The organism is Variovorax ureilyticus, assembly GCF_037889935.1.
Lineage (GTDB): Bacteria > Pseudomonadota > Gammaproteobacteria > Burkholderiales > Burkholderiaceae_C > Variovorax > Variovorax ureilyticus.
This window is the reverse complement of the sequence record NZ_JBBKZU010000019.1, coordinates 57,672-111,399: the sequence shown is the minus strand read 5'-3', so window position 1 is coordinate 111,399 and position 53,728 is coordinate 57,672. Positions and strand designations below refer to the sequence as shown.

55 protein-coding genes (1 of these 55 running past the window's edge) are annotated in these 53,728 nt (G+C 65.0%); 26 read left to right on the top strand and 29 right to left on the bottom strand.

Features of this window, described 5'->3' with window-relative positions:
* Positions 1 to 483: 483 nt before the first annotated feature.
* The 5 genes from WKW77_RS30340 to WKW77_RS30320 all read right to left on the bottom strand — a co-directional run bounded on the left by WKW77_RS30340 (position 484) and on the right by WKW77_RS30320 (position 6,532).
* The gene (locus tag WKW77_RS30340; RefSeq protein ID WP_340360608.1) at positions 484 to 3,075 is read right to left on the bottom strand and encodes a bifunctional aconitate hydratase 2/2-methylisocitrate dehydratase; all 2,592 of its coding nucleotides are present in this window, start codon (positions 3,073 to 3,075) and stop codon (positions 484 to 486) included.
* 69 nt (positions 3,076 to 3,144) lie between these two features.
* Complete coding sequence (locus WKW77_RS30335) at positions 3,145 to 3,705, bottom strand: hypothetical protein (RefSeq protein ID WP_340360607.1); 561 nt, start codon at positions 3,703 to 3,705, stop codon at positions 3,145 to 3,147.
* A gap of 26 nt (positions 3,706 to 3,731) precedes the next feature.
* Positions 3,732 to 4,742, bottom strand: a complete 1,011-nt coding sequence (locus tag WKW77_RS30330; protein WP_340360606.1) for an HpcH/HpaI aldolase/citrate lyase family protein — start codon at positions 4,740 to 4,742, stop codon at positions 3,732 to 3,734.
* Positions 4,743 to 4,752: 10 nt separating this feature from the next.
* Complete coding sequence (gene tam, locus WKW77_RS30325; RefSeq protein ID WP_340360605.1) at positions 4,753 to 5,529, bottom strand: trans-aconitate 2-methyltransferase; 777 nt, start codon at positions 5,527 to 5,529, stop codon at positions 4,753 to 4,755.
* A gap of 16 nt (positions 5,530 to 5,545) precedes the next feature.
* Positions 5,546 to 6,532: a malate dehydrogenase gene (locus tag WKW77_RS30320; RefSeq protein ID WP_340360604.1), complete on the bottom strand. Its 987-nt coding sequence runs from the start codon at positions 6,530 to 6,532 to the stop codon at positions 5,546 to 5,548.
* A gap of 193 nt (positions 6,533 to 6,725) precedes the next feature.
* Here WKW77_RS30320 and WKW77_RS30315 point away from each other — a divergent pair, with 193 nt between their 5' ends.
* The 19 genes from WKW77_RS30315 to accD all read left to right on the top strand — a co-directional run bounded on the left by WKW77_RS30315 (position 6,726) and on the right by accD (position 26,191).
* Positions 6,726 to 7,487 carry a GntR family transcriptional regulator gene (locus tag WKW77_RS30315; RefSeq protein WP_340360603.1) on the top strand — a complete coding sequence of 254 codons (762 nt, stop codon included), beginning with the start codon at positions 6,726 to 6,728 and terminating at the stop codon, positions 7,485 to 7,487.
* 216 nt (positions 7,488 to 7,703) lie between these two features.
* The gene (gene sdhC / locus WKW77_RS30310; protein WP_340360602.1) at positions 7,704 to 8,150 is read left to right on the top strand and encodes a succinate dehydrogenase, cytochrome b556 subunit; all 447 of its coding nucleotides are present in this window, start codon (positions 7,704 to 7,706) and stop codon (positions 8,148 to 8,150) included.
* Positions 8,151 to 8,163: 13 nt separating this feature from the next.
* On the top strand, positions 8,164 to 8,529 hold the full coding sequence (gene sdhD / locus WKW77_RS30305) for a succinate dehydrogenase, hydrophobic membrane anchor protein (RefSeq protein ID WP_340360601.1): 366 nt from the start codon (positions 8,164 to 8,166) through the stop codon (positions 8,527 to 8,529).
* Positions 8,530 to 8,616: 87 nt separating this feature from the next.
* Positions 8,617 to 10,425 (top strand): succinate dehydrogenase flavoprotein subunit, encoded by a 1,809-nt coding sequence (gene sdhA / locus WKW77_RS30300; protein WP_340360600.1) that lies wholly within the window; start codon positions 8,617 to 8,619, stop codon positions 10,423 to 10,425.
* A gap of 21 nt (positions 10,426 to 10,446) precedes the next feature.
* Entirely contained in the window at positions 10,447 to 11,148 is a 702-nt protein-coding gene (locus WKW77_RS30295) for a succinate dehydrogenase iron-sulfur subunit (RefSeq protein WP_340360599.1), read from the top strand.
* 19 nt (positions 11,149 to 11,167) lie between these two features.
* Entirely contained in the window at positions 11,168 to 11,470 is a 303-nt protein-coding gene (locus tag WKW77_RS30290) for an FAD assembly factor SdhE (RefSeq protein ID WP_340360598.1), read from the top strand.
* A gap of 23 nt (positions 11,471 to 11,493) precedes the next feature.
* Positions 11,494 to 12,804, top strand: a complete 1,311-nt coding sequence (gene gltA / locus WKW77_RS30285) for a citrate synthase (protein WP_340360597.1) — start codon at positions 11,494 to 11,496, stop codon at positions 12,802 to 12,804.
* 144 nt (positions 12,805 to 12,948) lie between these two features.
* Entirely contained in the window at positions 12,949 to 13,089 is a 141-nt protein-coding gene (locus WKW77_RS30280) for an entericidin A/B family lipoprotein (protein ID WP_093160723.1), read from the top strand.
* Between the two features lie 119 nt (positions 13,090 to 13,208).
* Entirely contained in the window at positions 13,209 to 14,153 is a 945-nt protein-coding gene (locus WKW77_RS30275; RefSeq protein WP_340360596.1) for a LysR family transcriptional regulator, read from the top strand.
* A gap of 32 nt (positions 14,154 to 14,185) precedes the next feature.
* On the top strand, positions 14,186 to 15,607 hold the full coding sequence (gene leuC / locus WKW77_RS30270) for a 3-isopropylmalate dehydratase large subunit (RefSeq protein WP_340360595.1): 1,422 nt from the start codon (positions 14,186 to 14,188) through the stop codon (positions 15,605 to 15,607).
* 18 nt (positions 15,608 to 15,625) lie between these two features.
* Entirely contained in the window at positions 15,626 to 16,276 is a 651-nt protein-coding gene (gene leuD, locus WKW77_RS30265; protein WP_340360594.1) for a 3-isopropylmalate dehydratase small subunit, read from the top strand.
* Between the two features lie 33 nt (positions 16,277 to 16,309).
* Positions 16,310 to 17,398, top strand: a complete 1,089-nt coding sequence (gene leuB, locus WKW77_RS30260) for a 3-isopropylmalate dehydrogenase (protein ID WP_340360593.1) — start codon at positions 16,310 to 16,312, stop codon at positions 17,396 to 17,398.
* An 88-nt stretch (positions 17,399 to 17,486) separates the two neighbouring features.
* Positions 17,487 to 18,629, top strand: a complete 1,143-nt coding sequence (asd, locus tag WKW77_RS30255) for an aspartate-semialdehyde dehydrogenase (RefSeq protein ID WP_340360592.1) — start codon at positions 17,487 to 17,489, stop codon at positions 18,627 to 18,629.
* Between the two features lie 106 nt (positions 18,630 to 18,735).
* The gene (locus WKW77_RS30250; RefSeq protein WP_340360611.1) at positions 18,736 to 21,531 is read left to right on the top strand and encodes a motility hub landmark protein FimV; all 2,796 of its coding nucleotides are present in this window, start codon (positions 18,736 to 18,738) and stop codon (positions 21,529 to 21,531) included.
* 24 nt (positions 21,532 to 21,555) lie between these two features.
* Positions 21,556 to 22,368, top strand: a complete 813-nt coding sequence (gene truA, locus WKW77_RS30245; protein WP_340360591.1) for a tRNA pseudouridine(38-40) synthase TruA — start codon at positions 21,556 to 21,558, stop codon at positions 22,366 to 22,368.
* The gene (locus tag WKW77_RS30240) at positions 22,365 to 23,054 is read left to right on the top strand and encodes a phosphoribosylanthranilate isomerase (RefSeq protein WP_340360590.1); all 690 of its coding nucleotides are present in this window, start codon (positions 22,365 to 22,367) and stop codon (positions 23,052 to 23,054) included. The genes truA and WKW77_RS30240 overlap by 4 nt, the downstream gene beginning before the upstream one ends.
* A gap of 120 nt (positions 23,055 to 23,174) precedes the next feature.
* Positions 23,175 to 24,452, top strand: coding sequence for a tryptophan synthase subunit beta (gene trpB / locus WKW77_RS30235; RefSeq protein WP_340360589.1), 1,278 nt, complete (start codon positions 23,175 to 23,177; stop codon positions 24,450 to 24,452).
* On the top strand, positions 24,449 to 25,294 hold the full coding sequence (gene trpA / locus WKW77_RS30230) for a tryptophan synthase subunit alpha (RefSeq protein WP_340360588.1): 846 nt from the start codon (positions 24,449 to 24,451) through the stop codon (positions 25,292 to 25,294). The genes trpB and trpA overlap by 4 nt, the downstream gene beginning before the upstream one ends.
* Positions 25,295 to 25,318: 24 nt before the next feature.
* Positions 25,319 to 26,191: an acetyl-CoA carboxylase, carboxyltransferase subunit beta gene (gene accD / locus WKW77_RS30225; RefSeq protein WP_340360587.1), complete on the top strand. Its 873-nt coding sequence runs from the start codon at positions 25,319 to 25,321 to the stop codon at positions 26,189 to 26,191.
* A gap of 6 nt (positions 26,192 to 26,197) precedes the next feature.
* On the opposite strand, the gene WKW77_RS30220 is transcribed toward accD, so the two are convergent.
* Positions 26,198 to 26,758, bottom strand: coding sequence for a YggT family protein (locus tag WKW77_RS30220; protein ID WP_340360586.1), 561 nt, complete (start codon positions 26,756 to 26,758; stop codon positions 26,198 to 26,200).
* A 51-nt stretch (positions 26,759 to 26,809) separates the two neighbouring features.
* Here WKW77_RS30220 and WKW77_RS30215 point away from each other — a divergent pair, with 51 nt between their 5' ends.
* The 4 genes from WKW77_RS30215 (at position 26,810) to WKW77_RS30200 (ending at position 30,939) form a co-directional block, all read left to right on the top strand.
* On the top strand, positions 26,810 to 27,457 hold the full coding sequence (locus tag WKW77_RS30215; RefSeq protein ID WP_340360585.1) for an LON peptidase substrate-binding domain-containing protein: 648 nt from the start codon (positions 26,810 to 26,812) through the stop codon (positions 27,455 to 27,457).
* Positions 27,458 to 27,581: 124 nt separating this feature from the next.
* Entirely contained in the window at positions 27,582 to 29,144 is a 1,563-nt protein-coding gene (lysS, locus tag WKW77_RS30210) for a lysine--tRNA ligase (protein WP_340360584.1), read from the top strand.
* Entirely contained in the window at positions 29,138 to 30,418 is a 1,281-nt protein-coding gene (locus WKW77_RS30205) for an Hsp70 family protein (protein WP_422823298.1), read from the top strand. Before lysS ends, WKW77_RS30205 begins: the two co-directional genes overlap by 7 nt.
* Entirely contained in the window at positions 30,415 to 30,939 is a 525-nt protein-coding gene (locus WKW77_RS30200) for a YgjP-like metallopeptidase domain-containing protein (RefSeq protein ID WP_340360582.1), read from the top strand. The genes WKW77_RS30205 and WKW77_RS30200 overlap by 4 nt, the downstream gene beginning before the upstream one ends.
* On the opposite strand, the gene nagZ is transcribed toward WKW77_RS30200, so the two are convergent.
* From nagZ to WKW77_RS30090, 22 genes are all read right to left on the bottom strand, one after another.
* A complete protein-coding gene (gene nagZ / locus WKW77_RS30195) occupies positions 30,940 to 32,013 on the bottom strand; it encodes a beta-N-acetylhexosaminidase (RefSeq protein WP_340360581.1) in 1,074 nt (357 codons plus the stop codon).
* Positions 32,010 to 32,486 (bottom strand): holo-ACP synthase, encoded by a 477-nt coding sequence (gene acpS / locus WKW77_RS30190; RefSeq protein ID WP_340360580.1) that lies wholly within the window; start codon positions 32,484 to 32,486, stop codon positions 32,010 to 32,012. Before acpS ends, nagZ begins: the two co-directional genes overlap by 4 nt.
* Positions 32,483 to 33,253, bottom strand: a complete 771-nt coding sequence (locus tag WKW77_RS30185) for a pyridoxine 5'-phosphate synthase (RefSeq protein WP_340360579.1) — start codon at positions 33,251 to 33,253, stop codon at positions 32,483 to 32,485. The genes acpS and WKW77_RS30185 overlap by 4 nt, the downstream gene beginning before the upstream one ends.
* On the bottom strand, positions 33,250 to 34,008 hold the full coding sequence (gene recO / locus WKW77_RS30180) for a DNA repair protein RecO (RefSeq protein ID WP_340360578.1): 759 nt from the start codon (positions 34,006 to 34,008) through the stop codon (positions 33,250 to 33,252). Before recO ends, WKW77_RS30185 begins: the two co-directional genes overlap by 4 nt.
* A complete protein-coding gene (gene era, locus WKW77_RS30175) occupies positions 34,009 to 34,947 on the bottom strand; it encodes a GTPase Era (protein ID WP_340360577.1) in 939 nt (312 codons plus the stop codon).
* Positions 34,944 to 35,642: a ribonuclease III gene (rnc, locus tag WKW77_RS30170; protein WP_340360576.1), complete on the bottom strand. Its 699-nt coding sequence runs from the start codon at positions 35,640 to 35,642 to the stop codon at positions 34,944 to 34,946. Before rnc ends, era begins: the two co-directional genes overlap by 4 nt.
* 28 nt (positions 35,643 to 35,670) lie before the next feature.
* Positions 35,671 to 36,027 (bottom strand): DUF4845 domain-containing protein, encoded by a 357-nt coding sequence (locus WKW77_RS30165; RefSeq protein ID WP_340360575.1) that lies wholly within the window; start codon positions 36,025 to 36,027, stop codon positions 35,671 to 35,673.
* 29 nt (positions 36,028 to 36,056) lie between these two features.
* Positions 36,057 to 37,028 (bottom strand): signal peptidase I, encoded by a 972-nt coding sequence (gene lepB, locus WKW77_RS30160; protein WP_340360574.1) that lies wholly within the window; start codon positions 37,026 to 37,028, stop codon positions 36,057 to 36,059.
* 3 nt (positions 37,029 to 37,031) lie between these two features.
* Entirely contained in the window at positions 37,032 to 38,843 is a 1,812-nt protein-coding gene (lepA, locus tag WKW77_RS30155; RefSeq protein ID WP_340360573.1) for a translation elongation factor 4, read from the bottom strand.
* A 522-nt stretch (positions 38,844 to 39,365) separates the two neighbouring features.
* A complete protein-coding gene (locus WKW77_RS30150; RefSeq protein WP_422823297.1) occupies positions 39,366 to 40,838 on the bottom strand; it encodes a DegQ family serine endoprotease in 1,473 nt (490 codons plus the stop codon).
* Positions 40,839 to 40,892: 54 nt separating this feature from the next.
* Complete coding sequence (locus WKW77_RS30145; RefSeq protein ID WP_340360571.1) at positions 40,893 to 41,945, bottom strand: MucB/RseB C-terminal domain-containing protein; 1,053 nt, start codon at positions 41,943 to 41,945, stop codon at positions 40,893 to 40,895.
* A 15-nt stretch (positions 41,946 to 41,960) separates the two neighbouring features.
* Positions 41,961 to 42,605 (bottom strand): sigma-E factor negative regulatory protein, encoded by a 645-nt coding sequence (locus tag WKW77_RS30140; RefSeq protein WP_340360570.1) that lies wholly within the window; start codon positions 42,603 to 42,605, stop codon positions 41,961 to 41,963.
* A 13-nt stretch (positions 42,606 to 42,618) separates the two neighbouring features.
* Positions 42,619 to 43,293, bottom strand: a complete 675-nt coding sequence (rpoE, locus tag WKW77_RS30135; RefSeq protein WP_340360569.1) for an RNA polymerase sigma factor RpoE — start codon at positions 43,291 to 43,293, stop codon at positions 42,619 to 42,621.
* Positions 43,290 to 43,715 carry a hypothetical protein gene (locus tag WKW77_RS30130; protein WP_340360568.1) on the bottom strand — a complete coding sequence of 142 codons (426 nt, stop codon included), beginning with the start codon at positions 43,713 to 43,715 and terminating at the stop codon, positions 43,290 to 43,292. Before WKW77_RS30130 ends, rpoE begins: the two co-directional genes overlap by 4 nt.
* Positions 43,716 to 43,790: 75 nt before the next feature.
* Positions 43,791 to 45,035 (bottom strand): beta-ketoacyl-ACP synthase II, encoded by a 1,245-nt coding sequence (fabF, locus tag WKW77_RS30125; RefSeq protein ID WP_340360567.1) that lies wholly within the window; start codon positions 45,033 to 45,035, stop codon positions 43,791 to 43,793.
* 94 nt (positions 45,036 to 45,129) lie between these two features.
* On the bottom strand, positions 45,130 to 45,369 hold the full coding sequence (gene acpP, locus WKW77_RS30120; protein ID WP_007830471.1) for an acyl carrier protein: 240 nt from the start codon (positions 45,367 to 45,369) through the stop codon (positions 45,130 to 45,132).
* 99 nt (positions 45,370 to 45,468) lie between these two features.
* Complete coding sequence (gene fabG, locus WKW77_RS30115; protein ID WP_340360566.1) at positions 45,469 to 46,212, bottom strand: 3-oxoacyl-ACP reductase FabG; 744 nt, start codon at positions 46,210 to 46,212, stop codon at positions 45,469 to 45,471.
* 23 nt (positions 46,213 to 46,235) lie between these two features.
* Positions 46,236 to 47,189, bottom strand: coding sequence for an ACP S-malonyltransferase (gene fabD, locus WKW77_RS30110; RefSeq protein WP_340360565.1), 954 nt, complete (start codon positions 47,187 to 47,189; stop codon positions 46,236 to 46,238).
* A gap of 48 nt (positions 47,190 to 47,237) precedes the next feature.
* Positions 47,238 to 48,215, bottom strand: a complete 978-nt coding sequence (locus WKW77_RS30105; RefSeq protein WP_340360564.1) for a beta-ketoacyl-ACP synthase III — start codon at positions 48,213 to 48,215, stop codon at positions 47,238 to 47,240.
* Complete coding sequence (gene plsX / locus WKW77_RS30100; protein WP_340360563.1) at positions 48,215 to 49,264, bottom strand: phosphate acyltransferase PlsX; 1,050 nt, start codon at positions 49,262 to 49,264, stop codon at positions 48,215 to 48,217. Before plsX ends, WKW77_RS30105 begins: the two co-directional genes overlap by 1 nt.
* Before the next feature lie 95 nt (positions 49,265 to 49,359).
* Positions 49,360 to 49,542 (bottom strand): 50S ribosomal protein L32, encoded by a 183-nt coding sequence (gene rpmF / locus WKW77_RS30095; protein ID WP_028248601.1) that lies wholly within the window; start codon positions 49,540 to 49,542, stop codon positions 49,360 to 49,362.
* A gap of 141 nt (positions 49,543 to 49,683) precedes the next feature.
* A complete protein-coding gene (locus WKW77_RS30090) occupies positions 49,684 to 50,232 on the bottom strand; it encodes a YceD family protein (protein ID WP_340360562.1) in 549 nt (182 codons plus the stop codon).
* Between the two features lie 36 nt (positions 50,233 to 50,268).
* Here WKW77_RS30090 and WKW77_RS30085 point away from each other — a divergent pair, with 36 nt between their 5' ends.
* Genes WKW77_RS30085 through WKW77_RS30075 form a run of 3 tightly spaced genes read left to right on the top strand, consistent with a single transcriptional unit; the run spans position 50,269 to position 52,777 of the window.
* Positions 50,269 to 50,850, top strand: a complete 582-nt coding sequence (locus tag WKW77_RS30085) for a Maf family protein (protein ID WP_340360561.1) — start codon at positions 50,269 to 50,271, stop codon at positions 50,848 to 50,850.
* Entirely contained in the window at positions 50,847 to 51,614 is a 768-nt protein-coding gene (locus WKW77_RS30080) for an SAM-dependent methyltransferase (protein ID WP_340360560.1), read from the top strand. The genes WKW77_RS30085 and WKW77_RS30080 overlap by 4 nt, the downstream gene beginning before the upstream one ends.
* A gap of 14 nt (positions 51,615 to 51,628) precedes the next feature.
* Positions 51,629 to 52,777: an MFS transporter gene (locus WKW77_RS30075; RefSeq protein ID WP_340360559.1), complete on the top strand. Its 1,149-nt coding sequence runs from the start codon at positions 51,629 to 51,631 to the stop codon at positions 52,775 to 52,777.
* Between the two features lies 1 nt (position 52,778).
* Here the strand turns inward: WKW77_RS30075 and WKW77_RS30070 are convergent, their stop codons facing one another.
* Positions 52,779 to 53,728, bottom strand: partial view of a S49 family peptidase gene (locus tag WKW77_RS30070; RefSeq protein WP_340360558.1) — the 3' portion only. 94 nt of this gene lie beyond the right edge of the window; 950 of the gene's 1,044 nt are visible here — the last part of the coding sequence; the start codon falls outside the window, past its right edge; the stop codon is at positions 52,779 to 52,781.

Here is a 53,728-nt window from a genome sequence, read left to right as displayed (position 1 = left end):
TCTGAGGCATTACGTTTTGCATCGCCATGTCGAGCAATACTCCTTCTCGTTAGGCCCTTCGCCGTTTGACTCCCGGCCTCTTCGGCCCCGCTACTCCGGCTACTACGACCTTTGCTGACTCCTCGCTCCGGCTCAGCGCCGTCGCCCTTTCAGGCACAAGGCGAGGTCTCCCCAGGTAAGAACGCACTCCTTCATCGCACAACCGCCACATCTACGCCGCCTCGCCTTGATCACGAGGGCTTCGCGGTTTTGTGCCCGCTCGCCCTGCTTGGCAGCGCCTTCTATGCAGTTCTTGTTCATCGGCTCGCGATTTACGCTCCACGCTTCCTTCCCACGCTCGGTCACCCTCACGCAGTTGCGCTTCACTTCGTTCGCTGTGATCAACTCACGACGGGACTTGCACCCGCAGGAGTGCGCCCATGCTGGGCGCACACAAAAAACCCCGCCGAAGCGGGGTTCCTTCAAGGGCCAGAGAGAAGGCGATCAGGCCGCGACGCCGGCCGCCACGTCCTTGTACTCCTCGATGCGGTCGAAGTTCAGGTACTGGTAGATCTGCGAGCTGGCAGCATCCAGCACGCCGACGCTCGCCATGTACTCTTCCTTCGTCGGAATGCGGCCGAGGCGCGAGCAGATCGCGGCCAGTTCGGCGCTGCCCAGATACACGTTGGTGTTCTTGCCCAGGCGGTTCGGGAAGTTCCGCGTGCTGGTCGACATCACGGTCGCGCCTTCGCGCACCTGGGCCTGGTTGCCCATGCACAGCGAGCAGCCCGGCATTTCGGTACGTGCGCCCGCGTTGCCGAACACGCCGTAGTGGCCCTCTTCGGTGAGCTGGTGCGCGTCCATCTTGGTCGGCGGCGCGATCCACAGCTTGACCGGGATGTCGCGCTTGCCTTCGAGCAGCTTGGAAGCCGCACGGAAGTGGCCGATGTTGGTCATGCACGAACCGATGAACACTTCGTCGATCTGCGCGCCGGCGACGTCGGACAGCGTCTTCACGTCGTCCGGATCGTTCGGGCAGGCCACGATCGGCTCATGGATGTCGGCCAGGTCGATCTCGATCACGGCGGCGTAGTCGGCGTCGTCGTCGCCCTTCAAGAGCTGCGGGTTCTTGAGCCAGGCTTCCTGCGCGGCGATGCGGCGCGACAGCGTGCGCGCGTCGGCATAGCCCTCGGCGATCATCCACTTCATCAGCGTGATGTTGCTGTTGATGTATTCGATGATCGGTTCCTTGTTCAGGTGAACCGTGCAGCCGGCGGCGGAGCGCTCGGCCGAAGCGTCGCTCAGTTCGAAAGCCTGTTCGACCTTCAGCTCCGGCAGGCCCTCGATTTCGAGGATGCGGCCCGAGAAGATGTTCTTCTTGCCCTTCTTCTCGACCGTCAGCAGGCCCTGCTTGATCGCGTACAGCGGGATCGCGTTGACGAGGTCGCGCAGGGTCACGCCCGGCTGCATCTTGCCCTTGAAGCGCACGAGCACCGATTCAGGCATGTCCAGCGGCATCACGCCGGTCGCGGCCGCGAAGGCCACGAGGCCCGAACCCGCCGGGAAACTGATGCCGATCGGGAAGCGCGTGTGGCTGTCGCCGCCGGTGCCCACGGTGTCGGGCGTCAGCAGGCGGTTGAGCCAGCTGTGGATCACGCCGTCGCCCGGACGCAGCGAGACGCCGCCGCGCGTCGAGATGAAGTCCGGCAGCTCGTGGTGCATCTTCACGTCAACCTTCTTCGGATAGGCCGCCGTGTGGCAGAACGATTGCATCACGAGGTCGGCGCTGAAGCCGAGGCAGGCGAGATCCTTGAGCTCGTCGCGGGTCATCGGGCCGGTGGTGTCCTGGCTGCCTACCGAGGTCATCTTCGGCTCGCAGTAGGTGCCCGGACGCACGCCCTGGCCTTCCGGCAGGCCGCAGGCGCGGCCAACCATCTTCTGCGCGAGCGAGAAGCCCTTCTTGGTGTCGACCGGGCTGACCGGCAGGCGGAACAGCGTCGAGACCGGCAGGCCCAGCGCCTCGCGCGCCTTGGCGGTGAGGCCGCGGCCGATGATCAGCGGAATGCGGCCGCCGGCGCGCACTTCGTCGAAGAGCACGTCGCTCTTGACCTTGAATTCTGCGATGACCTTGCCGTCCTTGAGCGCCTTGCCTTCGTAGGGACGCAGCTCCACCACGTCGCCCATTTCCATCTGGCTCACGTCGAGCTCGATCGGCAGCGCGCCGGCGTCTTCCATCGTGTTGTAGAAGATCGGCGCGATCTTGTTGCCCAGGCACACGCCGCCGAAGCGCTTGTTGGGGATGAAGGGGATGTCGTCGCCGGTGAACCACAGCACCGAATTGGTGGCCGACTTGCGGCTGGAGCCGGTGCCGACGACGTCGCCGACATAGGCGATCTGATGGCCCTTGGCCTTCAGCGATTCGATGAACTTGACCGGGCCGCGCTTGCCGTCTTCCTCGGGCTGGAACGGCGCGCCTTCGCGCTTGTTCTTGAGCATCGCGAGCGCGTGCATCGGGATGTCGGGACGCGTCGTCGCATCGGGTGCGGGCGACAGGTCGTCGGTGTTGGTTTCGCCGGGCACCTTGAACACCGTGATGGTGAGGCTCTGCGGCACTTCGGGGCGGCTGGTGAACCATTCCGCGTCGGCCCAGCTTTGCAGCACGGCCTTGGCGTTGGCATTGCCCTTGTCGGCCTTTTCCTTGACGTCGTGGAACTGGTCGAACATCAGGAGCGTCTTCTTCAGGCCGTCCGCAGCGGCAGCGCCGACTTCGGCGTCGTCCAGCAGGTCGACCAGCGGTCCGATGTTGTAGCCGCCGAGCATGGTGCCGAGCAGTTCGGTCGCACGGGCACGCGACAGCAGCGCGCTCTTCTCGGTGCCGTGGGCCACGGCCGCCAGGTAGCTCGCCTTCACCTTGGCCGCGTCGTCCACGCCCGCGGGCACGCGATTCGTCAGCAGGTCGACCAACTGTTCGGCGTTGGCCGGGGCCGGGGCCTTCATGAGCTCGATCAGCTCGGCGGTCTGCTTCGCGGTCAGCGGCAGGGGCGGAATACCGAGCGCGGCGCGTTCGGCAACGTGGTCAGCGTAGGCTTGCAACATCTTCTTTTCTCCGGAAACACAAATTGGCGGCGGCTCCCGCGATCTAGCAAGAGCCGCGCCTCTGGGGACTTACTGCTTGGGCGTATCGGCGCCTTCGAACAGGCTCTTGGGCGGGTTCTTCTTCATGTCCTCGGCGACTTCGACCTGCTTGGCCGCCTGGCATTCGTCGGCCAGGCGCAGGCCCTGCTTCTGGCTCATGAGCATCGACTTGTTGCCGAGCTGCAGCCACATCGCGCCACGGCTGGGATCTTCGAGCCGGACGGCGCCGGTGCGGCTTTCGACCGGGTGGAGGCGATACCGCACGCCGGCGTGCGTCAGCGTAAAGAAGCCCGGCTTCTTGGCGTCGGCTTCGATGTTCACGCTGGCGCCGAGTTCGCACTTGATCGTGCCGGTGAGCACGGTCTGGGCCACCTTCAGATCCTGCTCCGACAGCGTGGCGTCGGCTTCTTCGGTGATCGGCTTCGATTCTTCGAGCTTCTTGATGACGCGCTTGGGCACCACCTTCTGCACGACCTTCTTGGTCGGCGTGTTCGCAGCCGGCTTCGCCGGGGAGCTCGTAGTGCTGCTCTGGGCCATCGCTGCCAGCGGCAAGGTCAGCGCAGCAGCGGCAATCAGCGCAATAGTCTTCATGTGTCGTTCTCTCTCGCGGTTGAGTTTCAGGATGAGGAAGAGGCGAACCAGGCGTGCGCCTCGGAGGGCAATGCGCGACCCGTGGCATGCGCCCTTTCCAGGACCTGCCAGAAGTGGCGGTAACTGGCGCGGTCATGCAATGTGCCATCGATACTGACCGGCGCCCACGCGGCGGCAGCCGCGGCAGCGATTATTTTTGTTGCGATTTGAATCTGGCCTTCTTCGGGCGCGAAGGCTTCGAGGATCGGGCGGATCTGGCTCGGATGAATGCTCCACATCCGCGTGTAGCCGAACTCGTTCGCGGCCTTCTTCGCGGCGGCACGCATCGCGTCGACGTCGCTGAATTCGGTCACCACGCAGTGCGAAGGCACCTTGCCATACGCATGGGCGGCGGAAGCGATCTCCAGCTTCGCGCGCACCACCAGAGGATGCGTGAACTGCCCTTTGGCGCCCATGCCGTCGGCTGGAATCGCGCCGCCGTGCGCGGAGACGAAATCCATCAGTCCGAAGCTCAGGGACTGCACGCGCGGATGCGCGGCAATTTCGAACGCATGATGAACCGCGAGCGGCGACTCGATCAGCACATGCAGCGGCAGCGCTTCTGCCCCCGCCGCTTCGAGTGCCTCGACGGCCACCCGCACGTCTTCGACGGACTCGACCTTGGGAACCATCAGGTGGCTCAGGCGATGGCCCGCGCGCCCCGCGATGGTGATCACGTCACCCGCGAACGACGGATGGTCGACCGGATGAACCCGCACGCCGACGCGCATGTCGGGGGCGGCAGCCAACGCCAGTTCGGTGACCAGCGCCGCATGCTCGGCCTCGCCGCCGACGGGCGCGCCGTCTTCGCAGTCGAGCGTGACGTCGAAGACGCAGGCGCCGAATTCTTCGGCCATCTCGGCCTGCAGCGCGAGGCTCTTGCGCATGCGCGCTTCCACGCCGCTGTAGTGGTCGCAAACCGGCAGCACGACGGCGCCCGCTTGCGCGCCCAGCAGTACGGCGCGCGGATGGACCGAGGAAGAGGATGCGGTGCTCATCGCGTACGCCTCATGCCTTTCGCTGCGCAACGATGAACATGCGCGGGAACGCCAGCAGGCGGCGGCCGTCCGCGCGAGGCGGATAGGCGGCGTCGATGCGGCGCTCGTACTCGGCCAGATAGCTGGCCTGCAGTTGCGGCGTCAGTCGATCGACGAAGGGCTTCAGCCCCGTGCCGCGAACCCATTCGACGATCGCGGCACCGGAAGCCATGGGGTGCTGGTAGGCAGTACGCCAGACATCGACCTTGGCCGCATCGGACGAAAGAAGGTCGTAGTAGCCCTCGATGCCCAACAGTTCGGTACGGATCTTGTCCTCATCACCGATGGCATTCGCCCAAGGCGCCTCGGCCGCCACCTCGCGCATGATGCGATGGGTGGGTTCCTGCCGGTTGTCGGGCATCTGGACCGCCAGCACACCACCAGGCGCCAAGGCCGCGAAGAGCCTGGGGATCAAGGTCTCGTGGTCAGGCACCCACTGAAGGGCGGCATTGGCGTAGATGAGGTCCGGCGGCGTCTCGGGCCGCCAGGAAGAAATGTCGCCGAACTCAAAGCGAGCCTGAGGCAGGCGCTCGCGCGCGCTGACCAGCATCGCTTCGGAGTTGTCGGTCCCCACGACCTGCGCGCAGGGGAACCGATGAACCAGCAGCTCGGTGGAATTGCCCGGTCCGCAACCGAGGTCGAAAACGCGAGAGGCCTCGGTCAGCGGGACTCGGGCCAGCAGATCCTGCGCGGGACGGGTGCGCTCATCCTCGTAGCGACGATAGAGCGCGGGGTTCCACTCGAGCATGTCTGGCAATGCGGGATCAGAGCAGATGCGCGACGCCGGCTTGCTCGTCCTGGAGTTCCTTCAACGTCTTGTTGATGCGCTCCTGGCTGAAGGCGTCGATTTCCAGGCCTTCGACGAGCTTGTATTCGCCGTCTTCGGTGGTGACCGGGAAGCCGAAGATCACGTCCTTCGGAATGCCGTATTGGCCGTCCGACGGGATGCCCATGGTGACCCACTTGCCGTTCGAGCCCAGGGCCCAGTCGCGCATGTGGTCGATGGCGGCGTTGGCGGCCGAGGCAGCCGACGACAGGCCGCGCGCGTCGATGATCGCTGCGCCGCGCTTGCCGACGGTCGGCAGGAACACGTCGGCGTTCCAGACCTGGTCGTTGATCATGTCCTTGACGCTCTTGCCGCCGACGGTGGCAAAGCGGTAGTCGGCGTACATCGTGGGCGAGTGGTTGCCCCAGACGGTCAGCTTCTCGATATCGCCCACGGCGGTGCCGGTCTTGGCGGCGATCTGGCTGGCAGCGCGGTTGTGGTCCAGGCGCAGCATGGCGGTGAAGTTCTTGCGCGGCAGGCTCGGGGCGCTCTTCATCGCGATGTAGGCGTTGGTGTTGGCGGGGTTGCCGACGACCAGCACCTTGACGTTGCGGCTGGCGACCTGGTCCAGCGCCTTGCCCTGGGCCGTGAAGATCTGCGCGTTGGCGGCCAGCAGGTCGGCGCGCTCCATGCCGGGGCCGCGCGGACGGGCACCCACGAGCAGCGCGTAGTCGGCGTCCTTGAAGGCGACCAGCGGGTCACCGGTGGGGATCACGCCGGCCAGCAGCGGGAACGCGCAGTCTTCGAGTTCCATGATCACGCCCTTGAGCGCCTTCTGGGCTTTCTCGTCGGGGATCTCGAGCAGTTGCAGGATGACCGGCTGGTCCTTGCCGAGCATTTCGCCGGAGGCGATTCGGAACAGCAGGGCGTAGCCGATTTGGCCAGCAGCGCCGGTGACGGCAACGCGAACGGGCTTTTTGCTCATGGGAAAAACTCCAGGAAAAGATGAAAACGGTGCAAGGCCGCCGAGTGCGGCCGCGAAGGTCGGCCGGAGCAGCGTCGCCCCGACTTCAGGCCGTCTGCGATTCTATGCCGTTTTGGGGTTTTGATGGCGCGTGTCTTATGTCTTATATAAGATGTCGACCCGCAGGCGTCCGAAACAGGCGCCGACCGACCTCATGAGCACCATCCCCACGCCCGCCGCCGAGCTGCCGACGCCGTCGTTCAGCCCGCTCTACCAGCAGATCAAGTCCCTGATCCTGCAGAGCCTGCACGCCGGCGAATGGAAGCCGGGCGAGCCGATTCCGAGCGAGATCGACCTCGCGGCGCGCTTCCGTGTGAGCCAGGGGACGGTGCGCAAGGCGATCGACGAACTCGCGGCCGAGAACCTCGTGGTGCGGCGCCAGGGCAAAGGCACCTTCGTCGCGACGCACGCGGAGCAGCATGTCCAGTACCGCTTCCTGAAACTGGTGCCCGACACCGGCGACGTCGACACCGAAGGCCCGGCCGAACGCCAGATCGTGGACTGCCGGCGCCAGCGCGCGACCGCCGACGTGGCGCGCCTGCTGGCGCTTCGCACGGGCGATGCAGTGCTGCAGGTTCGGCGCGTCCTCTCCTACCGCGGCACCCCGACCATCCTCGAGGACCTCTGGCTGCCTGGCGCACCATTCAAGGGGCTGACCGCCGAACGCCTCGCAGAGTGGCACGGTCCGATGTATGCCATGTTCGAAACGGAATTCGGGGTGCGCATGGTGCGCGCCGAAGAAAAGATCCGCGCGGTCCTGCCCGACGAATCACAGGCCGCCCTGCTCGGCGTCACGACCGCGACACCGCTCCTCAGCGTCGAGCGCGTGGCGCACACCTATCACGACACCCCCATGGAGTTGCGACGCGGCTTGTACCGCACCGACACCCACCACTATCGCAATGAACTCGGCTAAGGAAGATGCGTGGCCGCGCAAAGCGCGCCCGTTTGCGGGCTGCCGTGGAACCGGCTTTGCCGGGCCACTGGCAGCGCCCCCGGTCGGGGGTGGGCGGCTACACGCAGTGAGCAAGCCTGGGGGCGAGCAACAGGTTGCTGCGTTGCAATAGAATTTTGAGTTGTTTGCATTTCTGCTACAGATCAAGCCGCCCATCTAAAAATACCGAAAGCCCACATGACAGAGCTGGCCACACCACCCCGACCCACGCGGCGCGAGTTCCGCAACATCAACGCATTCACCGACCTCAGGACCTACCGCTTGCCGGCTGCAGGCATCGTGTCGATCCTGCATCGTGTGAGCGGTGTGCTGATGTTCCTGCTGCTGCCGTTCATCATCTGGATGTTCGACACCTCGGTCTCCTCCGAAATCTCGTTTGCGCGTTTCAAGGCCGCCTTCAACAGCGGCCTTGGTTTCGTTCCGGGCTGGTTCATCAAGCTCGTGGCCCTCGCTCTGATCTGGGCCTACCTCCATCACATCGTCGCCGGCCTTCGTCATCTCTGGATGGACGTGAGCCATGCGGCCGTCAGCAAGGAATTCGGCAAGAGCTCGGCGGTCGCCACGCTCGTCATCAGCATCGCGCTGACCGTGATCCTCGGCGCCAAGCTGTTCGGCCTGTACTGATTAGGAGCAATCGATGTCTGTGAACTACGGCTCCAAGCGTACCGTCGTCGGCGCGCACTATGGTCTTCGCGACTGGCTCAGCCAGCGCATCACGGGCGCCCTCATGGCGCTCTTCACCCTGATCCTTCTTGCGCAGGTCATCTTCACGCGCGGCCCCATCGGCTACGACCTCTGGGCCGGCATCTTCGCCGCGCAGTGGATGAAGGTGCTGACCTTCGTCGTCATCGCTTCGCTGCTCTATCACGTGTGGGTCGGCATGCGCGATGTCTGGATGGACTACGTCCAGCCTGTCGGCATCCGCCTCGTACTGCAGGTTTTCACGATCGTCTGGCTTGTGGCATGCGCGGGTTGGGCCATTCAAGTGCTCTGGAGGCTGTGATGCCCCCACGCTTTTCGTTTCACGTAATCGCTGCCCCCCGTGGGGGCGAGGCCTCCCTTGGGGCGGCCCGGCAGGAGTCCTGACCCCATGACCTATACAAAAGAACAAATCACCAAGCGCAAGTTCGACGTCGTCATCATCGGCGCCGGCGGCTCCGGCATGCGCGCATCACTGCAGCTCGCGCGCGCAGGCCTCAACGTGGCCGTGCTGTCGAAGGTGTTCCCGACCCGTTCGCACACGGTCGCCGCACAGGGCGGCGTGGGCGCATCGCTCGGCAACATGAGCGAAGACAACTGGCACTACCACTTCTATGACACCGTCAAGGGCTCCGACTGGCTCGGCGACCAGGACGCGATCGAGTTCATGTGCCGTGAAGCGCCGAAGGTCGTGTACGAGCTCGAGCACTTCGGCATGCCCTTCGACCGCAACCCGGACGGCACCATCTACCAGCGCCCCTTCGGCGGCCACACCGCCAACTACGGCGAGAAGCCGGTGCAACGCGCCTGCGCCGCCGCGGACCGCACCGGCCACGCGATGCTGCACACGCTCTACCAGAAGAACGTCGAGGCACGCACCCAGTTCTTCGTCGAGTGGATGGCGCTCGACCTGATCCGCGACGCCGATGGCGACGTGGTCGGCGTGACCGCCCTCGAAATGGAAACCGGCGACCTGCACATCCTGCAGGCCAAGACCGTGCTGCTGGCCACCGGTGGCGCGGGCCGCATCTTCGCGGCCTCGACCAACGCCTTCATCAACACCGGCGACGGCCTCGGCATGGCTGCGCGCGCCGGCATCCCGCTGCAGGACATGGAGTTCTGGCAGTTCCACCCGACCGGCGTGGCCGGTGCCGGCGTGCTGCTGACCGAGGGCTGCCGCGGCGAAGGCGCGATTCTCCTGAACAGCAACGGCGAGCGCTTCATGGAACGCTACGCACCGACGCTGAAGGACCTCGCACCGCGCGACTTCGTCTCGCGTTCGATGGACCAGGAAATCAAGGAAGGCCGCGGCTGCGGTCCGAACAAGGACTACGTGCTGCTCAAGCTCGACCACCTCGGTGCCGAGACGATCCACAAGCGCCTGCCCTCGGTGTACGAGATCGGCGTCAACTTCGCGAACGTCGACATCACCAAGGAACCGATCCCGGTCGTACCGACCATCCACTACCAGATGGGCGGCATCCCCACCAACATCAACGGCCAGGTCGTGGTGCAGCAGGGCGACGAGCACAACGCCGTCGTGAACGGCCTGTACGCGGTCGGCGAATGCTCGTGCGTGAGCGTGCACGGCGCGAACCGCCTCGGCACCAACTCGCTGCTCGACCTGCTGGTCTTCGGCCGTGCGGCCGGCAACCACATCGTCGCGTTCAACGACAAGCAGAAGGAACACAAGCCGCTGCCGGCCGATGCGGCCGACCGCACGCTGGAGCGCCTCAACGCGCTCGAGAAGTCGACCGGTGGCGAATACGCGCAGGACGTGGCCAACGAGATCCGCTCGGTCATGCAGCAGCACGCTGCCGTGTTCCGCAAGCAGGCTTCGATGGACGACGGCGTTCGCAAGATCGCTGCGGTGCGCGAACGCGTCTCGAAGGTCACGCTGGCCGACAAGTCGCGCGTCTTCAACACCGCGCGCATCGAAGCGCTCGAAGTCGACAACCTGATCGAAGTCGCGCAGGCCACGATGGTCTCGGCAGCGGCGCGCAAGGAATGCCGCGGCGCCCACACGGTCGAGGACTACGAGCGTCCGGCGGACGATCCGGTCGCGCCGCTCGGCCGCGACGACGCCAACTGGATGAAGCACACCCTCTGGTACAGCGAGGGCAACCGCCTCTCGTACAAGCCTGTCCGCCTGAAGCCGCTGACGGTCGACACCGTGCCGCCCAAGGTCCGCACGTTCTGAGCACACAACAAGGTTTTCACGATGAAGCGCACTTTCCAGATCTATCGCTACGACCCCGACAAGGACGCCAAGCCGTACATGCAGACCGTAGAGGTCGAGCTCGACGGCCACGAGCGCATGCTGCTCGATGCCCTCATCAAGCTCAAGGCGCAGGATCCCACGATCTCGTTCCGCCGCTCCTGCCGCGAAGGCGTCTGCGGCTCGGATGCGATGAACATCAATGGCAAGAACGGCCTGGCCTGCCTGACCAACATGAACACGCTCAAGGGCACGGTGGTGCTGAAGCCGCTGCCCGGCCTGCCGGTGATCCGCGACCTGATCGTGGACATGACGCAGTTCTTCAAGCAATACAACTCGATCAAGCCGTATCTCCAGAACGACACGGTGCCACCCGAGAAGGAGCGCTTGCAGTCGCCCGAAGAGCGCGACGAGCTCAATGGCCTGTACGAGTGCATCCTGTGCGCGAGTTGCTCGACGAGCTGCCCGAGCTTCTGGTGGAACCCCGACAAGTTCGTCGGCCCGGCCGGCCTGTTGCAGGCCTACCGCTTCATCGCCGACAGCCGCGACGAAGCCACCGGCGAGCGCCTGGACAACCTCGAGGACCCGTATCGCCTGTTCCGCTGCCACACGATCATGAACTGCGTGGATGTGTGCCCGAAGGGCCTGAACCCCACCAAGGCGATCGGCAAGATCAAGGAACTGATGGTGCGTCGCGCCATCTGAGCAAGCGGTTTTGGACCCCATGCAAGCCCCGGACGACCTCGACCAGCCGATCGGTGCCCGCGCGCTGAGCAAGCTGAAATGGCGCTGTCGTCGGGGGCTGCTCGAAAACGACCTGTTCATTGCCCGTTTTTTCGAACGGCACGAAGAAAGCCTGACCGTGAGGCAGGCACAGGCACTGGAGACATTGATGGACCTGTCGGACAACGATCTGCTCGACCTTCTGCTTGCGCGAAAGGAGCCCGAGCCCGCATGGGCCGGGGCCGGGGTGATCGAACTGCTGCAGCTGATGCGCACTGACGGTGCGCGATCCCTTTCTTCCTGAACATTCCATTGAAAGACCCCGAAATGAAAGCATCCGAGACCAAGGCCACCCTGTCGTTCAGCAACGGCGGACAAAACGTCGACCTACCGATCTACAAGGGCACCATGGGCCCGGACGTGATCGACATCCGCAAGCTCTACGCCCAGACGGGCATGTTCACCTACGACCCGGGCTTCATGTCGACCGCCTCGTGCGAATCGGCCATCACCTACATCGATGGCGACAAGGGCGAACTGCTGTATCGCGGCTACCCCATCGAGCAACTCGCGACGAACTGCGACTTCCTCGAGACCTGCCACCTGCTGCTCTACGGAGAGCTGCCGAACGCGGACCAGAAGAGCACCTTCACGAAGCTGGTGACCAACCACACGATGGTCAACGAGCAGATGCAGTTCTTCCTGCGCGGCTTCCGTCGCGATGCCCACCCGATGGCCATCATGACCGGCCTCGTCGGCGCGCTGTCGGCCTTCTATCACGACAGCACGGACATCAACAATCCGAAGCACCGCGAGATCGCCGCGATCCGCCTGATCGCCAAGATGCCGACGCTGGTCGCCATGGCCTACAAGTACACCGTGGGCCAGCCCTACATGTACCCGAAGAACGAACTCAGCTATGCAGGCAACTTCCTGCACATGATGTTCGCGACGCCGTGCGAAGAGTACAAGGTGAGCCCGGTCCTCGAGCGCGCGCTCGACCGCATCTTCATCCTTCACGCTGACCACGAGCAGAACGCTTCGACCTCGACCGTTCGCCTGTGCGGATCGTCGGGCACCAACCCGTTCGCTGCGATCGCGGCCGGCGTTGCCTGCCTCTGGGGCCCCGCTCACGGCGGCGCCAACGAAGCGGCGCTCAACATGCTCTACGACATCCAGAAGGCGGGCGGCGTCGAGAAGATCGGCGAGTTCATCAAGCAGGTCAAGGACAAGAACTCGAACGTCAAGCTGATGGGCTTCGGCCACCGCGTGTACAAGAACTACGACCCGCGCGCCAAGCTCATGCAGGAAACCTGCAAGGAAGTGCTGGGCGAGCTGGGCCTCGAGAACGATCCGCTGTTCAAGCTGGCCATGGCGTTGGAGAAGATCGCGCTGGAAGACGAATACTTCGTGTCGCGCAAGCTCTATCCGAACGTCGACTTCTACTCCGGCATCGTCCAGCGCGCGATCGGCATCCCGGTGCCGCTCTTCACGGCCATCTTCGCACTGGCGCGCACGGTCGGCTGGATCGCCCAGCTGAACGAGATGATCGGCGACCCCGACTACAAGATCGGCCGCCCGCGCCAGCTCTTCGAAGGCTCGTCCAAGCGCGACGTCAAGCCCATCGCGCAGCGCTGATTTCCGCTTTGCGCTCATCCGGGAAAGCTGCCCTCGGGCAGCTTTCTTGCGTCTTGGCTTACAGGCGACTCGCGGCGGGCACGGTAACTTGTGATGCGGAGGGTTACTCCTCTCGTTATTCAACATCCGACCAAGGAGTCCGTCATGAAGAAACTTGCCGCATTGCTCGCCGTGACTTTCGCTTTCACCATTCCGCTCGCCGGCTGCAACACGATGAAAGGTGCTGGCCAGGACATCCAGAAGGGCGGCCAGAAGATGGAAGACGCCGCTCAGAAGAAGCAGTAACGGCTGAAGTTGGCGCCCATCGCGCTAAAGCAGCAAAGCCATCGTGGATCACGATGGCTAAAGGGGTAAAACGGGGAGAAAATAGGGGCTTCCATCTCTGATCGAGATGCCAAGCCCCTATGATTGCCTCCGAACGCAGTTTTGCCCGCCGCATCGACCTCACGTCGCTGCAGTTGTTCGTGGCTGTCTGCGAACTCGGCAGCATCGGGCGCGCCGCGGAGCGCGAATTCATCGCGGCATCGGCGATCAGCAAGCGCCTGTCCGATCTGGAAGCCACGCTCGGCACGCCGCTCCTCTACCGGCATGCGAGAGGGGTCGATCTGACCCCGGCGGGCGAAAGCCTGTTGCACCACGCGCGCTCCGTGCTCTACAGCCTCGAAAAGATGCAAGGCGAGTTGAGCGAATATGCGGACGGCGTTCGCGGTCATGTCCGTGTTCACGCCAACATCTCGGCGATCGTGCAATTCCTGCCCGAAGACCTCGGGGCCTTCACCCGCGAGCACGACGCGATCAAGATCGACCTCGAAGAACACCTCAGCAGCGAGATCGTCCGCGCGGTCCATGAAGGCGCCGCCGACCTCGGCGTCTGCCATGTGCCCGAGGGCACGACGGAACTCCAGAGCCTGCCCTATCGCCACGACGCGCTCGTGCTCGTGGTGCCCGCGCGGCATCCGCTCGCGAAGCGGCACACCATCGACTTTTCGGAATCACTCGACTTCGATCACGTCGGCCTGCACACCAACAGCTCGATCTACGTGGCGATGCACCAGGCCGCACTGGCGGAAGGCCGCTCGATCAAGCTGCGCATTCACGTGACGGGCCTCGACGCCATGTGCCGGATGATCGACAACGGCTTGGGCATCGGCGTCATGCCGCTTCGAGCCTTCGAACTCATGCAAGGCGGAATCGGCCGCGGGCTCAAGAGCATCGCGCTGAAGGACGTATGGGCCGACCGCGAGATCCGGCTCGTTGCACGCGATTTTTCCTCGCTTCCAGTCGCGGCCCGGCTGCTCGTGAAGCACCTCCATAGCCCCTCCGCTCCAGCCGAAGCGCTCGCCGCGTAAGGCCGACAGATTTCCCCACGAAAGAGACCCCCATGGCACGCACGCTCTACGACAAACTCTGGGACGAACACGTCGTCCACACCGAGGAAGACGGCACCGCGATCCTCTACATCGATCGCCACCTCGTTCATGAAGTGACCAGCCCCCAGGCTTTCGAAGGGCTGCGTGAAGCCGGACGCAAGCTGTGGCGGATCAGCTCGGTGGTCGCGACCGCCGACCACAACACACCCACCACCCACTGGGAGCGCGGCTACGACGGGATCGAGGATCCGATCAGCAAGGAGCAGATCACCACGCTCGACAGCAACATCAAGGAATTCGGTGCCGCTGCCTTCTTCCCGTTCCTGAGCAAGCGCCAGGGCATCGTGCATGTGATCGGCCCCGAGTCCGGCGCCACGCTGCCGGGCATGACCGTGGTCTGCGGCGATTCGCACACCTCGACGCACGGCGCTTTCGGCGCGCTCGCGCATGGCATCGGCACCAGCGAGGTCGAGCACGTCATGGCCACGCAGACGCTGCTCGCCAAGAAGGCCAAGAACCTGCTCGTCAAGGTCGAAGGCAAGCTGCCGGCGGGCTGCACCGCCAAGGACATCGTGCTCGCGATCATCGGCAAGATCGGCACCGCCGGCGGCACCGGCTACACGATCGAATTCGCGGGCTCCGCGATCCGCGACCTGAGCATGGAAGGCCGCATGACGGTCTGCAACATGGCGATCGAAGCCGGCGCCCGCGCCGGGCTGGTCGCGGTCGACGAGAAGACGCTCGCCTACGTCAAGGGCCGTCCGCTGTCGCCGACCGGCGTCGAGTGGGACCAGGCGGCCGACTACTGGAAGACGCTGCATTCCGATCCGGGCGCGCACTTCGATGCCGTGGTGGAGCTCGACGCCACACAGATCCGCCCGCAGGTCACCTGGGGCACGTCGCCCGAGATGGTCGTGCCGATCGACGGCCGCGTGCCCGATCCCGACAAGGAAAAGGACGCCAACAAGCGCGACGCGATCGAACGCGCGCTCACCTACATGGGCCTCGAGCCGAACAAGCCGATGAACGACATCTTCATCGACAAGGTGTTCATCGGTTCGTGCACCAACAGCCGCATCGAGGACATGCGCGAAGCCGCGGCCATGGTCAAGAAGCTGGGCCAGAAGGTCGCGAAGAACGTCAAGCTCGCAATGGTCGTGCCGGGCTCCGGCGTGGTGAAGGAACAGGCCGAGCGCGAAGGGCTCGATGCGATCTTCAAGGCCGCGGGCTTCGAATGGCGCGAGCCCGGCTGCTCGATGTGCCTCGCGATGAACGCCGACCGGCTCGAGCCCGGCGAGCGCTGCGCATCGACCAGCAACCGCAACTTCGAAGGACGCCAGGGCGCCGGTGGCCGCACCCACCTCGTGAGCCCCGCGATGGCAGCCGCTGCGGCCATCAACGGCCACTTCGTCGACGTCCGTCAATTCGCCTGATCAGAGGAGCCACACACCATGCAGAAATTCACCGTGCACAAGGGCCTCGTGGCGCCGATGGACCGCGAGAACGTCGATACCGACGCGATCATTCCGAAGCAGTTCCTGAAGTCGATCCGCAAGACCGGCTTCGGCCCGAACCTGTTCGACGAGTGGCGCTACCTCGACCGAGGCGAGCCCGGGCAGGACCCGACGTTGCGCAAGCCCAACCCGGACTTCGTGCTGAATCAGCCGCGCTATGCGGGCGCATCCGTTCTCATCGCCCGCAAGAACTTCGGCTGCGGCTCGTCGCGCGAGCACGCGCCGTGGGCGCTCGACCAGTACGGCTTCCGCGCGATCATCGCGCCGAGCTTCGCCGACATCTTCTTCAACAACTGCTTCAAGAACGGGCTGCTGCCGATCGTGCTGCCGGAATCGAAGGTGGCGCAGCTCTTCGACGAGACCTTCGCCTTCCCGGGCTACAGCCTCACGATCGATCTCGACCGTCAGGTCATCGTCAAGCCAGACGGCGATGAAATCGCCTTCGACATCCAGCCGTTCCGCAAGTACTGCCTGCTCAACGGCCTCGACGACATCGGACTGACCTTGCGCCACAAGGACAAGATCCAGGCTTTCGAAGCGGAGCGGCTTGCGAAGAAACCCTGGCTCGCGCACCAGATGATCGCCTGATCGCCCTTTCCTTCAACTTGAAAAGAACATCTCATGAAGATCGCAGTACTGCCGGGTGACGGCATCGGCACAGAAATCGTCGCGGAAGCCTTGCGCGTCCTCCAAGCGCTCGACCTCACCTTCGAAACCGAGACCGCGCTGGTCGGCGGCGCCGCCTACGAAGCGCACGGCCATCCGCTGCCCGAATCGACCCTCAAGCTCGCGAAGGACGCGGACGCCGTGCTGTTCGGCGCCGTGGGCGACTGGAAATACGACAAGCTCGAGCGCTCGCTGCGCCCCGAGCAGGCCATCCTGGGCCTGCGCAAGAACCTCGGCCTGTTCGCCAACTTCCGTCCCGCGATCTGCTACGAGCAGCTCGTCGACGCATCGAGCCTCAAGCCCGAACTGATCGCCGGCCTGGACATCCTCATCATCCGCGAGCTGACCGGCGACATCTACTTCGGCCAGCCGCGCGGTCGCCGCACCGCGGTCGACGGCCACTTCCCGGGCGCGGACGAAGCTTTCGACACGATGCGCTACTCGCGCCCCGAGGTCGAACGCATCGCCCACGTGGCCTTCCAGGCCGCGCGCAAGCGCAGCAAGCGGGTGACCAGCGTCGACAAGGCCAACGTGCTCGAGACCTTCCAGTTCTGGAAGGACATCGTGACCGAGGTCGGCAAGGAATACCCCGACGTGGAACTCGACCATATGTACGTCGACAACGCCGCGATGCAACTGGTCAAGGCGCCCAAGAAGTTCGACGTGGTCGTTACCGGCAACATGTTCGGCGACATCCTGTCCGACGAGGCGGCGATGCTCACCGGCTCCATCGGCATGCTGCCCTCCGCCTCGCTCAATTCGAGCAACCAGGGCCTCTACGAGCCCAGCCACGGCAGCGCGCCGGACATTGCAGGCAAAGGGGTTGCCAACCCTTTGGCTACAATCCTGTCTGCTGCCATGATGCTTCGTTTCTCCCTGAACCAGCCTGAAGCCGCCGACCGGATCGAGTCGGCGGTCAAGCATGTGCTCGCTCAGGGCCTGCGCACGGCAGATATCTGGTCCGCAGGTACCACCAAGGTCGGAACCCGCGAGATGGGCGATGCCGTGGTGGCTGCCATCACCAAAAAGACGATTACCGGCTAACCGCAGCCCGATTCGTCACGCCCTCCCCGGCTCGACGAGCCGGGCGCAAAGAAAAGACTGATTTCTTTTTTCACAAGGGCAAACTGAAATGGCGAACGCAAATCAACCTCTGGTCGGCCTCGTAGGCTGGCGCGGCATGGTCGGCTCGGTCCTCATGGACCGCATGCAGGCCGAAGGCGACTTCGGACTGATCGAGCCGGTCTTCTTCTCGACCTCCAATGCGGGCGGCAAGGCCCCCGCGATGGCCAAGAACGAGACCACGCTCAAGGACGCGCATGACATCGAAGCACTCAAGAAGTGCGACATCGTCGTGACGGCCCAGGGCGGCGACTACACCACGGAGGTGTTCCCCAAGCTGCGCGCAGCCGGCTGGAAGGGCCACTGGATCGACGCGGCGTCCACGCTGCGGATGCAGGACGACGCGATCATCGTGCTCGACCCGGTCAACCTTCCGGTGATCCAGAACGCCCTGGCCAAGGGCGGCAAGAACTGGATCGGTGGCAACTGCACCGTGAGCTGCATGCTGATGGGCGTGGGCGCGCTCTACAAGGCAGGTCTCGTCGAATGGATGACCAGCATGACCTACCAGGCCGCATCCGGCGGCGGCGCCCAGCACATGCGCGAGCTGCTGACCCAGTTCGGCACGCTGAACGCCGAAGTGCGCGCCCTCCTCGACGACCCCAAGTCCGCCATCCTCGAGATCGACCGCAAGGTGCTTGCCAAGCAGCAGTCGCTGACCCCGCTCGAAACCGCCAATTTCGGCGTTCCGCTGGGCGGCAGCCTGATCCCTTGGATCGACAAGGATCTGGGCGACGGCATGAGCAAGGAAGAGTGGAAGGGCGGCGCCGAAACCAACAAGATCCTCGGCCAGGGCGCCGGGTTCGGCACGGCCGCGACGCCGGTCGACGGCTTCTGTGTGCGGATCGGCGCGATGCGCTGCCACAGCCAGGCGCTGACCTTCAAGCTCAAGAAGGATGTTCCGCTTGCCGATATCGAGGCATTGATCGCCGCTGACAACGAATGGGCCAAGGTCGTGCCAAACACGCGCGAAGCCACGGTCAAGGAACTCACGCCCGTCGCGGTGACCGGCACGATGTCGATTCCGGTCGGCCGGATCCGCAAGCTGGCCATGGGTCCCGAGTACGTCGGCGCCTTCACGATCGGGGATCAGTTGCTCTGGGGCGCGGCCGAGCCGCTGCGCCGGATGCTGCGCATCCTGCTGGAAGTCTGAAGCGCTACATGCGCGCCCCGCAGAGCGCGCTACGTTGCTATGCCGCAACGTCCCATGCATGACGAAGTTTGCACGCACTGGGTAGATAAGGCCTGTCGCCTTGTCAGTGCGGGGTGATGATGTTAACGTCCTCTTACATTTCTGGGCCGAGCTGCCCCCCTCCAGCATGACACGACCATCATCGCCCGCGGCCCGTCTCTCGGCCATCTCGCCCGCACCCAAGACGATGGGTCGAGGCCAGCTTTCGGTACTCAGTGCGGCCGTCGCGGTGGCCCTTGGCGCCTTCAGCGCCGAAGCCAGCGCGCTTGCGCTCGGACGCCTCAACGTCCAGTCGGCCCTTGGTGAGCCGTTGCGCGCGGAGATCGAGGTCACCGAGGTCACCGCTGCCGAAGCGGACGGGCTGAAGGTCAATATCGCCTCGGTCGACGCCTTCAAGGCGGCGGGCGTGCCTTACAACCCGGCGCTTTCCGACGTCCGCGTCGGCGTTCAGCGGCGAGCGGACGGTCGCTACGTCGTGCGCCTGTCCAGCAATCGCCTGGTGAGCGAGCCGTTCATCGATCTCCTCCTCGAAGCCAACTGGAGTTCCGGTCGTGTGGTTCGCGACTACACCGTGCTGCTGGACCCTCCGACCACCCGTCAAGCAGCCGCACCGGTTGCACCGACCGCACCGCAGATCACGGCAGCCCCGCGTACCGCCGCGCCGGCCGTCGTCGAGGCACCGCAGACGCGTCGCCAACGCACCGCCGCTGCCGCACCGGCCGCTGCGTCGGGCGAATCGAACAACGTCCGTACCGGCACCGGTGCCGGCGCCGGCGCCGGCGACCAGCAAGTCACGGTCAAGGCGGGCGATACGGCTAGCAAGATCGCCTCGGCGTACAAGCCGGCCGAGGTCTCGCTCGACCAAATGCTGGTGGCGCTTCTCCGCGCCAATCCGAATGCATTCGTCGGCGGCAACGTCAACCGGATGAAGACCGGTGCCGTGCTGGATATTCCGAGTTCGTCGCAGGCCGAAGCCGTCACGGCGACCGAGGCGAAACGCACGGTCACCGCCCAGAGCCAGGATTTCAGCCAGTATCGCCGCCGACTGGCGGACAACGCGCCCGAAACGCCGGTGGCCGATGCCGGTCGCCAGGCCGCCGGCAAGGTGCAGACGAATGTCGAGGATCGCAACGCAGCGAACGCTGCGACCGACAAGCTCAAGATCTCCCAGGGCATCGCCCCTGGCCGCCCGACGGACGAGCAAATCGCCCAGGCCGCCGAAACCAAGGCTCGCCAGGACCGCGAAAAAGAGCTGACCAAGAATCTCCAGGAGCTGAACCAGCTCAAGGCGGCCGCCGCAGGCGGCGCTAACGCCACGAGTCCGGCACCCGCCCCGGCGCAGCAAGCTGCGGCTGCGCCCGCAGCCGCACCAGCGACGCCGGCGACTGCGGCACCCGCACCTTCTTCTTCCGGATCGGCCCAGCCCCTCGCAGCGGCAGCGCCAGCGGGACAAGCCGCACCTGCCGTCGTTGCGCAGGCCGCGCTCCCCGCCCCCGTGGCGCCGACCGAGGCGACTGCCGCAGCACCTGCCGCGTCACCAGCGCCGACGCCCGCCGCCGCTGCGGCACCGGCGCCTGCCGTAAAGCCGCCGGTCAAGGCCGCTGCACCAGCACCCGCTCCGAAGGAGCAGAGCTTCTTCTCGGAGCTGATGGAAAACCCGTTGATGGTCGCGGCGGCTGCCCTGGTGGCTCTGCTGATCAGCTTCCTTCTGTATCGCGTGCTCGGCCGCAAGCGGCGCGATGCGGGCGACAGCGTCTTCATCGAAAGCCGCATCCCGAAGGACTCGTTCTTCGGCGCCAGCGGCGGTGAATCGGTCGACACCAAGAATCGCGGCAACTCCGTGGTTTCTTCGCTTTCCTACTCGCCGAGCCAGCTCGATGCGGGCGACGTCGATCCGGTGGCCGAAGCCGACGTCTATCTCGCCTATGGCCGCGACCTCCAGGCCGAGGAGATCCTGCGCGAAGCGCTCCGTGTCAATCCGGAGCGCACCGCGATTCACCTCAAGCTACTCGAAATCCACGCCAAGCGCCGCGATCTTCGTGCCTACGAAGCACTCGCTTCCGAGGTCCACAAGCTGACCGGCGGTACCGGCACCGAATGGAACCGCGTCGTCGAACTCGGCAAGGATCTCGATCCGGGCAACCCGCTGTACGAGGCCGATGGCAAGACCGTCTCGGCCGCGGAGGCGGCGGCATTCGCCGGCACGCTGGCAGCAGCGTCCGCAGTGGTTTCCACCCCGGCACCGGGCCCGGTCGCGCAGGCCGAAGCAGAAGCACCACCTCCAGCCTTCGTGCCTTCCGTCGCGCCGCTGGACTTCGATCTCGATCTGTCCAACCCGCCTGCAACGGCGGCAACCGCACCCGCCCCCATCAATGTGAGCCTGCCCGCGGCAGCCCCGATCCAGTCGCCCATCCGTGACACTCCGCGTCCCATCGTGGTTCCCGGCGGCCTGAACGGCGGCGCCGCAGCGACTCATGCACCCAAGGTCGACATCGAGAACGACTTCGACACGGCACCCGGCGCCCTCGAACCGGGGGCAGGCGGATCGACGCTTCGCGACGAGGAGCGCACGCAACCCGCCCCGCTGCGCGCCGGCCTGCCGACGGATTCCGGTTTCATCGAATTCGACATGAGTTCGCTCGCCGGCCTGTCGACCCGCACTCCGGGCGACACCGAGCGCGGACGCCTCGAACCCGCGGACGAGGGCGGCGACAACCCGCACGTCATCAAGCTGTCCCTGGCCCGCGAACTCAAGGCGCTGGGCGACGTCGAAGGCGCCCGCTCGCTGGTCGAGGAAGTTGCCGCCGAAAGCTCCGGCGACGTGAAGGCCGAAGCAAAGCAGATGCTCGGCCAACTGCGCTGAAGCGGCCCTCGGGCTGCTGCTGTCGTGAGGCTGGCCCTCGGTATCCGCTACAACGGTCAAGCCTACGACGGCTGGCAAAGCCAGCCGTCCGGCCGGACCGTCCAGGACAAGCTCCAGGCGGCCCTGTCGCAGTTCGCCGACCAGCCGATCTCCACGCTCTGTGCCGGCCGCACCGATGCCGGCGTCCATGCGCTGATGCAGGTGGTGCACTTCGACACCACCGCCGTCCGCGCGCCGGTCTCCTGGGTGCGAGGCACCAACAGTTTCCTACCCGACGACATCGCGGTGCAGTGGGCGCAGCCGGTCCCCGACCAGTTCCATTGCCGTGCAAGTGCGCTCACCCGGCGCTACGTCTACGTTCTGTCGCAATCGCCGGTCCGGCCCAGTCTCGAAGCCGGCCGGGTGGGCTGGTCGATGCGTGTGCTCGACGGAGATGCCATGCGCGCCGCCGCGGCGATGCTGCTCGGCCGCCATGATTTCAGCTCTTTCCGCGCCTCGGCCTGCCAGGCACTTTCGCCAGTCAAGGAGATGCGGCGCATCGCGATCAGCCGCCACGGCGACACGGAGCGCTGCCGCTGGCACGTCGAATTCGAGGCGGATGCGTTCCTGCATCACATGATCCGCAACATCATGGGCTGCCTCGTGCGCATCGGCCAGGGAAGGGAGCAGCCGGAATGGATGCGCGAAGTGCTCGAAGCGCGCAGCCGGCTGGCGGCCGCGCCGACGTTCTCGCCGAACGGCCTGTACTTCCTGGGGCCGTTGTACGCCGCCGCATGGGGTCTACCGCCCGAGGCGACCATCGAAGGCGGAGGCGCTGCGTATGATGGCCCGCCATGAACGCCACCGCACCGCTCGCCGCCCGCACCCGAATCAAGATCTGCGGACTCACGCGCGAGCAGGACGTTGATGCCGCGATCGAAGCCGGCGCCGATGCCATCGGTTTCGTTCTCTACCCAGCCAGCCCGCGCGCGGTCACTGTCGAGCGCGCCGCCGAACTCGCGTCGCGCTTTCCGCCTTTCGTTTCGCCCGTGCTGCTGTTCGTCAACGAGGGCGCTGCGCGCAGCATGGCGGCGCTGTCTTCCGTGCCGGGTTCGATGGCCCAGTTCCACGGCGACGAAACGCCGGAACAGTGCTGGCAAGGTGCCGGCAACGGCGCATACAGGTTCATGCGCGCGGCGCGGATTCCGATAGGCGCAGCCGGCGCGGGCTTCGACCTCGTAAAATACGCTTCCGATTACTCCCGCGCCCAGGCCATCCTGCTCGACGCCCATGTCGAAGCCTATGGCGGTGGCGGCAAGGCATTCGATTGGTCACTCCTACCACCCGCCGTCGACGCTCACCTCGTCTTGAGTGGTGGGCTCACACCTGCAAACGTGGGCGATGGCATTCGTCAGTTGCGGACGCGATGCAAGTCGCTGTCCGTTGACGTGAGTTCGGGCGTCGAGGCCGCCAAGGGCATCAAGGACGCCGCCAGGATTCGCGACTTCGTGGCCGCCGTGCGCGAAGCTGACGCCCACCCCTAGGCTACGCGCACTTCGTGTCGCTTCGCCAACCCCCTCCAGGGGGCAATACCAGCGGCCCGGCGAAGCCGGTTCCGCGGCATTCCTGAATCAGGTCAAGAGCCCATAGACGCCTTTCACGCCATGAATCCCTACCAGCAACCCGACGCCAGAGGCCATTTCGGCATCTACGGCGGCACGTTCGCCAGCGAGACGCTGACGCACGCCATCAACGAACTGCGCGACGCCTACGCGAAGTACAAGGACGACCCGGAGTTCCTCGCCGAATTCCGCTACGAGCTCGCCCATTTCGTGGGCCGCCCTTCGCCGGTCTATCACGCCGCCCGCACCAGCCGCGAAATGGGCGGCGCGCAGATCTACCTGAAACGCGAGGACCTCAACCACACCGGCGCCCACAAGGTGAACAACACCATCGGGCAGGCGATGCTCGCCAAGCGCATGGGCAAGCCCCGCGTGATCGCCGAAACCGGTGCCGGCCAGCACGGCGTGGCGACAGCCACCATCTGCGCACGCTACGGCCTCGAATGCGTCGTCTACATGGGCAGCGAAGACGTCAAGCGCCAGAGCCCCAACGTGTATCGCATGAACCTCCTCGGCGCGACGGTCGTTCCGGTCGAATCGGGCAGCAAGACGCTCAAGGACGCGCTCAACGAAGCCATGCGCGACTGGGTGACGAACGTCGAGAACACCTTCTACATCATCGGTACCGTGGCCGGACCGCACCCCTACCCAACCATGGTGCGCGACTTCCAGAGCGTGATCGGCAACGAGTGCATCGAGCAGATGCCCGCCATGCTCGCCGCGCAGGGCATCACCGGCGAAGCCGAAGGCAGCCAGCCTGACGTCGTGGTGGCCTGCGTGGGCGGCGGCAGCAATGCGATGGGGATCTTCTATCCCTACATCCCGTTCGCGGGCACGCGCCTGATCGGCGTGGAAGCAGCCGGCGAAGGCCTCGACAGCGGCAAGCATTCGGCATCGATCCTTCGCGGCAGCCCCGGCGTGCTGCACGGCAACCGCACCTACCTGCTCCAGAACGAGGATGGCCAGGTGACGGAAACGCACAGCATCAGCGCCGGCCTGGACTACCCGGGCGTCGGGCCGGAACATGCCTATCTCGCGGACATCGGCCGCGCCGAGTACGTCGGCATCACCGACGCCGAAGCGCTCGAAGCCTTCCACTACCTCTGCCGCACCGAGGGCATCATCCCGGCGCTGGAATCCAGCCACGCAGTGGCCTATGCCATGAAACTCGCGAAGACCATGCGTCCTGACCAATCCATCCTGGTGAATCTCTCAGGCCGCGGCGACAAGGACATCGGCACGGTCGCCGATCTGTCCGGCGTGGACTTCTATGACCGGCCGTCGATGCGCGGCCTCAACGTGAAGGGAGGCAAGGCATGAGCCGCATCGCTGCCACCTTCGAAGCCCTGCAGAAAACAGGCCGCAAGGCGCTGATTCCCTACGTCACCGCCGGCTTCCCCTACGCCGACATCACGCCCGAGCTGATGCACGGCATGGTCGAGGCCGGCGCCGACGTCATCGAGCTCGGCGTGCCTTTCTCGGATCCGATGGCCGATGGTCCCGTGATCCAGCGTGCCGGCGAGGCGGCGCTGGCGCTGGGCATCGGCATGAAGCAGGTGCTGGCCATCGTCGCCGCATTCCGCCGGAAGGATCCGCGCACGCCGGTCGTCCTGATGGGATATGCCAATCCAGTGGAGCGCTACGACCTCGTCCATGGCGCCGGCAGCTTCATCCGCGATGCGGCTGCAGCGGGCGTCGACGGGCTCCTGATCGTCGACTACCCGCCGGAAGAATGCGAGACCTTCGCGGCCGCCCTCAAATCCAAGGGGATCGATCTCATCTTCCTGCTCGCGCCGACCAGTACCGCCGAGCGCATGGCGCAGGTCGGCCGCATCGCCTCCGGCTACGTCTACTACGTTTCGCTGAAGGGCGTGACCGGCGCCGGGCACCTCGACACCGAAGCGGTCGCCCGAATGGTTCCGCGCATTCGCGAGCATGTGCAGCTGCCCGTGGGCGTCGGTTTCGGCATCCGCGATGCAGAGACGGCCCAGGCGATCGGCGCCTCCGCGGACGCCGTCGTGATCGGCAGCCGCATCATCCAGTTGATCGAAGAACAGCCCCGCGACAAGGTCGTGCCCGTGGTGCGCGAGTTCCTGGCCGGAATCCGGCAGGCGCTCGACGCTCTGCCAGGCGCGGCCGCCGGAACGCCGGCTGCCCGATAATCGCCGCCACCACAAGGAGCCCCCATGAGCTGGCTTGAAAAACTTCTCCCCCCGAAAATCGCACCGACCGACCCGAGCGAGCGCCGCCAGATGCCCGAGGGCCTCTGGATCAAGTGCCCGAGCTGCGAGACGGTGCTCTACAAGACCGACCTCGAGCACAACCAGAACGTCTGCCCGAGCTGCGGCCACCATCACCGCATCAGCGCGCGCGCGCGCCTCGACGCCTTCCTGGACCCCGAAGGACGCTACGAACTCGGCCAGGAAGTCCTGCCGGTCGACGCCCTCAAATTCAAGGACAGCCGCAAATACCCCGAGCGGCTCAAGGAAGCGCTGGAGAACACCGGCGAGACCGACGCCCTCGTGGTGATGGGCGGTTCGGTCCACAGCATCAACGTGGTGGTCGCGTGCTTCGAGTTCGACTTCATGGGCGGCAGCATGGGCAGCGTGGTAGGCGAACGCTTCGTGCGCGGCGTCGAGACCGCGATCGAGCAGAAGGTGCCGTTCATCTGCTTCACCGCGACCGGCGGTGCCCGCATGCAGGAAGGCCTGCTGTCGCTCATGCAGATGGCGAAGACCAACGCCGCGCTCACGCATCTCGCGAAGAAGGGCCTGCCCTACATCAGCGTGCTGACCGACCCGACCATGGGCGGTGTGAGCGCGGGCTTCGCGTTCGTGGGCGACGTGGTGATCGCCGAGCCCAAGGCGCTCATCGGCTTCGCCGGCCCGCGCGTCATCGAGTCGACGGTGCGCGTGACGCTGCCCGAAGGCTTCCAGCGCGCCGAGTTCCTGCAGACCAAGGGCGCAGTCGATTTCATCTGCGATCGGCGCGAACTGCGCAAGACGATCGCGAACACGCTGGCGATGCTGCTGCGCCAGCCGGCTGATGCAGTGCTCTGAGGGCCGCTAGCGGCCGAGGGTGAAGACCGAGCCCATCACGTTGCCGAGGATGATGGCGCCGACCTGAAGAAGCACGATCGCGACGAGTGCCGACAGATCGACGCCGCCCACCGGCGGGATCACCCGGCGCAGGGGCCGCACGAGCGGCTCTGCCAGGCGCGCGATCAGGTCGTGCAGCATCGACGACGCGCTCGGCACCCAGGAAAGAATCGCATAGACGATCAGCAGCGCGGTGAGCCCCGACACGGCGAGTTGCAGCAGTCCGATCAGCGAAATGAGGGGAAGGATCGTCCAGCGGCCGAGCCCGCCCAGCAGCAGCCCGAGCAGCACGAACTTCAACAGCACGAGCACCCACGCCGCCACGCCGCTCGCAAGATCCCACCGCTTGACCGATGGCACGATCCGGCGCAAGGGCAACACGATCCAGTCGGTGACCGCGAACACGAAGCGCCCAAGCGGATTGCCGAACGGCACCCGGTGGTACTGCATGTAGAGGCGCAGCAGGCAGGCGCCGCCCAGAAGGCCGACGATCACGTCGAGCAGGAACGATGGGATCTGATAGAGCATGGGCGCGAGGTCGTGAGCGGAATGCGATGATAGCCACGCCAAGGTTCACCGATGACGACACAAACCCCTCTCAGGCCGATCCCCTTGTTTCCGCTCGGCACGGTGCTGTTTCCCGGTGGCTTCCTGCCGCTGCGGATCTTCGAAGTGCGCTATCTCGACATGATCGGCAAGTGCCACAAGAGCGGCGAGCCTTTCGGGGTCGTGTGCCTCACGCAGGGGTCGGAAGTGCGCAAGGCCGGGGCCGGTGCGGAGGCCTTCGCGACCATCGGCACGCTCGCGGTCATTCGCGAACTCGATTCGCCCCAGGCCGGCCTCATGCAGATCGAATGCAGCGGCACCGAGCGCTTCCGCATTCATGCGAGCGAGCTTCAGAGGCACGGACTCTGGACCGCCAAGGTCGAAGCCATCGCCAACGACGTGCCAATGGACGTCCCCGCCGACTTGCAGCACGTGTCCGACGCATTGCGCCGTGTGGTCGATACGCTGGAAGAGCGTCGAAGGCAGCAGGGCGTGCCGGGCCTTCGCCTGCCCATTTCCGAGCCCTATCGATTCGACGACTGCGGCTGGGTGGCCAACCGCTGGTGCGAGTTGCTTCCGGCGCAGCCCGAGCTCAAGCAGCGCCTGATGGAACTCGACAGTCCGCTGATGCGGCTCGAGCTCGTCGGCGATCTTCTGGCGCGCACCGGCATCGCGAAGTAGCGCGCTACGGATTCAATAGCAGCTGATCCACTGCCGATGCGGGTCAGGCGCGGATCCTTGAAAGCCCCTGCGCGGTTAAAATGGCGGGTTGCGCTCGACACCGACAGCGCCACTACCCCGCCCCATGTCCGACCACTTGATCCCCTCCGTCCCCACGCCTGCGGCAGCGCCTGCCTCGACGCCCGCCATCGACGACAACCAGCTCATCGCCGAACGGCGCGAAAAACTGAAGGGGCTGCGCCAGGCGCAGGCCGAGGGCAAAGGGGTCGCATTCCCCAACGACTTCAAGCCCGCGGACCGCGCAGCGGCACTCATCGCCGATCATGGCGAAACACCGGCGGAAGCGCTCGAGGCGACGCCGATCGCCGTCAGCGTCGCCGGCCGCATGATGCTCAAGCGGGTCATGGGCAAGGCCAGCTTCGCGACCGTGCAGGATGCCACCGGCCGCATCCAGCTCTACGTCACGCGCGATGCGGTCGGCGAGGAAGCCTATGCCGAATTCAAGCGCTGGGACCTCGGCGACATCGTCGGCGCCGAAGGCACCCTGATGAAGACCAAGACCGGCGAACTCTCGGTGAAGGTCACCTCGCTGCGCCTGCTGACCAAGAGCCTGCGCCCGCTGCCGGACAAGTTCCACGGCATGGCCGATCAGGAGCAGAAGTACCGCCAGCGCTACGTGGACCTCATCACCGACCAGGCCGCGCGCGAACGCTTCGCAGCCCGCAGTCGCGCGGTGAGCGCACTGCGCGACTTCATGGTCGGCAACGGCTTCCTCGAAGTCGAGACGCCGATGCTCCACCCGATCCCCGGCGGCGCGAACGCGAAGCCCTTCAAGACGCACCACAACGCGCTGGACCAGGAGATGTTCCTGCGCATCGCGCCCGAGCTGTACCTCAAGCGACTCATCGTCGGCGGCTTCGAGCGTGTGTTCGAGATCAACCGGAGCTACCGCAACGAAGGCATCTCGGTGCGGCACAACCCCGAGTTCACGATGATGGAGTTCTACGCGGCGTACTGGAACTACCGCGACCTGATGGACTTCACCGAGACGCTGATCCGCACGATCGCGGACAAGGCGGTCGGCACGCAGCAGCTCACCTACCAGGGCAAGGCGGTGGACCTCAGTCGGCCTTTCGAGCGCCTGACGATTCGCGAAGCCATCCTCAAGCACACGGACGCTGGTTCGAATGTCGATGACGCCTCCTGGCTGATCCATGCGCTGCGCAAGCTGGGCCTGAACGAAGAAAAGGACAAGCTCTCGCAGCGCAGCCTCGCCTCGCTGCAGGTCATGTACTTCGAAGAGACGGTCGAAGAAAAGCTCTGGCAGCCGACCTTCATCATGGAGCATCCGACGGAAATCTCGCCGCTCGCGCGCGCCAACGACGAGCGCCCCGAAGTCACGGAGCGATTCGAGCTCTACATCACCGGCCGCGAATTCGGCAACGGCTTCAGCGAACTCAACGACGCCGAGGACCAGGCCGCCCGCTTCAACGCGCAGGTCGCCGCCAAGGACAGCGGCGACGACGAGGCCATGTTCTTCGACCACGACTTCGTGCGCGCGCTCGAATACGGCATGCCGCCCACCGGCGGTTGCGGCATCGGAATCGACCGGCTGATGATGCTGCTGACCGATTCGCCGAGCATCCGCGACGTGATCCTCTTCCCTGCCCTGCGGCGCGAATCTTGAGCGGACGCGCGCCGGCGATCGGCATCGACTTCGGCACCTCGAACTCCGCCGTCGCCTTCGTCGCCGACGACGGACTCGCGCGGGCCGTGCCGCTCGAAGGCACGGCCACGGCCATTCCGACCGCGATCTTCTTCAACGCCGAAGACCGCACCACGCACTTCGGCCGCGAAGCGATCGCGCAGTACCTCGCAGGCATCGAGGGACGGCTCATGCGATCGCTCAAGAGCCTGCTCGGCAGTTCGCTCATGCAGGAGCAGACCGAAGTCTTCGGCGAGCGCATCGGCTTCGAGGACATCATCACGCTGTTCCTCGCCGAGCTCGGCAAGCGCGCACGGGCCCAGCTCGGCGCCCCGCCGAGCCGGGTGGTGATCGGCCGCCCGGTCCGCTTCGTCGACGATGACGATGCGCGCGACCGGCAGGCCGAAGACACGCTTCGCAGCGCCGCCAGGAGCGCGGGGCTCGGCGAGGTCAGCTTCCAGTACGAGCCGATCGCGGCCGCCTTCGACTACGAGCGGCGCGTCGACAAGGAATCGCTCGTGCTCGTCGTCGACATCGGCGGCGGCACCTCGGACTTCACGGTGGTGCGGCTCGATCCCGCGCGCAAGTCGTTCGGCGATCGCGCCGCGGACGTGCTCGCCACGACGGGCGTGCACATCGGCGGCACGGACTACGACCAGCGGCTCAGCCTCGAATGCGCGATGCCAGAGTTCGGCTTTCGCCACATCGGCCCACAGGGACGCGAGGTGCCGAGCCGGACCTTCTTCGACCTCTCGTCGTGGCATCTGATCAACTGGCTGTACGCGCCCAAGGCGGTACGCCAGGTGCAGGAACTGCGCACCAGCTACTCGGACACACGGTTGCACGATCGCCTCATGAACGTGCTCCTGAACCGCGAAGGGCACCGCATCGCCAACGAAGTCGAGGCCGCGAAGATTCGCTCGTCGACGACGCGCGCCAATGTCGAGATCGACCTGTCCTGCGCCCAGCGGAATCTGGCTGTCACGCTCACCGCCGAGGACATGGCGCGACACCTCGGCCCACTGCTGGACCGGGTGATCGCCTGCGCGCAGGAGTGCGTGCGGCTGGCTGCGCTGGGCAATGACAGCCTGGACGCGATCTATCTGACCGGCGGCTCTTCGGCGCTGCGTCCATTTCAAGAGGCACTGCGCCGAGCCTTTCCCGACGCGAAGCTCGTCGAAGGCGATTTCTTCGGCGGCGTGGCGTCCGGCCTCGCCTACACGGCCGCCGGCGCGCGGGTGCCCCAGCCCGCATGAAATACCTCGCCGCGTACCCTGCGGCGCTGCGGGGCCAGGTCGAACAGCTCATCGCCCAGGGCCGGCTCGCGGATCTGCTGCGCGGCCGCTACGGCGATGCGCACGACATCCGGACCGATCGCGCGCTGTACGACTACGTGAGCGCGCTCAAGAACGAATTCCTGCGCAATGCCGAGCCCTTGTCGAAGGTCGCCTTCGACAGCAAGCTCCACGTGATCCGCAACGCGCTCGGCACGCACACGACGGTCTCCCGCGTGCAGGGAAGCCGGCTGAAATCGAAGCGCGAGATTCGGGTCGCGAGCCTGTTCAAGGAAGTCCCGCTCGAATGGCTGCGCATGATCGTCGTGCACGAACTGGCGCACATCCGCGTGCGCGAGCACGACAAGGCCTTCTATCAGCTCTGCGCACACATGGAGCCGGCCTATCACCAGTTCGAATTCGATCTGCGCTTGTACCTGACGCACCTCGATGGGGGCGGTGACCGCCTATGGGCCGCCAGTGCCGCGCCCGGGCTGTTGTAGTCAGGGCTTCGGGAGCATCTGTACCGCGCGGCGATAGGCCGCGGACTGCATCAATGCGTCCCAATCGACGGCCGGCGACTTGGGCAACAGGCTTCGGCGACGCATCTCGCTCGCGGGATTCGGCACCCATCGACCGTCGCCCGCCGCGGCGGCGAAGCCATCGAGCAATTCATCGAGCACCGCGCCGTCGCCCACGCTCTGGTTGCACAGCAGTGCCAGATCGCAGCCGGCGTTCAAGGCGGCCAGCGCGGCATCGGTGTAGCTATGCACTTCGCCGTCGATTCGCCTGGCGGCTTCCATGCTGAGGTCATCGCTGAACACTGCGCCGTCGAACCCGAGCTTGCCCCGCAGGATCTCCTGCAGCCATTTCGCGGAAAAACCCGCAGGCCGCGCATCGACCTTGGGATAGATGACATGCGCCGGCATCACCGCCGCGAGCGAACCGACGAGCCAGTCGTAGGGCCGCGCATCGTCCGCGAGGATGGCCTTGAGGCCGCGGCGGTCGACGGGGATCGCGACATGCGAATCCGCCTTCACGAACCCGTGACCCGGGAAATGCTTGCCGCAATTGGACATGCCGGCCTGCAGCATCCCGTGCATCAGGCTGCGAGCGAGCACGGCGACGACGCGCGGATCGCGATGGAAGCTGCGATCGCCGATGACGCTGCTCTCACCGTAGTCGAGATCGAGCACCGGCGCGAAGCTGAAGTCGACCCCGCAGGCGCGCAGCTCGGCCGCCAATACCTGTCCGCAGGCCACCGCGACCTGGGTTGCGCGCAGTGCGTCCTTCATCCACAGGTCGCCCAGGAGTCGCATGGATGGCAGGCGCGTGAAGCCATCGGTGCGGAAGCGCTGGACACGGCCGCCCTCGTGGTCGACGCAGATCAGTATGTCGGGCCGGATCGACTTGATCTCGGCGTTGAGCGCGCTCATCTGCGCGCGGCCCTGCCAGTTGCGGGCGAAATGGATCACACCGCCGACCCGGGGATCGGCGAGGCGCCGGCGGTCGGCCGCTTTCAGTTCGGTGCCCGCGACATCGATGATCAGCGGGGCATGCAGGGTGGGGTCGGTCATGTCTTATCGCCGGGCCGCCCCGAGACAAAATGCGCCCCCTCGGGGGGCTGCGAGGACAGGGCGTGCCGAGCGTGGGGGTCGGTGATGCGTTCGACCACAACGAAGCTGGCCGCGTAGTCGGTTTCATCGGTGACGGTGACGTGGGCGGTCAAGCCCTGCGACTCGAACCAGGTCTTGAGTTCGCCGTGCAGCACGATCACCGGCTTGCCGCTCTTCTGGTTGACGATCTCGCAGAGGCGCCAGCTCATCGGCATCCGCATGCCCAGTCCGATCGCCTTGCTGAAGGCCTCCTTGGCCGAGAAGCGCGTCGCGAGATAGCGCAGGCCGCGCTTCGGCCATCGCGCGCTGCGCGCCTGCCAGACCGCGAACTCGGCCTCGCCCAGCACCTTGCGCGCGAAGCGCTCGCCCTGGCGCTCCAGAGTCGCCGAGATGCGCCGGATATCGCAGACGTCGGTGCCGATGCCGAAGATCACCTGGGAGCCTGCTCGCCGGCTTCTTCGATTCGCCGCAGGTATTCGCGCGTGGCCCCGGTGTAGCCCAGCTCCAGCGCGTCGGAGACGAAGGCGTGGCCGATCGACACCTCGCACACACCGGGCACCGCACGCAGGAACTCGGTCAGGTTGTCACGGCTGAGGTCGTGGCCCGCGTTGACCTCGAGGCCGGCCGCCTGCGCGGCGCGCGCGGCCTCGGCATAGAGCTGCAGCACCGATTGCGCCTCCGAGGTCTCACGCGAGGCCGCATAGCCCTCGGTGTAGAGCTCGACGCGATCGGCACCCGCCGCCTTGGCGGCCGCCATCATGTCGGGATTCGGGTCCATGAACAGGCTTACGCGCACGCCCAGGGCCTTCGCCTCCGCGATGACCGGACGCAGACGCTCGGCGTCTTCCGGGAAGCTCCATCCGTGGTCGCTGGTCGACTGGGTCTCGCTGTCCGGCACGAAGGTCGCCTGATGTGGGCGCAGTTCGCGCACGAACTCCATCAGGTTGTGAAAAGGATTGCCTTCGATGTTGAACTCGGCCTTCGGCCACTTCTTGCGAAGCAGCGCGGAGAGCTCGCGCACGTCCTGCGGACGGATGTGCCGCCGATCGGGCCGCGGATGCACGGTGATGCCCTGCGCGCCGGCATCGAGGCACATCGACGCCGCGAACAGCACGCTCGGGATGCCGAGCTGACGCGTGTTGCGCACCAGGGCGACCTTGTTGAGATTGACCGACAGGGCGGTGGAAATGGAAGAGCTCATAGGGCTTGCAGGTCCCGCATCATCTGCCGCGTACGCAGCGTTGCAACGCCGCAATGGTAGTTGAGCAAGGTGCGCAATTGGGTGCGCAAGGCGCCATTGACCCCCGCACAGGCACGCAGCGTGGCGACGAACGGCGCGAGATCGTCCAGTGCAGCCTGCAACGCCTGCCAGTCGGCACCCTGCAACGCGGGCTCGCCTTCGAAGGCTTCGCGCAGCCCCGCCTCCGGCACGAGGGTGTAGCGGCCCTCCCGATCGAGCGGCGCGAGCGTGAGCGTCTGCGCGTCCAGTGCGGGCAACAGCCCGACTCCCCGCAACAGCAGCAGTTCGAAGGCCCGCAGCGCAGCGGACTGCGTTGCGGCCTGCGCGGCAGCGTGGTCACCGGCGAGCACCTGCACCACCCCGGCATAGGCATCGAAAAGCGCCTCGTGCGGATCGTCGCGCGCCAGCAGGCGCAGTAGCAGTTCGTTGACGTAGTAGCCGGACAGCAAGGCCTCGCCGGTCGGCATGACATGACCGCCCATCCATTCGGCACTCTTGAGCGTGCGAATCTCCGCATCTCCGGAGAAGCTCAGCTGCAGGGGCTGCAGCGGCAGCAGCACCGGCCGGAAATTGGAGCTGGGCCGCTTCGCCCCCTTGGCCACGAGCGCGATGCGGCCGTAGTGGCGGGCGAAGACCTCGAGGATCAGGCTGGACTCGCTCCAGTCGTAGCGGTGGAGCACGTAGGCCGGTTCATGCGAAACGCGCTTTACCGCCACTCACTCGTACCCGAAGGAACGGACGCGGGCCTCGTCGTCTGCCCAGCCGGAACGCACTTTGACCCACAGCTCGATGAAGACCTTGGCATCCATGAGCTTCTCGAGTTCCTGCCGCGTCTCGGTGCCGATGCGCTTGATGCGCTCGCCCTTGTCGCCGATGACCATCGCCTTGTGGCTGTCGCGCTCCACCACGATCGTTGCGGCGATCTTGACCAGCCGCTTCTGTCCTTTCTTCGCCGGCGGCTCTTCGGCGAACTTGTCGATCACTACAGTCGAGGTGTAGGGCAGTTCGTCGCCGGTCAGGCGGAAGAGCTTCTCTCGCACCATCTCGCTGGCGAGGAACTGTTCGCTGCGATCGGTCAGTTCGTCCTCGTCGTACCACCAGGGCTGTTCAGGCAGGTATTTCTCGCAGATGCCGAACAGGCGCTCGACATCCTTCGGATTCTTGGCGGACATCGGCACGAACTCGGCGAAGGCGTGCTTCTGCTGCATCTCCTGGAGCCAGGGCGCGATGTCGGCACGGCGATGCACATGGTCCAGCTTGTTTGCGATGAGTACCGTCGGAATGCCCGTGCCGAGCAGCTTGAGCACGCGTTCGTCTGCCGCGGTGAAGCTGCCGGCCTCGACCACGAACAGGATCAGATCGACATCGGAAACCGCACCGACCACGGTCTTGTTGAGCGATCGGTTCAGCGCATTGGCATGCAAGGTCTGGAAACCCGGCGTATCGACGAACACGAACTGCGTGGCGCCCAGCGTCCGCATGCCGGTGATGCGGTGCCGGGTCGTCTGCGCCTTGCGGGACGTGATACTGATCTTCTGGCCGACCAGCGCGTTGAGCAGCGTCGACTTGCCGACATTGGGCTTGCCGACGATCGCCACCAGCCCGCAGCGCTGGGATTCGGGAGAAGCGGTGGCGGAGTCGATGGGTTCGTTCATGGGGATGCCTTCGCGCCGCGCGCCTTGAGTCGGATCAACATCGCTGCCGCGGCGGCCTGCTCGGCGGCGCGACGCGAGCCGCCGATGCCGTGTTCGTGCAGTCCCAGATCGGATGCCTCGCATTCGACTTCGAAGGTCTGCTTGTGCGCGGCGCCGAGGGTTCCGACCACACGATAGACCGGCAACTTCATTTTGTGGCCCTGAAGCCATTCCTGCAATTCGGTCTTCGGATCCTTGGCGGCCGCCTCCATGCGCGGATTGATTTCCACGGATTCGTAGAGCCGCTGGACCAGCGCCTGCGCAGCCCCGAAACCTGCGTCGAGATAGACCGCGCCGATCACGGCTTCCAGCGCGTCGGCAAGGATCGACGGGCGGTTCTGCCCGCCCGAGCGCGCTTCGCCCTCGCCGAGCCGCAGCAGCGGCGACAGCGTGAGCTTGACTGCGAGCTGGTGCAGCGTGTCCTGCTTGACCAGATTGGCTCGGACGCGGGAAAGATCGCCCTCCGACATCGCGCTCAGGCGTGTGTAGAGCAGATGCGAGACGGCGAGGCTGAGCACCGAGTCGCCCAGAAACTCGAGCCGCTCGTTGTGATCCGCCGAAAAACTGCGGTGCGTCAGCGCGCGCTGCAGGAGCCGAACGTCAGCGAATGAATATTGGAGCCGCGCCTGAAGCGCAGCAAGGCCGCCTGGGTTCACTGTGCGGCAAGCCTGGGGACGCGGGCCATCAGCTCGAACGGCCGCGGTACTTCAGCAGGAGGTAGGCGGGCCCGAAGAGGTGGATCTCGCGGTCATAGGCGAACGAAACCACGACCTTGTCGCCGTCCTTTCGCACTTCGATGTCCTTGCCGGTGACGGAAGTGAAGTCGTCGATCGCCTGGGCACGATCGAAAATGGCGCGAACCTCGGGCACCGTGTTGCCCTCCTTCGCCTTGTTCGCGGCCTTCGTGATGGCCTGGTATTCGATCAGGGTGGGGATCACCTGAGCCACCACCACGCCGACGCAAGCCAGAACGATCGCCACGAACAGCAGCCCGATGAACGAAATCCCGCGCTGCTTCTTCCTTGCCACTAAAGACTTCATGCCCTCTTCCCTCTGTGAACCCTGAATAGTTATTGGAATGTGCCGATGCGTCGCCAGTCGCTGAAATTCATCCAGATCAGGAATGCCCTGCCAACGATGTTCTGGTCCGGGACAAATCCCCAATAGCGCGAATCCAGCGAATTGTCGCGGTTGTCGCCCATCATGAAGTAATAACCGGGCGGCACCTTGCACACCAATCCTTCGACACTGTAGCGGCAATTCTCCTGAAAAGGGAACGCCATGATTTCGGCTTCGGAGAGGCCGGCACGGCGCGCATCGTCATTGAGGATGTCGTGCTTCGTGCCATTGAGGTTTTCGGCGTATTGCTTGAGGTAGCGCATCGTCTCCTCGTCGAAATAGTCCGGAATGGCATCCTTGCTGACCGGCTGACCGTTGATCGTCAGCTTCTTGTTCAGATAGGCCACCTCATCGCCGGGCACGCCGACGACCCGCTTGATGTAGTCCATGCTCGGCTTGGGCGGATAACGGAACACCATGACGTCACCACGTGTCGGTGCCCGGCCTTCGGTGATCTTGGTGTTGATGACCGGCAGGCGCAGGCCATAGACGAACTTGTTGACCAGGATGAGGTCTCCGACAAGGAGCGTCGGCATCATCGACCCGGAGGGGATCTTGAAGGGCTCGGCAATGAACGAGCGCAGCAGGAACACCACCAGAATCACCGGGAAGAGCCCTGCGGTCCAATCGAGCCACCAGGGCTGCATGAGCAGCCGTTCGCCCGCCTTGGCGTCGACGGTGTCGACCTGGGTGATGCCCTGGCGGGCCAACTCCTCGCGCCGGTTCGCGAGCGAAGACTCGAGCGAAGCCGCCGCGCGCCGCCGTTTGGGAAGGAAATAGAAGCGCTCGGCCAGCCAGTAGATGCCGGTGACGACGGTGGCCAGGAACAGCAGAAGGGCAAAGTTGCCTTCGACCGCACCGAAATACCAGGCGCCGATGTAGCCGACGAAGGCCGCGAGAATCAATGAGGTGATGAATGCCATCTTTCAGTCTTCGACTTGCAGGATGGCGAGAAAGGCCTCTTGAGGGACCTCGACCGAGCCGATCTGCTTCATTCTTTTTTTGCCCGCTTTCTGCTTTTCGAGCAGCTTGCGCTTGCGGGTGATATCGCCGCCATAGCATTTGGCAAGCACGTTCTTGCGCAGCGCCTTGATTGTCTCACGCGCAATGATGTTGGCTCCGATGGCCGCCTGGATGGCGACATCGAACATCTGGCGGGAAATGATCTCGCGCATCTTGCTGACGACGGCCCGCGACCGGTATTGACTCTGGCTGCGGTGGACGATGATCGACAGCGCATCGACCTTGTCGCCGTTGAGCAGGATGTCGACCTTGACGACGTCCGACGCACGGTATTCCTTGAACTCGTAGTCCATGGACGCATAGCCCCGACTGACCGATTTGAGCTTGTCGAAGAAGTCGAGCACGATTTCGCCGAGCGGCATCTCGTACGTCAGCATGACCTGCCGGCCGTGATAGGCCATGTTCATCTGGATGCCGCGCTTTTGATTGGCGAGCGTCATTACCGCGCCCACGTACTCCTGCGGCATGTAGATGTGGACCGTGACGATCGGCTCGCGGATTTCCGCCATGCGGCCGACGTCGGGCATCTTCGAGGGGTTCTCGACCATGATGACCTCGCCGTCGCTCTTCACGACCTGGTAGACCACGCTCGGTGCCGTCGTGATGAGGTCCTGGTCGAACTCACGCTCCAGGCGCTCCTGCACGATCTCCATGTGCAGCAGCCCCAGGAAGCCGCACCGGAATCCGAAGCCGAGCGCCTGGGAAACCTCGGGCTCGTAGTGCAGCGACGAGTCGTTGAGCTTGAGCTTCTCGAGCGCATCGCGCAGCGAGTCGTACTCGCTCGCCTCGGTCGGATAGAGGCCCGCGAACACCTGCGGCTGGATTTCCTTGAAGCCGGGCAGAGGCTCGGTTGCAGTGGCCGCCGCGCCGCCGGTGCCGGTCTTGATCTGCGTGACCGTGTCGCCGACCTTTGCAGCCTGCAACTCCTTGATGCCCGCGATGATGTAGCCGACCTCGCCCGCTTCGAGCGACTCGCGCGCTTCGTTCGCCGGCGTGAACACACCCAGGTTGTCGGCGTTGTAGCTGGCACCCGAAGCCATCATCTTGATGCGATCGCCCTTCGCGAGACGGCCATCCACGACGCGCACGAGCATCACGACGCCCACGTAGGCATCGAACCAACTGTCGATGATCATGGCGCGCAGGGGTCCGTCGGGATTGCCCTTCGGCGAGGGCACCTTCGCGACGATCGCCTCGAGGATTTCGTCGATCCCCATGCCGGTCTTCGCCGAACACGGAATGGCCTGCGATGCATCGATGCCGATCACGTCCTCGATCTCGGCCTTCGCGTTGTCGGGGTCCGCTTGGGGCAGATCCATCTTGTTGAGCACGGGCACCACTTCGACGCCGAGGTCGAGTGCGGTGTAGCAGTTCGCGACCGTCTGCGCTTCAACACCCTGACTCGCATCGACGACGAGCAACGCACCTTCGCATGCAGAGAGCGATCGACTCACTTCGTACGAGAAGTCGACGTGGCCCGGTGTATCGATCAGATTGAGGTTGTAGACCTGTCCATCGAGTGCCTTGTAGTGCAGCGCTGCGGTCTGTGCCTTGATGGTTATCCCACGCTCTTTCTCGATGTCCATCGAGTCGAGCACTTGCGCTTCCATCTCGCGCTCGGCGAGACCGCCGCAACGTTGGATCAGGCGATCAGCAAGCGTCGACTTGCCATGATCGATGTGCGCAATGATCGAAAAATTTCTGATGTGATTCATCAACGGGAACGCTTAAGTACTTGAATTGGCTCGGGCGCAATGGGCCGCGGACAAGAAAAAAGGGCGCGTCCACAAGAGACGCGCCCTGAACCAACAAGCAATGGCAACTGCAGTAGTTGGAACTTCATTGTAGGCAAAAAGGGGGGCGCGTACAGTCGGGCCAAGGCCCTCGGACGGTCGTTGCAGGTCAGCAACATCACACTTATAAACAACTTATCAACAGTGTCGGTGGAGCAATCGCTTAACAACTTGTGGGCGAACTGTGGACCGTCGGTGGACGGCCTGCAGGTATCTCGCATCGTGAATAACCCATGCCGGCTTATGCGACGACCGCGGGCTGTAGGGTCCCTATTCTACCGAAATCCATCATTAGAATCGAATTAAGTTAGCACTCACCAACTAAGCCAGCGAGCAGATCCCTCCCAAAAATTTTTCTCGCCAGTGCGGCCGTGGCGCGACAGCGTCGAAAAAATGGCCCCAAACCCGACTGCGGGATGGGGCCACTTGACGCCCTCGGCGCGATCAGCGTGCGGGGCGGACCAGCGCGTACTGCGCCCAATCGCCCCGGCGGAAAAGCAGGCTGACAGGCTTGCTCCGGTCGGCCTTCGCAAGTGCAGCCTCGAATTCCTTGACGCTCGCCACTTCCGTGTTGCTGACAGCCAGAATCACGTCGCCTTCGCGCAGGCCTGCCCGAGCCGCTGCATCGGTTGCGGCATCGACCTTCACGCCTCCCTTGAGCTTCAGTTCCCGCCTTTGCGCGTCGGGAAGGTCGCTTAGCGCAAGACCCATCGACTTTGCAGCCGCCGATGCCGGCGCCTTGCCTGTCGATTCATCTCGATCCGAGGCACGCTTGACGGGCTTGTCCGGCTCGATCTCGGCGATGGTCACGTTCAGGTCGCGCAGGTTGCCGCGCCGGAAGACGGTCACCGAACTCTTGGTGCCGGGCTTGGTGTTGCCCACGAGCCGCGGCAGATCGCTCGGCTTCTCGATCGACTTGCCATCGAACTTGGTGATGATGTCGCCGGGTTCGATCCCGGCCTTCTCGCCCGGCGAACCGGCTTCGACGCCGCGAACGAGCGCCCCCTGCGCCTTGCCCAGACCGATGGACTCGGCGACGTCCTTGGTGACCTGATCGATCTGCACACCGATCCGTCCGCGCGACACGCGGCCGAATGCGCGCAGTTGATCGCTCACCCGGATCGCCTCGTCGATCGGGATCGAGAACGAGATCCCCATGAATCCGCCGGAGCGCGAATAGATCTGGCTGTTGATGCCGACCACCTCCCCGCGCATGTTGATCAGCGGTCCGCCGGAATTACCGGGATTGATGGCAACGTCGGTCTGGATGAACGGCAGGTAGTCGCCGGTGTCGCGCTGCTTGGCGCTGACGATGCCGGCGGTCACGGTGTTCTCGAGACCGAAGGGCGAGCCGATGGCCATCACCCATTCGCCGACGCGCAGCTTCGACACGTCACCGACCTTGACGGCCGGAAGGCCGGTCGCATCGATCTTCACCACGGCTACGTCGGTGCGCTTGTCGGCACCGACGATCCTGGCCTTGAACTCACGCTTGTCCGGCAGCGTCACCAGAACTTCGGACGCACCCTCGACCACGTGCGCGTTGGTCATCACGAAGCCGTCCGGCGAAAGAATGAAGCCGGACCCGACACCTCGCGGACGCTCCTCCTCTTGAGGCGCTGGACGATTGGGGCGCCCCTGGCGAGGAATCCCCGGCATCGGCTGACCGAAGAAACGCCGGAAGAATTCCTGCATCTCCTCGTCCACTTCCGGGCCACCGTTTCCCTGGGCGACTTTCTCGATCGTGCGAATGTTCACCACGGCTGGCCCGACCTGATCGACCAGGTCGGTGAAGTCGGGAAGGACGCGCGCCTGCGCAAATGCCGGCGACGCGGGTAACAGCGCAGTGGTCGACACGACAGCCAGCGCGCAGGCCAGCACGCATGAGCGGAGCTTGTTCCTCTCGAACTTGAGCATCATCAACTTCTTTCGTCTAAGAGCTTGGACAAAACAACATCCGTGAGCCACGGCTCAGCGCGCGCGAGCAAGGCTTTGGGCGAACGCGTCCAAAGTCTGCGGCGGCACTTCGCCCACCGCTGTCAGCCACCAATCCCCGTCCTTGTCGGTCAGGCGGCGCGTCAGCGTATAAGTGGCGCCTAGCGCAAGCAGGACCTCTTTGGCCTGGCGCTGGGCATCGTAAGGCTCCAGGAAAAGCGACACGGAAGCGAGGCCATCCGAGAAGGTCCATTGCATCGTGTGTCCCTGCGATTCGCTGCCGGCCGGACGTCGATAGCAATTGATCGGCTTGAACCCCGCCACCGGCTTCTTGAGCGTCCAGCCCTCGCGCTGCGCCGACGTGCGTTCAAGCTCCGATTTCTCGACCCGGTAGCCCGAGGTGCTGGTCATCATCTGGTTCAAGGCATGCGCCTTGATCGGTGGGTCGAGTTGCAGTTCGGAGAACGCCGACTGTTCGATGACCTTGCTGTCTCGATCGAGCGTCTGCAGCTTCACGACCAGGCCGGAGCGTCGTTCGCTCCATACCCGGTAGCCGAATCGGAGTTCGTCTCGAGGCTCCAGCAGAACCACGTCGGCATCGAAGCCAGCGACACGCCCCTTTCCCACCACCCGCGCACCGTAGAAATCGGCGATGGACGAGTCCGGCGCACCGATGAGGTTCGGAAACAGCTCGAGGTTCTCTCTCTTCTCGCTCTTGACCACCTTCGATTCGGGCAGGAAGGTGACCACGCGATCATTGCGCCGGAACGTCGAACGCGGCGGCCCCGAGAGCGCCTCGATGCGCTCCATCTGAAGATCGCCTTCGCAGACATGCCAGATGCGCGCACTGGAGAGGTCACCCGTCTCCGCCGAAACGACAAAGGTGCCGGCGTAGCTGCGCTGCCTCGACGCGGCATGCATGCGCTGGAGCCATTCGACGACCCCAAGCGTTGGCACTTCTCCATTGCCGGGGTTTGCCTTTGCCGGCGGCGGGATGCTCCGAGTCTGCGCCGTGGCCACTTGTGCCACGCTCAACGCGGCCGCAAGGATCACGTACCGACGCTCGGGAATGGGAATCGAAACAGTCATCGCAGATGCAGGCGCTCAGCGCGAAGGCCTTTCGAAGGTGGCATTGCGCAGGAAGCCCGACGGAAGCTGCGATGCGCCACTGACCTGCTGATGTGCTTCGAGCAATTGGTCGAGCCGCGGATCACGCAGCATGATTTGCGGATTGCCGTTGCCACCCACGACTCGCGCAGGAACAAGGGCTTGCACCGGCGCAGGCGTGCCATTGGCTGTTGCGACCACCGCAGCTGGGGCGACCTGTTGCTGGGCCAACTGTGCGCCAGACGCCCGGGTCCCCTCGATGCCAACCCAGTTCCAGCCGATCGCTGCAGCAGCTGCCAGCGATGCGGCCCCGGCGACGAGCTTCCAGCGAAAGACAGGCTCATTGGCCGCCTCCGCGCGCGAAGGCTGGACAGGTTGCGCTTCAGGCAGCAATGCGGGGGCTTTCAGCGGGGGCTCCGCCGCCAGGCGATCCTGGAATCGCGCAAGGAAGGTTGTCGTGTCGCTACACGGCGCGTGAACACCCGAACGCAGGACATCCCCCACGAGGTGATAGGTCTGCCACGTCGCGCGCAATTCCTCGTCGGCGCCGATGCTGCCGATCAAACGGGCAAATTCTTCGCCTCGCAAATGGCCATCGGCAAGCGCGGACACCTGCTCACGAACTGCGTTTGTGTGCTTCATTTCAATCACCTGCTTACCATCGCTTGCCGGACTGGTTGTCCAGCAAAGGCTTGACCTTGGCAGAAATCGCCTCGCGGGCCCGGAAAATCCGCGATCGCACGGTGCCGATGGGACAGTTCATGACCTCGGCGATTTCTTCGTAACTCATACCCTCGATTTCCCGCAGCGTCACAGCCTGCCGGAGTTCAGCCGGCAGTGCTTCCATGGCCGCCTCGACAGCCGCCGCAATTTCATTGGCCGCTAGCACGGACTCGGGGGTCTCGTCGCTGATTGGTTCGTTTCCGGGCCGGTAAGTTTCATCGTCCTCGTCGGAAGACGAACGCAGGGCACTCTCGGTCACGGTCGGATCCCGCTTCATGTCGACCAATGCCTTCTTGGCGGTGTTCACGGCGATCCGATAAAGCCAGGTGTAGAACTGAGCCTCGCCGCGGAACTGGTGCAGCGCCCGATAGGCGCGGATGAAGGTTTCCTGGGCGATATCCTCGATCAGGTTGACGTCCCGCACCATGCGGCCGATCAGCCTCTCGATCCGGCGCTGGTACTTGACGACGAGCAGTTCGAAGGCCTTCTGGTCGCCCGCGACGGTTCTCTGGACCAGCTGAAAGTCGACCTCACCCGGCCTCACCGCTTCGGCGGGCGCGCCCGCCGGACCGGCATCCGGTGGAACTGGCGGCGGTGAAACTGTCATGGCGAGAGGTGGCGCGCGTCGGCCGAGACGGATTCGGGCGTCCTGACCGCCGCGTCTGCCGGAATGGCGCGCGAATATAGCGCACGGCGCAGATCTCGCCACCGATGTGGCATGGCATCGCGTTCGACCCAGAGCCACCGCGTTGCGCCAAGCGGCTCTTTGAGTCGGACAAGCAGCAGCCGCTGCAAGTCCAGCATCACGGCGGCTTGGGCGGTGGGCAGGTCGATGCCGCCCGACATCGACCACGATTGCCCGTCGAAGATCAGATTCGCGCAGCCCGAAGATCGGAACACCCCCGACCACGCCGCCAGCGTGGCGATGACCGCGCAAAGAAGCAGCATGCCGTCCCGCCAATCGATCCCAGCCGATTGGATGGTGGCAGCCGTGACGGCGCAAGCGCCAAGCACCCACAGAGCGAGCAAAAGTCGCTCCGCATTGCGCGAGCGCCCCACCGGATAAATCACCGATGGGGCGCTATGCATGGGGATGGAAGAGGATCAAACGCGCTTGAACACCAGCGTTCCGTTGGTGCCGCCAAACCCGAAGTTGTTCTTGACCGCGACATCGATCTTGAGGTCACGCGCGACGTTGGCGCAGTAGTCGAGATCGCACTCGGGATCCTGATTGAAGATGTTGATCGTCGGCGGACTCTTCTGATGATGCAGCGCCAGCACCGTGAACACCGACTCGATGCCCCCCGCGCCGCCCAGCAGGTGGCCGGTCATGGATTTGGTCGAGTTGACGACGAGCTTTCGGGCGTGGTCGCCGAAGGTCAGCTTGATCGCATTGGTCTCGTTGATGTCACCGATCTGCGTCGACGTGCCGTGCGCATTGAGGTACTGCACCTGCTCGGGATTGACACCCGCGTTGGCCAGCGCCATCGTCATCGAGCGGCGAGGACCGTCGACATCGGGAGCCGTCATGTGATACGCGTCGCCCGTCATGCCGAAGCCCGCGATCTCCGCATAGATCCTGGCGCCCCGGGCCTTGGCGTGTTCGTACTCCTCGAGCACCAACACGCCAGCGCCTTCGCCGAGCACGAAACCGTCGCGGTCCTTGTCCCACGGGCGCGAAGCCGTCGCAGGATCGTCGTTGCGGGTGCTCAGTGCGCGCGGCGCGGTGAAGCCGCCAATGCCCAGCGGCGAGATGGTCGACTCGGCGCCGCCGGCGATCATCACGTCGGCATCACCGTACTCGATCATGCGCGCCGACGTACCGATGGCATGAAGGCCGGTGGTGCAGGCCGTCACGACTGCAATATTCGGCCCCTTGAAGCCGTACTTGATCGAGACGTGGCCCGAGATCATGTTGATGATCGACGCCGGCACGAAGAAGGGCGATACGCGGCGCGGGCCCCGGCTCATCAATTCGCCGTGGGTTTCCTCGATCATCGGCAGGCCGCCGATACCGGAGCCGATGTTGCAGCCGATGCGGACGGCCTCCTCGTAAGACAGCGATTCGCCCGTCGGCAATCCACTGTCTTCTACCGCCTGAATGGCAGCTGCAAGCCCCAGATGAATGAAGCGGTCCATGTGACGCGCTTCCTTCTCCGTGATGTATTGGGTGATGTCGAAACCCTTGACCTCACCAGCGAACTTGCAGGCGAAAGCGCTTGCATCGAACGCAGTGATGTTCGCAATACCCGACTTCCCGGCCACCAGATTGGTCCAGGATTCGGCTGCGGTGTTTCCGACAGGAGCGAGGCAACCGAGCCCGGTCACGACGACGCGGCGTTTGGTCATGCCGGCAAACCTTTCTGGAAGCACTGAGACCGCTGCCGGGCCATCGCGAGCATCAAGGCTGCGGGCCGAAGGAACGGCATCTCAGCGTGGCCGATCAGGCCTTTTGATTCTTGGTGGCGTAGTCGACGGCGTTTTGCACCGTGGTGATCTTCTCGGCGTCTTCGTCCGGAATTTCGATGCCGAACTCGTCTTCGAGCGCCATCACAAGTTCGACCGTGTCGAGCGAGTCCGCGCCGAGGTCAGCAACGAAAGCCTTTTCATTGGTGACTTGGGACTCTTCAACGCCGAGTTGTTCGGCAATGATTTTCTTGACACGTGCTTCGATATCGCTCATTTGGTTCCCTCTGAGGGTTGTAAGTAATCGGTGGATTTTAGCCGGCCGGATTGTGGCATTTGCCGCTCGGCCGCAGGTTGAAGGTATTGCGTCGGCCGCTTACATGTGCATGCCGCCGTTGACATGCAACTCCTGCCCGGTGACGTAAGCCGCCTGAGGAGAAGCAAGGAAGGCGACGGCATGGGCAATGTCCGCGGGCTTGCCCAGATGACCAAGGGGGATCTGCGCCAGCAGCGCCTGCTGCTGAGCCTCCGGCAGGCTGGCCGTCATGTCGGTCTCGATGAAGCCCGGCGCAACACAATTGACCGTGATGCTGCGGCTGCCAAGTTCGCGCGCCAACGCCCGCGTCATGCCCGCGACGCCGGCCTTCGCGGCCGCGTAATTGGCCTGCCCCGCATTGCCCGAAGCGCCGACCACGCTGGTGATGCTGATGATGCGTCCATAGCGCTGCTTCATCATGGGTCGGATCACGGCGCGGGACAGCCGGAAGACGGCCTTCAGATTCGTGTCGAGAACGGCGTCCCAGTCGGAATCCTTGAGCCGCATCGCGAGCGTGTCACGGGTGATGCCTGCGTTGTTGACGAGCACGTGGATGGCGCCATAGACCTTGACGATCTCATCGATCAGCGCTTCGACCGCTGCACCGTCATTGACGTCCAGCGCGCAACCGCGGCCACCGTAGGCACTCAGCGCCGCGGTGATCTTCGCGGCGCCTTCATCGGTCGTGCCTGTTCCGATGACCTTGAGGCCGCGCTGTGCCAATTCGAGCGCAATGGCGGCGCCGATGCCGCGAGACGCCCCGGTCACCAAAGCGACCTGTCCTTCGAATTTGAGAGTGCTCATGGAATAACTCTGGAGATCAACGCTCAAGCAGCGAGCAGTTGCCGGGTCTCGGCGAGGCTTGCCGGGTCGTACACCGACGCTGCAGCCAATTCGGGAGCGATGCGCTTGGCCATGCCAGCCAGCACCTTGCCGGGACCGCATTCGATCAGGGCATCGACACCGCGAGCCCGCAGGGCCTGCACCGATTCGACCCAACGCACAGGGCCAGCGGCCTGACGCACGAGCGCGTCACGGATCGATTCAGGATCGGTCACGACCGCCACATCGATGTTGTTGACCAACGGGATCTGCGGCGCCAGGAAAGTCACTGAAGCGAGGCGCTCGCGCAGCGCTTCCGCAGCGGGCTTCATCAGGCTGGAATGGAAGGGAGCGGAAACCGGCAGCGGCAGCGCACGCTTGGCGCCGTTCGCTTTCAGGACTTCGCAGGCCTTCTCGACGGCGCCCTTGCTGCCGGCGATCACCGTCTGCATCGGATCGTTGAAATTCACCGCCTCGACGACCTCGGCGCTGCCTGGACCGAAACTGGCCGTCGCCTCGGCGCAACCCGCTTTCACCTTCTCGGCATCCATGCCCAGGATGGCCGCCATCGCGCCGGCACCGACGGGAACCGCCTGCTGCATGGCCTGCGCGCGGAAGCGCACCAAAGGAGCAGCCTGCGCCAGCGTCAGCACGCCGGAAGCGACCAGCGCGGAGTACTCGCCCAGCGAATGCCCGGCCACGACGGACGGGCGCTCCCCGCCCTCCGCCAGCCACGCTCGCCATGCAGCGACGCCGGCGACCAGCATCACCGGCTGGGTATTGGTGGTCAGCCCGAGGGCCTCCTTCGGACCCTCATGGATGAGGCGGCCCACATCCTCGCCGAGCGCATCCGACGCTTCGCGAAGCGTCTCGGCAACCGCCGGATGATGGCCCCAGGCGTCGAGCATGCCGACCGCCTGCGAGCCCTGCCCCGGGAAGACAAATGCGAAAGACTTCATTGTTCTATGGCTCCATAGGCGCAGCCGCCGCGGCGATGCGCCTTCACTTCAATAGTTCAGCAGCACCGCGCCCCAGGTGAACCCGCCGCCCACGCCTTCGAGCATGAGGGTGTCGCCCTTCTTCACCTTGCCGGAGCGCACTGCGTGGTCGAGCGCCAACGGAATCGATGCAGCCGACGTGTTGCCATGCTCGTCGACGGTCACGATCAGCTTCTCGCGAGGAAGCTTGAGCTTCCTGGCAGTGCCTTCCATGATCCGGATGTTGGCCTGGTGCGGGATCAACCAATCGATGTCCTGGTCGGTCTTGCCGGCCTTTTGCAGGGTGGTGCGCGCCGCGTCTTCCAGCACGCGGACCGCGAGCTTGAACACAGCCTGTCCATCCATGTGGAGGAACGGGGTGCCCAGCACGGAGCCGCCCGACACATTGCCCGGCACGCATAGGATGCCGACGTGCTTGCCGTCGGCGTGCAGGTCGGAGGCCAGAATTCCGGGCTCGGCGCTGGCTTCGAGAACCACCGCGCCGGCGCCATCGCCGAAAAGCACGCAAGTGGTGCGGTCGTTGAAATCCAGGATCCGCGAGAACACCTCGGCGCCCACAACGAGCGCACATTTGGCGCTGCCCGTGCGGATCAGCGCGTCGGCGACCGTCAGTGCATAGACGAAGCCGCTGCAGACGGCCTGCACGTCGAACGCGGGACAGCCGGCAATGCCCAGCTTGTTCTGAAGAATGGCCGCAGCGGACGGGAACACCATGTCCGGCGTGGAGGTCGCGACGATGATCAGATCGACATCGGCTGCGCTTCGGCCCGCAGCCTCGAGAGCCGCCTTGGCGGCTTCCAGCGCGAGATCGCTGCTGGTCACATCAGGGGCGGCGAAATGCCTGGCCTTGATGCCGGTGCGCTCGATGATCCATTGATCGGAGGTCTCGATGCCGCGACCTGCGAGGTCCCGCGCCAGATCGTCATTGGTCACACGGCGAGGCGGCAGGTAGCTGCCAGTGCCGGTAATGCGAGAAAAAGAGGTCATCAGACGTGAAGCGCTGCCGCGTCGGCCGCCGCAGGTTCTTGCCGCGCAAGCAAAGGTGCTGCATGGGCGATGCGGGCCCGCACGCGATCGAGCAGGTTGTTGCGAGCGGCATCATAAGCGCGATCCAAGGCATGCCCGAAAGCCACCGCGTCGGCAGAGCCATGGCTCTTGAAGACCAGCCCACGAAGACCAAGCAGGGCAGCGCCATTGTACCGACGGTGATCAAGACGCTTTTTAAGCGCTTTTAGAACCGGATAGGACACAATGGCCGCAAACTTGCTGAAGATGCCGCTGGAATACTCTATACGCAAGAAATCAACGATCATCGAGGCAACGCCCTCGGTGGCCTTGAGCGTGACATTGCCGACGAATCCGTCACACACGACGATGTCCGTCGTGCCCTTGAAGATGTCGTTCCCTTCCACGTTGCCGTAGAAGTTGAGATCCTGGGAGTTCGCCGCTTTTCGAAGCAGTTGGCTCGCTTTCTTGATCGTTTCGCTGCCTTTGATCGCTTCCTCGCCGACATTCAGCAGACCCACGCTGGGGGACTCGTTGCCGGTTAACGCCGAAACCAGCGCCGAACCGAGCACCGCAAACTGCAGAAGGTCTTCCGCGTCGCAATCCACGTTCGCGCCCAGATCCAGAACAGTGGTCGCACCGCCTTTGCTGTTGGGCAACTGGGGCGCAATCGCAGGGCGATCAATGCCGTCCAGCGTCTTGAGGAGGTAGCGCGCGATAGCCATCAACGCGCCCGTGTTGCCGGCGGAGACGGCTGCCTGGGCAGCCCCATCCTTCACTTGCTGGATGGTGACGCGCATCGACGAATCCTTCTTCTTGCGAAGTGCGATTTCGATGGGATCGTCCATGCCGACGACCTCGGTGGCCGCGACGACCGTCGCCCGAGGGTGGGAAAAGCTGGAAAGTGCGTCGGGCATCCCCACGAGAAGCAGCGACGCTTCAGGGTGACGCTCGAGAAAGCCACGACAGGCCGCGAGCGTGACGCGCGGCCCATGATCACCACCCATGCAATCAACGGCAAGCGTGATCACGGACGGCGCAGACACAGATGCAGACGGCGTAGCCATCAAAACAAAGGCCCGACGCTACGGGAAAAGTAGCTTCGGGCCTCGACTTTGAAACGAGCTCAGGCTTCGGACTTGGTTTTGAGAACCTTGCGACCGCGGTAGAAACCGTTCGGGCTGATGTGGTGACGAAGGTGGGTTTCACCGGTCGTGGGCTCCACGGCGATGCCGGGCACGCCCAGCGCATTGTGCGAACGGTGCATGCCGCGCTTCGACGGCGACTTCTTGTTTTGCTGGACGGCCATGATGGCTCCTGGATGTATTCGGGTGGGTTGGCGGGCATTGCGAGGCGGCGATAACGCTCCAAAAGCACTAGCGGCGACGCGCGCGAAGCCTTTGATTATAGCCTAGAGACACTGAAGAACGCCACCCCTCCCGCCCCACCGCTATTTGTCTTCGTCCGACTTCAGTTGCTTGAGCACAGCGAACGGATTCGGCTTCTCACCTTCCGCCGTCTCGAAATCGGGATCGGCCGCCGACAGCCGCGCCGGTTCAGGACATACCTCATGGCGCGGCGTCACGGGGATTTCCATCAGGAGCTCATCTTCGACGAGACCGCGCAGGTCGAAGTCCCGACTCGCTACGAGGACGTCCTCCTCGGACTCCTCGTCCTCCGCAGCCGCAATGGCCTCGTCCGACACGAAGCGGAACCATCGATCGACGTCGAGCCCCACGTCGACCGCCCCGAGGCAGCGCTGACAGACCATGGGAACCAGCGTGTACGCCGTCAGATGCATCCAAGGCACCGCGCTGCCGTCGGCTCCGCTGCGGCGCTCGCCGGTCGCCGCCCACTGCACGGTCAGCTCGTCGGAGGGCTCGACCAGTTCCGCGTGCAGTCGCCTGTAATTGCGCACGGGGTCGCTCCCGGAGATGGACGCGCCGGCTTCGGCAAAACCATTCACGTCGAGTCGGCCAGGGACAAATTCTCTCGTCATCCGGCCAGTCTAAACCGCTCGCGCACAATCGCGGCCATGCAACGCCAAGTGATCCTCGCCTCGACCTCGCGCTACCGCCGGGAACTCATGAATCGCCTTCATCTGCCCTTCGAGGTGCAGGCGCCGGAAGTCGACGAAACCCCGCTCGAGGGCGAAGCGCCACGCGCGCTCGCAGAGCGGCTTGCGCTCGAGAAGGCCCGCGCTGTCGCGCGCCGCTTTCCGGAAGCCGTCGTGATCGGCTCCGATCAGGTCGCGGACCTTGCAGGCGAGCCGCTCGGCAAGCCGGGGGACCACGCCCGCGCCTCGGCGCAGTTGCGTCGGATGCGCGGCCAGACGCTGATCTTCCAGACCGCCGTCGCCGTCGTCTGCCAGGCCAACTCCTTCGAGCAGCGCGACCTCGCGCCCGTGCGTGTGGTTTTCCGCGATCTCAGCGACGCAGCGATCGAGCGCTATCTCGTGGCCGAACAGCCCTATGACTGTGCCGGGAGCGCCAAGAGCGAGGGCCTGGGCATCGCACTCCTCGAGGCCATCGACAGCGACGACCCGACCGCGCTCGTCGGCCTGCCGCTGATTCGCACAGCCCGCATGTTGCGGGCCGCAGGAGTCGACCTGCTGTGAACAGCCCAACCCACGGCAAGCTCTACCTCGTCCCTGCTCCGCTGGACTTCGGGTGCGACGAACAGCGGGATATCAAGGAAACCCTGCCGCTCGGCACGCTGCAAGCCGCCGCACGGATCACCCACTGGATCTGCGAGAACGCCAAGTCGGCGCGCGCCTATCTCAAACGGATCGAAGCGGTCGCACCCCTGGCGGCACCGCTCCAGGCGCAGCAGATCCAGGAACTTCCGCGCGAGGTTCACAAGAAGGGCGATCACGGCGGGCAGTTCGACGCCCGACCGCTTCTGGCCGCGGCGCTCAACGGCCATGACGTCGGACTGCTCAGCGAAGCCGGCATGCCTGCCGTCGCCGATCCCGGTTCTTCCGTCGCCAAGGCCGCGCACGATCTCGGCATCACGGTCGTGCCGCTCGTCGGGCCTGTGTCCCTTCTGTTGACGCTCGCCGCCAGCGGGCTCAACGGGCAAAACTTCGCCTTCGTGGGCTACCTGCCGCAGGACGCGGAGGCTCGAATCCGCCGGATCCGGGAACTGGAGGCACTGGCACTCAAAACGGGCCAGACCCAGCTCTTCATCGAGACCCCGTACCGAAACGCCGCGCTGTTGCAGGCCCTGACGCAAACGCTGCAGCACAACACCCGCCTCGCGGTCGCCAGCGGCCTGACGCTCTCGTCATCCCGGATTCAAAGCCACACCGTGAAGGCATGGCGCGCCATGCCGGGCCGGCAGGACGAACGCATGCCGGCCGTGTTCGCGATCGGTCGCTAGGCCCGCGCCCGACGATGACGGTCACTTCCGCACGGATGCGCTGGGCCTCGCGCGCGCAATTCTTCTGCTCCGGTTTCGTCTTTGCCACGTGGGGCGTGCACATCCCCACCGTGAAGGCGCACTACCAGGTCAACGAAGCGCAGCTCGGTTTCGCCATGCTCGCCGCGGGTGTGGGCGCCTTGCTGGGCCTGACCCAGGCGAGCCGCTGGATCGGCCGCCACGGTGCGCGTCGCCTGGCGGCGGTCTGCGGTTGCACCTACGCGCTCCTGCTCTCCTCCCTGCTCCTCGCACCCAGTTTCGTTGCCGTGCTTGCATTGCTCGCCGCGTTCGGCGTTGCAACGAGTGTGTTCGATGTAGCGATCAACACCGAAGCCGCGCAGCTGGAACTGCGCAACGGCAAGCCGTTGATGAGCGGCATGCACGGCATGTTCAGCCTCGGCGGCATGGTCGGCGCGGCCAGCGGCGGCGCAGCAATCGCCGCGGGCGTGGCACCGCAGCATCACCTGACGCTCGTTGCCCTCGTCATGGCGCTCACGATCGCACTTTCATCGCGGTGGATGCTACCGAAAGAGGCGACGGCGTTTCCGCCCTCCGACGACGGCTTTCGGCTGCCGCGTGGCGCGCTCGCCGTGCTGGGTCTGCTGGCCGCCCTGGGCCTCATCGCCGAGGGCGCGATCTACGACTGGAGCGTGCTGTACCTCCAGCAGGAACTCGGCAGCGCGCAGCAGCAGGCGGCGCTCGCTTACGGGAGTTTTTCAGCGGCCATGGCACTGGCGCGATTCGGAGGCGACGCGATGCGCGCGCGATTCGCGCCCGCCGTGCTGCTGCGCGGCAGCGCGCTGCTGGCTGCTGCTTCGATGACGCTCGTCTTGGTCACGAGCAATCCCTGGGTGGCACTGGCCGGATTCGCAGGCGTCGGCGTCGGCTTCGCCAATGTGGTGCCGGTTCTCTTCGCCGCATCGGCACGCGTGCCGGGCGTCGAGCCCGCGCAAGGCATTGCGGCGGTTTCGGCGGCGGCCTATCTGGGCTTCATGGCGGGGCCGCCGGTCATCGGCTTCCTGGCGCAGATCAGCTCCTTGACCGTCGCGCTGTACGTGGTGGTGGCGTTCGCGGCAGCGCTCGGCGCTTCCGCGCGCTACGCCAATTCGGCCGAGACGGCCTGATTCATCGCAGCGCCGGCGCCGTGCGCAATGCGCGCACCGACGCATCGCCAAGCGCCGCGCCGAATTTCTTCGCGAGCTTCTCGGCCACGTTGTCGCGGCGGGTGTAGTCGATGAGTTCCTCGGCCTTGATCACTTCGCGCGCGACGTAGTCCACATTGCCGATCTGATCCGCCAGGCCCAGTTCGATGGCCTGCTGGCCGCTCCAGAACAGGCCGCTGAAGAGCCCCGGCGAACTGACCTTGAGGCGATCGCCGCGACCGGTCTTCACCACGTCGATGAACTGCGCGTGGATCTGGTCGAGCATCTGCTGCGCATGCGCGCGCTGGGCGTCGCTCATCGGGCTGAACGGGTCGAGGAACCCCTTGTTCTCGCCGGCCGTCAGGAGCCTGCGCTCCACGCCGACCTTCTCCATGATCCCGGTGAACCCGAAGCCGTCCATCAGCACGCCGATGCTGCCGACAATGCTGGCCTTGTCGACGAAGATCTTGTCGGTCGCGGCTGCGATGTAGTAGGCGGCCGAGGCGCAAGTCTCCTCGACCACTGCATAGATCGGCTTGTTGTACTTGGCCCGCATGCGCTTGATCTCATCATTGATGATGCCGGCCTGCACCGGGCTGCCGCCCGGCGAGTTGATGAGCAGGATCACGCCCTTCGCGCCCTCGTCCTCGAACGCGGTCTTCATCGCAGCGACGACGAACTCCGCGCTCGCATCGGCGCCGTCGGCGATTTCGCCCTTGATCTCGATCACGGCGGTGTGCGCCGTCGTCTTGGCCGCCGTCTGCGAACCGCGCGAGATCACGAACCACGCCAGCGCGACAAAGAAGACGAGCCAGGCCAGGCGGGTGAAAGTCCTCCAGCGGCGCGCGGCCCTCTGTTCCTTGAGCGCGGCAAAGGCGAGCTTCTCCAGCGTCGCGCGCTCCCATCCAGGTTGCTGGGTCGGGTCGTTTCTCG

Coding starts and splice junctions, on each gene's coding strand:
- WKW77_RS30340 (WP_340360608.1), bottom strand. CDS start 3,075: ATGTTGCAAGCCTACGCTGACCACGTTGCCGAACGCGCCGCGCTCGGT.
- WKW77_RS30335 (WP_340360607.1), bottom strand. CDS start 3,705: ATGAAGACTATTGCGCTGATTGCCGCTGCTGCGCTGACCTTGCCGCTG.
- WKW77_RS30330 (WP_340360606.1), bottom strand. CDS start 4,742: ATGAGCACCGCATCCTCTTCCTCGGTCCATCCGCGCGCCGTACTGCTG.
- tam (WP_340360605.1), bottom strand. CDS start 5,529: ATGCTCGAGTGGAACCCCGCGCTCTATCGTCGCTACGAGGATGAGCGC.
- WKW77_RS30320 (WP_340360604.1), bottom strand. CDS start 6,532: ATGAGCAAAAAGCCCGTTCGCGTTGCCGTCACCGGCGCTGCTGGCCAA.
- WKW77_RS30315 (WP_340360603.1), top strand. CDS start 6,726: ATGAGCACCATCCCCACGCCCGCCGCCGAGCTGCCGACGCCGTCGTTC.
- sdhC (WP_340360602.1), top strand. CDS start 7,704: ATGACAGAGCTGGCCACACCACCCCGACCCACGCGGCGCGAGTTCCGC.
- sdhD (WP_340360601.1), top strand. CDS start 8,164: ATGTCTGTGAACTACGGCTCCAAGCGTACCGTCGTCGGCGCGCACTAT.
- sdhA (WP_340360600.1), top strand. CDS start 8,617: ATGACCTATACAAAAGAACAAATCACCAAGCGCAAGTTCGACGTCGTC.
- WKW77_RS30295 (WP_340360599.1), top strand. CDS start 10,447: ATGAAGCGCACTTTCCAGATCTATCGCTACGACCCCGACAAGGACGCC.
- WKW77_RS30290 (WP_340360598.1), top strand. CDS start 11,168: ATGCAAGCCCCGGACGACCTCGACCAGCCGATCGGTGCCCGCGCGCTG.
- gltA (WP_340360597.1), top strand. CDS start 11,494: ATGAAAGCATCCGAGACCAAGGCCACCCTGTCGTTCAGCAACGGCGGA.
- WKW77_RS30280 (WP_093160723.1), top strand. CDS start 12,949: ATGAAGAAACTTGCCGCATTGCTCGCCGTGACTTTCGCTTTCACCATT.
- WKW77_RS30275 (WP_340360596.1), top strand. CDS start 13,209: ATGATTGCCTCCGAACGCAGTTTTGCCCGCCGCATCGACCTCACGTCG.
- leuC (WP_340360595.1), top strand. CDS start 14,186: ATGGCACGCACGCTCTACGACAAACTCTGGGACGAACACGTCGTCCAC.
- leuD (WP_340360594.1), top strand. CDS start 15,626: ATGCAGAAATTCACCGTGCACAAGGGCCTCGTGGCGCCGATGGACCGC.
- leuB (WP_340360593.1), top strand. CDS start 16,310: ATGAAGATCGCAGTACTGCCGGGTGACGGCATCGGCACAGAAATCGTC.
- asd (WP_340360592.1), top strand. CDS start 17,487: ATGGCGAACGCAAATCAACCTCTGGTCGGCCTCGTAGGCTGGCGCGGC.
- WKW77_RS30240 (WP_340360590.1), top strand. CDS start 22,365: ATGAACGCCACCGCACCGCTCGCCGCCCGCACCCGAATCAAGATCTGC.
- trpB (WP_340360589.1), top strand. CDS start 23,175: ATGAATCCCTACCAGCAACCCGACGCCAGAGGCCATTTCGGCATCTAC.
- trpA (WP_340360588.1), top strand. CDS start 24,449: ATGAGCCGCATCGCTGCCACCTTCGAAGCCCTGCAGAAAACAGGCCGC.
- accD (WP_340360587.1), top strand. CDS start 25,319: ATGAGCTGGCTTGAAAAACTTCTCCCCCCGAAAATCGCACCGACCGAC.
- WKW77_RS30220 (WP_340360586.1), bottom strand. CDS start 26,758: ATGCTCTATCAGATCCCATCGTTCCTGCTCGACGTGATCGTCGGCCTT.
- WKW77_RS30215 (WP_340360585.1), top strand. CDS start 26,810: ATGACGACACAAACCCCTCTCAGGCCGATCCCCTTGTTTCCGCTCGGC.
- lysS (WP_340360584.1), top strand. CDS start 27,582: ATGTCCGACCACTTGATCCCCTCCGTCCCCACGCCTGCGGCAGCGCCT.
- WKW77_RS30200 (WP_340360582.1), top strand. CDS start 30,415: ATGAAATACCTCGCCGCGTACCCTGCGGCGCTGCGGGGCCAGGTCGAA.
- nagZ (WP_340360581.1), bottom strand. CDS start 32,013: ATGACCGACCCCACCCTGCATGCCCCGCTGATCATCGATGTCGCGGGC.
- WKW77_RS30185 (WP_340360579.1), bottom strand. CDS start 33,253: ATGAGCTCTTCCATTTCCACCGCCCTGTCGGTCAATCTCAACAAGGTC.
- era (WP_340360577.1), bottom strand. CDS start 34,947: ATGAACGAACCCATCGACTCCGCCACCGCTTCTCCCGAATCCCAGCGC.
- WKW77_RS30165 (WP_340360575.1), bottom strand. CDS start 36,027: ATGAAGTCTTTAGTGGCAAGGAAGAAGCAGCGCGGGATTTCGTTCATC.
- lepB (WP_340360574.1), bottom strand. CDS start 37,028: ATGGCATTCATCACCTCATTGATTCTCGCGGCCTTCGTCGGCTACATC.
- lepA (WP_340360573.1), bottom strand. CDS start 38,843: ATGAATCACATCAGAAATTTTTCGATCATTGCGCACATCGATCATGGC.
- WKW77_RS30150 (WP_422823297.1), bottom strand. CDS start 40,838: ATGCTCAAGTTCGAGAGGAACAAGCTCCGCTCATGCGTGCTGGCCTGC.
- WKW77_RS30145 (WP_340360571.1), bottom strand. CDS start 41,945: ATGACTGTTTCGATTCCCATTCCCGAGCGTCGGTACGTGATCCTTGCG.
- WKW77_RS30140 (WP_340360570.1), bottom strand. CDS start 42,605: ATGAAGCACACAAACGCAGTTCGTGAGCAGGTGTCCGCGCTTGCCGAT.
- rpoE (WP_340360569.1), bottom strand. CDS start 43,293: ATGACAGTTTCACCGCCGCCAGTTCCACCGGATGCCGGTCCGGCGGGC.
- fabF (WP_340360567.1), bottom strand. CDS start 45,035: ATGACCAAACGCCGCGTCGTCGTGACCGGGCTCGGTTGCCTCGCTCCT.
- acpP (WP_007830471.1), bottom strand. CDS start 45,369: ATGAGCGATATCGAAGCACGTGTCAAGAAAATCATTGCCGAACAACTC.
- fabG (WP_340360566.1), bottom strand. CDS start 46,212: ATGAGCACTCTCAAATTCGAAGGACAGGTCGCTTTGGTGACCGGGGCG.
- fabD (WP_340360565.1), bottom strand. CDS start 47,189: ATGAAGTCTTTCGCATTTGTCTTCCCGGGGCAGGGCTCGCAGGCGGTC.
- WKW77_RS30105 (WP_340360564.1), bottom strand. CDS start 48,215: ATGACCTCTTTTTCTCGCATTACCGGCACTGGCAGCTACCTGCCGCCT.
- rpmF (WP_028248601.1), bottom strand. CDS start 49,542: ATGGCCGTCCAGCAAAACAAGAAGTCGCCGTCGAAGCGCGGCATGCAC.
- WKW77_RS30090 (WP_340360562.1), bottom strand. CDS start 50,232: ATGACGAGAGAATTTGTCCCTGGCCGACTCGACGTGAATGGTTTTGCC.
- WKW77_RS30085 (WP_340360561.1), top strand. CDS start 50,269: ATGCAACGCCAAGTGATCCTCGCCTCGACCTCGCGCTACCGCCGGGAA.
- WKW77_RS30075 (WP_340360559.1), top strand. CDS start 51,629: ATGACGGTCACTTCCGCACGGATGCGCTGGGCCTCGCGCGCGCAATTC.